The organism is Polynucleobacter sp. MWH-Spelu-300-X4, from assembly GCF_018687515.1.
In the GTDB taxonomy this organism is placed as follows: domain Bacteria; phylum Pseudomonadota; class Gammaproteobacteria; order Burkholderiales; family Burkholderiaceae; genus Polynucleobacter.
The window spans coordinates 1325463-1381077 of the sequence record NZ_CP061294.1 but is presented as its reverse complement, the minus strand read 5'-3'; the positions used below and the strand labels follow the sequence as shown (position 1 = coordinate 1381077).

General features: G+C 42.0%; 60 protein-coding genes (2 of these 60 only partly in view). 38 read left to right on the top strand and 22 right to left on the bottom strand.

The window, feature by feature from the left end:
- Both ICV01_RS07220 and ICV01_RS07215 read left to right on the top strand, forming a co-directional pair.
- A protein-coding gene (locus tag ICV01_RS07220; RefSeq protein ID WP_215286998.1) for an autotransporter-associated beta strand repeat-containing protein crosses the window boundary here: on the top strand, positions 1-5718 show its 3' end. It extends 8271 nt beyond the left edge of the window; 5718 of the gene's 13989 nt are visible here — the last part of the coding sequence; the start codon falls outside the window, past its left edge; its stop codon occupies positions 5716-5718.
- 89 nt (positions 5719-5807) lie between these two features.
- Positions 5808-6581 carry a short-chain dehydrogenase/reductase gene (locus ICV01_RS07215; protein ID WP_215286996.1) on the top strand — a complete coding sequence of 258 codons (774 nt, stop codon included), beginning with the start codon at positions 5808-5810 and terminating at the stop codon, positions 6579-6581.
- Between the two features lie 39 nt (positions 6582-6620).
- Here the strand turns inward: ICV01_RS07215 and ICV01_RS07210 are convergent, their stop codons facing one another.
- Positions 6621-7277 (bottom strand): 3'-5' exonuclease, encoded by a 657-nt coding sequence (locus ICV01_RS07210; RefSeq protein WP_215286994.1) that lies wholly within the window; start codon positions 7275-7277, stop codon positions 6621-6623.
- A gap of 158 nt (positions 7278-7435) precedes the next feature.
- Between ICV01_RS07210 and ICV01_RS07205 the strand changes: the two genes are divergently transcribed.
- The 4 genes from ICV01_RS07205 (at position 7436) to ICV01_RS07190 (ending at position 9008) form a co-directional block, all read left to right on the top strand.
- Positions 7436-7741: a hypothetical protein gene (locus ICV01_RS07205; RefSeq protein ID WP_215286992.1), complete on the top strand. Its 306-nt coding sequence runs from the start codon at positions 7436-7438 to the stop codon at positions 7739-7741.
- On the top strand, positions 7741-8187 hold the full coding sequence (locus ICV01_RS07200; RefSeq protein WP_215286990.1) for a potassium channel family protein: 447 nt from the start codon (positions 7741-7743) through the stop codon (positions 8185-8187). The genes ICV01_RS07205 and ICV01_RS07200 overlap by 1 nt, the downstream gene beginning before the upstream one ends.
- Positions 8188-8259: 72 nt before the next feature.
- Positions 8260-8475, top strand: a complete 216-nt coding sequence (locus ICV01_RS07195) for a YdcH family protein (RefSeq protein WP_215286988.1) — start codon at positions 8260-8262, stop codon at positions 8473-8475.
- A 137-nt stretch (positions 8476-8612) separates the two neighbouring features.
- Positions 8613-9008: an SgcJ/EcaC family oxidoreductase gene (locus ICV01_RS07190; RefSeq protein WP_215286986.1), complete on the top strand. Its 396-nt coding sequence runs from the start codon at positions 8613-8615 to the stop codon at positions 9006-9008.
- 4 nt (positions 9009-9012) lie between these two features.
- On the opposite strand, the gene ICV01_RS07185 is transcribed toward ICV01_RS07190, so the two are convergent.
- From ICV01_RS07185 to ICV01_RS07175, 3 genes are read right to left on the bottom strand one after another with little or no spacing between them, the layout of a single operon-like run.
- A complete protein-coding gene (locus tag ICV01_RS07185; RefSeq protein WP_215286984.1) occupies positions 9013-9660 on the bottom strand; it encodes an HAD-IA family hydrolase in 648 nt (215 codons plus the stop codon).
- Positions 9657-9863 carry a type II toxin-antitoxin system VapB family antitoxin gene (locus ICV01_RS07180; protein ID WP_215286982.1) on the bottom strand — a complete coding sequence of 69 codons (207 nt, stop codon included), beginning with the start codon at positions 9861-9863 and terminating at the stop codon, positions 9657-9659. The genes ICV01_RS07185 and ICV01_RS07180 overlap by 4 nt, the downstream gene beginning before the upstream one ends.
- Positions 9864-9896: 33 nt before the next feature.
- Positions 9897-10709 (bottom strand): IclR family transcriptional regulator C-terminal domain-containing protein, encoded by an 813-nt coding sequence (locus ICV01_RS07175; RefSeq protein ID WP_215286980.1) that lies wholly within the window; start codon positions 10707-10709, stop codon positions 9897-9899.
- A 129-nt stretch (positions 10710-10838) separates the two neighbouring features.
- On the opposite strand from ICV01_RS07175, the gene ICV01_RS07170 reads away from it, so the two are divergent.
- From ICV01_RS07170 to ICV01_RS07130, 9 genes are all read left to right on the top strand, one after another.
- Complete coding sequence (locus ICV01_RS07170; RefSeq protein WP_215286978.1) at positions 10839-11708, top strand: 4-hydroxyphenylpyruvate dioxygenase; 870 nt, start codon at positions 10839-10841, stop codon at positions 11706-11708.
- An 8-nt stretch (positions 11709-11716) separates the two neighbouring features.
- The gene (locus ICV01_RS07165) at positions 11717-12580 is read left to right on the top strand and encodes a sugar phosphate isomerase/epimerase (RefSeq protein WP_215286976.1); all 864 of its coding nucleotides are present in this window, start codon (positions 11717-11719) and stop codon (positions 12578-12580) included.
- 328 nt (positions 12581-12908) lie between these two features.
- A complete protein-coding gene (locus ICV01_RS07160) occupies positions 12909-14054 on the top strand; it encodes an ABC transporter substrate-binding protein (protein WP_215286975.1) in 1146 nt (381 codons plus the stop codon).
- A gap of 81 nt (positions 14055-14135) precedes the next feature.
- Positions 14136-15011, top strand: coding sequence for a branched-chain amino acid ABC transporter permease (locus ICV01_RS07155; protein WP_215286973.1), 876 nt, complete (start codon positions 14136-14138; stop codon positions 15009-15011).
- A gap of 10 nt (positions 15012-15021) precedes the next feature.
- Positions 15022-15990 carry a branched-chain amino acid ABC transporter permease gene (locus tag ICV01_RS07150; RefSeq protein WP_215286971.1) on the top strand — a complete coding sequence of 323 codons (969 nt, stop codon included), beginning with the start codon at positions 15022-15024 and terminating at the stop codon, positions 15988-15990.
- 5 nt (positions 15991-15995) lie between these two features.
- Positions 15996-16742, top strand: coding sequence for an ABC transporter ATP-binding protein (locus ICV01_RS07145; RefSeq protein ID WP_215286969.1), 747 nt, complete (start codon positions 15996-15998; stop codon positions 16740-16742).
- Positions 16743-16744: 2 nt separating this feature from the next.
- The gene (locus tag ICV01_RS07140; RefSeq protein ID WP_215286967.1) at positions 16745-17482 is read left to right on the top strand and encodes an ABC transporter ATP-binding protein; all 738 of its coding nucleotides are present in this window, start codon (positions 16745-16747) and stop codon (positions 17480-17482) included.
- 80 nt (positions 17483-17562) lie between these two features.
- Entirely contained in the window at positions 17563-18180 is a 618-nt protein-coding gene (locus tag ICV01_RS07135; RefSeq protein ID WP_215286965.1) for an NIPSNAP family protein, read from the top strand.
- Between the two features lie 5 nt (positions 18181-18185).
- Positions 18186-18989 (top strand): sugar phosphate isomerase/epimerase, encoded by an 804-nt coding sequence (locus ICV01_RS07130; protein ID WP_215286963.1) that lies wholly within the window; start codon positions 18186-18188, stop codon positions 18987-18989.
- A 57-nt stretch (positions 18990-19046) separates the two neighbouring features.
- On the opposite strand, the gene ICV01_RS07125 is transcribed toward ICV01_RS07130, so the two are convergent.
- The gene (locus ICV01_RS07125) at positions 19047-19943 is read right to left on the bottom strand and encodes a LysR substrate-binding domain-containing protein (RefSeq protein ID WP_215286961.1); all 897 of its coding nucleotides are present in this window, start codon (positions 19941-19943) and stop codon (positions 19047-19049) included.
- Positions 19944-20127: 184 nt separating this feature from the next.
- Between ICV01_RS07125 and ICV01_RS07120 the strand changes: the two genes are divergently transcribed.
- The 7 genes from ICV01_RS07120 to ICV01_RS07090 are packed head-to-tail and all read left to right on the top strand — an operon-like array spanning position 20128 to position 26032.
- Positions 20128-21156, top strand: coding sequence for an amidohydrolase family protein (locus ICV01_RS07120; RefSeq protein WP_215286959.1), 1029 nt, complete (start codon positions 20128-20130; stop codon positions 21154-21156).
- Positions 21157-21176: 20 nt separating this feature from the next.
- A complete protein-coding gene (ligK, locus tag ICV01_RS07115; protein WP_215286957.1) occupies positions 21177-21860 on the top strand; it encodes a 4-carboxy-4-hydroxy-2-oxoadipate aldolase/oxaloacetate decarboxylase in 684 nt (227 codons plus the stop codon).
- A 12-nt stretch (positions 21861-21872) separates the two neighbouring features.
- On the top strand, positions 21873-22790 hold the full coding sequence (locus ICV01_RS07110) for an amidohydrolase family protein (protein WP_215286955.1): 918 nt from the start codon (positions 21873-21875) through the stop codon (positions 22788-22790).
- Between the two features lie 15 nt (positions 22791-22805).
- Positions 22806-23195 (top strand): protocatechuate 4,5-dioxygenase subunit alpha, encoded by a 390-nt coding sequence (gene ligA, locus ICV01_RS07105; RefSeq protein ID WP_215286953.1) that lies wholly within the window; start codon positions 22806-22808, stop codon positions 23193-23195.
- Entirely contained in the window at positions 23195-24070 is an 876-nt protein-coding gene (locus ICV01_RS07100) for a class III extradiol dioxygenase subunit beta (protein ID WP_215286951.1), read from the top strand. Before ligA ends, ICV01_RS07100 begins: the two co-directional genes overlap by 1 nt.
- A gap of 2 nt (positions 24071-24072) precedes the next feature.
- Complete coding sequence (locus ICV01_RS07095) at positions 24073-25026, top strand: Gfo/Idh/MocA family oxidoreductase (RefSeq protein ID WP_215286949.1); 954 nt, start codon at positions 24073-24075, stop codon at positions 25024-25026.
- Between the two features lie 7 nt (positions 25027-25033).
- Positions 25034-26032 (top strand): aldo/keto reductase, encoded by a 999-nt coding sequence (locus ICV01_RS07090; RefSeq protein ID WP_251369335.1) that lies wholly within the window; start codon positions 25034-25036, stop codon positions 26030-26032.
- A gap of 22 nt (positions 26033-26054) precedes the next feature.
- On the opposite strand, the gene ICV01_RS07085 is transcribed toward ICV01_RS07090, so the two are convergent.
- Positions 26055-26963 carry a LysR family transcriptional regulator gene (locus tag ICV01_RS07085; protein WP_215286947.1) on the bottom strand — a complete coding sequence of 303 codons (909 nt, stop codon included), beginning with the start codon at positions 26961-26963 and terminating at the stop codon, positions 26055-26057.
- Between the two features lie 85 nt (positions 26964-27048).
- Between ICV01_RS07085 and ICV01_RS07080 the strand changes: the two genes are divergently transcribed.
- The 3 genes from ICV01_RS07080 (at position 27049) to ICV01_RS07070 (ending at position 29293) form a co-directional block, all read left to right on the top strand.
- The gene (locus ICV01_RS07080; protein WP_215286945.1) at positions 27049-27393 is read left to right on the top strand and encodes a protocatechuate 4,5-dioxygenase subunit alpha; all 345 of its coding nucleotides are present in this window, start codon (positions 27049-27051) and stop codon (positions 27391-27393) included.
- A 4-nt stretch (positions 27394-27397) separates the two neighbouring features.
- Positions 27398-28237, top strand: coding sequence for a class III extradiol dioxygenase family protein (locus ICV01_RS07075; RefSeq protein WP_215286943.1), 840 nt, complete (start codon positions 27398-27400; stop codon positions 28235-28237).
- Positions 28238-28408: 171 nt separating this feature from the next.
- A complete protein-coding gene (locus tag ICV01_RS07070) occupies positions 28409-29293 on the top strand; it encodes a DMT family transporter (RefSeq protein WP_215286941.1) in 885 nt (294 codons plus the stop codon).
- 41 nt (positions 29294-29334) lie between these two features.
- Here ICV01_RS07070 and ICV01_RS07065 read toward each other — a convergent pair whose 3' ends face one another.
- The 5 genes from ICV01_RS07065 to ICV01_RS07045 are packed head-to-tail and all read right to left on the bottom strand — an operon-like array spanning position 29335 to position 34480.
- Positions 29335-30078: an SDR family NAD(P)-dependent oxidoreductase gene (locus ICV01_RS07065; RefSeq protein WP_215286939.1), complete on the bottom strand. Its 744-nt coding sequence runs from the start codon at positions 30076-30078 to the stop codon at positions 29335-29337.
- Between the two features lie 18 nt (positions 30079-30096).
- On the bottom strand, positions 30097-30900 hold the full coding sequence (locus ICV01_RS07060; protein WP_251369334.1) for an SDR family NAD(P)-dependent oxidoreductase: 804 nt from the start codon (positions 30898-30900) through the stop codon (positions 30097-30099).
- Entirely contained in the window at positions 30897-31712 is an 816-nt protein-coding gene (locus tag ICV01_RS07055; protein ID WP_215286937.1) for a sugar phosphate isomerase/epimerase, read from the bottom strand. The genes ICV01_RS07060 and ICV01_RS07055 overlap by 4 nt, the downstream gene beginning before the upstream one ends.
- 19 nt (positions 31713-31731) lie before the next feature.
- On the bottom strand, positions 31732-33435 hold the full coding sequence (locus ICV01_RS07050) for an FAD-dependent oxidoreductase (RefSeq protein WP_215286935.1): 1704 nt from the start codon (positions 33433-33435) through the stop codon (positions 31732-31734).
- 13 nt (positions 33436-33448) lie between these two features.
- On the bottom strand, positions 33449-34480 hold the full coding sequence (locus tag ICV01_RS07045; RefSeq protein WP_215286933.1) for a Gfo/Idh/MocA family protein: 1032 nt from the start codon (positions 34478-34480) through the stop codon (positions 33449-33451).
- Positions 34481-34595: 115 nt separating this feature from the next.
- Between ICV01_RS07045 and ICV01_RS07040 the strand changes: the two genes are divergently transcribed.
- Both ICV01_RS07040 and ICV01_RS07035 read left to right on the top strand, forming a co-directional pair.
- A complete protein-coding gene (locus tag ICV01_RS07040) occupies positions 34596-35387 on the top strand; it encodes a shikimate dehydrogenase (RefSeq protein WP_215286931.1) in 792 nt (263 codons plus the stop codon).
- Positions 35388-35408: 21 nt separating this feature from the next.
- On the top strand, positions 35409-37124 hold the full coding sequence (locus ICV01_RS07035; protein WP_215286929.1) for an FAD-dependent oxidoreductase: 1716 nt from the start codon (positions 35409-35411) through the stop codon (positions 37122-37124).
- A 146-nt stretch (positions 37125-37270) separates the two neighbouring features.
- Here ICV01_RS07035 and ICV01_RS07030 read toward each other — a convergent pair whose 3' ends face one another.
- The 3 genes from ICV01_RS07030 to ICV01_RS07020 are packed head-to-tail and all read right to left on the bottom strand — an operon-like array spanning position 37271 to position 39890.
- Positions 37271-38059 carry an IclR family transcriptional regulator gene (locus tag ICV01_RS07030; RefSeq protein ID WP_215286927.1) on the bottom strand — a complete coding sequence of 263 codons (789 nt, stop codon included), beginning with the start codon at positions 38057-38059 and terminating at the stop codon, positions 37271-37273.
- Positions 38056-38907, bottom strand: a complete 852-nt coding sequence (locus tag ICV01_RS07025; RefSeq protein WP_215286926.1) for a sugar phosphate isomerase/epimerase — start codon at positions 38905-38907, stop codon at positions 38056-38058. Before ICV01_RS07025 ends, ICV01_RS07030 begins: the two co-directional genes overlap by 4 nt.
- Before the next feature lie 59 nt (positions 38908-38966).
- The gene (locus ICV01_RS07020) at positions 38967-39890 is read right to left on the bottom strand and encodes a helix-turn-helix domain-containing protein (protein ID WP_215286924.1); all 924 of its coding nucleotides are present in this window, start codon (positions 39888-39890) and stop codon (positions 38967-38969) included.
- A gap of 186 nt (positions 39891-40076) precedes the next feature.
- Here ICV01_RS07020 and ICV01_RS07015 point away from each other — a divergent pair, with 186 nt between their 5' ends.
- The 3 genes from ICV01_RS07015 to ICV01_RS07005 are packed head-to-tail and all read left to right on the top strand — an operon-like array spanning position 40077 to position 42964.
- Positions 40077-40901 carry an SDR family NAD(P)-dependent oxidoreductase gene (locus ICV01_RS07015; RefSeq protein WP_215286922.1) on the top strand — a complete coding sequence of 275 codons (825 nt, stop codon included), beginning with the start codon at positions 40077-40079 and terminating at the stop codon, positions 40899-40901.
- A 16-nt stretch (positions 40902-40917) separates the two neighbouring features.
- The gene (locus tag ICV01_RS07010; RefSeq protein ID WP_215286920.1) at positions 40918-42615 is read left to right on the top strand and encodes an FAD-dependent oxidoreductase; all 1698 of its coding nucleotides are present in this window, start codon (positions 40918-40920) and stop codon (positions 42613-42615) included.
- A 1-nt stretch (position 42616) separates the two neighbouring features.
- The gene (locus ICV01_RS07005; protein ID WP_215286918.1) at positions 42617-42964 is read left to right on the top strand and encodes an NIPSNAP family protein; all 348 of its coding nucleotides are present in this window, start codon (positions 42617-42619) and stop codon (positions 42962-42964) included.
- Positions 42965-42968: 4 nt separating this feature from the next.
- On the opposite strand, the gene ICV01_RS07000 is transcribed toward ICV01_RS07005, so the two are convergent.
- Entirely contained in the window at positions 42969-43841 is an 873-nt protein-coding gene (locus ICV01_RS07000; protein ID WP_215286916.1) for a helix-turn-helix domain-containing protein, read from the bottom strand.
- 116 nt (positions 43842-43957) lie between these two features.
- On the opposite strand from ICV01_RS07000, the gene pobA reads away from it, so the two are divergent.
- Complete coding sequence (gene pobA, locus ICV01_RS06995) at positions 43958-45133, top strand: 4-hydroxybenzoate 3-monooxygenase (RefSeq protein ID WP_215286914.1); 1176 nt, start codon at positions 43958-43960, stop codon at positions 45131-45133.
- 3 nt (positions 45134-45136) lie between these two features.
- Here the strand turns inward: pobA and ICV01_RS06990 are convergent, their stop codons facing one another.
- Positions 45137-46099: an AEC family transporter gene (locus tag ICV01_RS06990; RefSeq protein WP_215286912.1), complete on the bottom strand. Its 963-nt coding sequence runs from the start codon at positions 46097-46099 to the stop codon at positions 45137-45139.
- Positions 46100-46284: 185 nt separating this feature from the next.
- Between ICV01_RS06990 and ICV01_RS06985 the strand changes: the two genes are divergently transcribed.
- Positions 46285-47166 (top strand): shikimate dehydrogenase, encoded by an 882-nt coding sequence (locus ICV01_RS06985; RefSeq protein ID WP_215286910.1) that lies wholly within the window; start codon positions 46285-46287, stop codon positions 47164-47166.
- A gap of 13 nt (positions 47167-47179) precedes the next feature.
- The gene (gene aroQ, locus ICV01_RS06980; protein ID WP_215286908.1) at positions 47180-47629 is read left to right on the top strand and encodes a type II 3-dehydroquinate dehydratase; all 450 of its coding nucleotides are present in this window, start codon (positions 47180-47182) and stop codon (positions 47627-47629) included.
- On the opposite strand, the gene ICV01_RS06975 is transcribed toward aroQ, so the two are convergent.
- The gene (locus ICV01_RS06975; RefSeq protein WP_215286906.1) at positions 47626-48309 is read right to left on the bottom strand and encodes a dienelactone hydrolase family protein; all 684 of its coding nucleotides are present in this window, start codon (positions 48307-48309) and stop codon (positions 47626-47628) included. The genes aroQ and ICV01_RS06975 overlap by 4 nt on opposite strands.
- A gap of 170 nt (positions 48310-48479) precedes the next feature.
- Between ICV01_RS06975 and ICV01_RS06970 the strand changes: the two genes are divergently transcribed.
- Positions 48480-49037, top strand: coding sequence for a phasin family protein (locus tag ICV01_RS06970; RefSeq protein ID WP_215286904.1), 558 nt, complete (start codon positions 48480-48482; stop codon positions 49035-49037).
- Positions 49038-49119: 82 nt separating this feature from the next.
- Here the strand turns inward: ICV01_RS06970 and ICV01_RS06965 are convergent, their stop codons facing one another.
- Complete coding sequence (locus ICV01_RS06965) at positions 49120-50544, bottom strand: sodium:solute symporter family protein (protein ID WP_215286903.1); 1425 nt, start codon at positions 50542-50544, stop codon at positions 49120-49122.
- A 142-nt stretch (positions 50545-50686) separates the two neighbouring features.
- Here ICV01_RS06965 and ICV01_RS06960 point away from each other — a divergent pair, with 142 nt between their 5' ends.
- A complete protein-coding gene (locus ICV01_RS06960) occupies positions 50687-51268 on the top strand; it encodes a phasin family protein (RefSeq protein WP_215286902.1) in 582 nt (193 codons plus the stop codon).
- A gap of 77 nt (positions 51269-51345) precedes the next feature.
- Positions 51346-51657, top strand: coding sequence for a hypothetical protein (locus tag ICV01_RS06955; RefSeq protein WP_215286901.1), 312 nt, complete (start codon positions 51346-51348; stop codon positions 51655-51657).
- Between the two features lie 6 nt (positions 51658-51663).
- Here ICV01_RS06955 and ICV01_RS06950 read toward each other — a convergent pair whose 3' ends face one another.
- Entirely contained in the window at positions 51664-52203 is a 540-nt protein-coding gene (locus tag ICV01_RS06950) for a lipocalin family protein (protein ID WP_215286900.1), read from the bottom strand.
- 30 nt (positions 52204-52233) lie between these two features.
- On the opposite strand from ICV01_RS06950, the gene ICV01_RS06945 reads away from it, so the two are divergent.
- Positions 52234-52872, top strand: a complete 639-nt coding sequence (locus ICV01_RS06945; protein ID WP_215286899.1) for a cytochrome b/b6 domain-containing protein — start codon at positions 52234-52236, stop codon at positions 52870-52872.
- Here the strand turns inward: ICV01_RS06945 and ICV01_RS06940 are convergent.
- The 3 genes from ICV01_RS06940 to ICV01_RS06930 are packed head-to-tail and all read right to left on the bottom strand — an operon-like array spanning position 52857 to position 54211.
- On the bottom strand, positions 52857-53300 hold the full coding sequence (locus tag ICV01_RS06940; RefSeq protein WP_215286898.1) for a cytochrome c: 444 nt from the start codon (positions 53298-53300) through the stop codon (positions 52857-52859). The two genes, ICV01_RS06945 and ICV01_RS06940, sit on opposite strands and share 16 nt — an antisense overlap.
- A gap of 33 nt (positions 53301-53333) precedes the next feature.
- Entirely contained in the window at positions 53334-54008 is a 675-nt protein-coding gene (locus tag ICV01_RS06935) for a site-2 protease family protein (RefSeq protein ID WP_215289171.1), read from the bottom strand.
- Entirely contained in the window at positions 54008-54211 is a 204-nt protein-coding gene (locus ICV01_RS06930) for a heavy-metal-associated domain-containing protein (protein WP_215286897.1), read from the bottom strand. Before ICV01_RS06930 ends, ICV01_RS06935 begins: the two co-directional genes overlap by 1 nt.
- A 71-nt stretch (positions 54212-54282) precedes the next feature.
- Here ICV01_RS06930 and ICV01_RS06925 point away from each other — a divergent pair, with 71 nt between their 5' ends.
- Positions 54283-55615, top strand: the 5' portion of a protein-coding gene (locus ICV01_RS06925; RefSeq protein ID WP_215286895.1) for a cation-translocating P-type ATPase. 911 nt of this gene lie beyond the right edge of the window; only the first 1333 of its 2244 coding nucleotides appear in the window; the start codon lies at positions 54283-54285; the stop codon falls past the right edge of the window.

The following is a 55615-nucleotide window of genomic DNA, read 5'->3' as shown; positions in this document are numbered from 1 at the left end:
TTGAGTGGCGCTAATACATATACAGGTGGCACAATAATTAACGTAGGTATCTTGGCGCTTGGTGCTAGCGATGCAATGGCGGATGTGGGTGAAATAAATGTTGCGGGCGGTACATTAGCAATGGGTGCTTACAATGACACAGTCGGCACGGTGACTTTATCAAGCGGTTCTATCATTGGTACGACTGGCCAACTAATAAGTGCTAACTACAATGTTACAAATGCATCTGGCACTACAAATATCTCAGCCATTTTGGCAGGTTCAGGTCAATTAATAAAGACTGGTGCTGGCACTCTTACATTGTCCAGTGTTAATGCCTACACAGGTGCAACAGTAATCACCGCAGGCACAGTGATTTTGAGCGGTGATGGTTCAGTTGCAACGTCAAGCAAAGTCACTGCAACAGGCACATTGGATATCAGTGCGACGACGGCGGGTGCAAGCATCATGGCATTGGCTGGTGCAGGTAATGTAACTTTGGGGGCTAAAACCCTCACTATTACAGCTGCTAATGATGCCTTTTCTGGCGTAATTGCAGGCACAGGTGGTCTTACAGTTTCTGGTGGTGTACAGACATTAAGTGGCGTAAATACTTATTCTGGTTTAACAACTGTTAATCAAGGTGCAACGCTGGTACTGGGCGCAGCTGGCACTATTGAAAATAGCGCCTTGCTTAATAACGGCACTTTAGATGTCACAGCTAAAACTGGGCTTGGACCTAATTTGGTGACAGATAGTTTTGTTTCAACCAGCAACTGGGCAACGAATGGCGCAGGTTTCGGTACATATAGTGCTACAAGTACTAATACAGTAGCGTTTTATAACGGTGAATTGATCTTTTCATACCCTGCTAACGTTTCTGTGTATAAAACAATTGCGCTAGCAGACGTTTACACAGCGTTAACCTTATCTGTCAATGGTAAGCAAAATGCAACGTTTGCTGGACGTGCCGGCAAGATTACGATTGAAGCATATGATGCCTCTAATACCCTGATTGGTACTAACAGCACTCAATTTACAACGACTACAACGCTGACTAACTATTCAGTTACCCTGAATCTGACTGGTGTTGCAACTTCTGCAAAAATTACATTTACTGATGTGAATGGTAATAACTGGGGTGGTAACTATGGGGTTAACTTTAGCCATCCTTCTTTAGTTGGTGTTGGTAGCTCAGTAACCAATATTGTTTCATTGAGTGGTAACGGCCAAGTATCACTTGGTAGTAGCACCTTGAATGTGACTAATGCTTTCGAAACTTATGCGGGTGTGATTGCAGGTACTGGCGGGTTTAAGGTAGGTGGCGGTACACAAACCTTAAGCGGTACTAATACTTACACAGGTGGTACAACCATTAATGCCGGTACCTTGGCGTTAGGCGCAAGCAATGTGTTGGCTGATGCTGGTGCATTGAATGTTGCTGGGGGTACATTTGATGTTGCAAGTTTCAATGACACGGTTGGTAATGTGACCTTATCAAGTGGTTCTATCAGTGGTACGACTGGTCAACTAACAAGCGCTAACTACAATGTCACAAATGCAACTGGCATAACAACTATCTCAGCGATCTTGGCTGGTTCAGGTCAATTAACTAAATCTGGCGCAGGCACATTAACGTTATCTGCTACTAATACTTACACCGGTGCAACAGCGATTAATGGTGGTACGTTGAGCGTAACTGGTAGCTTGTCTGATAGCACATCGGTAGCTGTGGCATCTGGTGCTACTTATGCATTAGGTGCTAGTGACACGATTACTTCATTGTCTGGTGCAGGTTCAATCAACCTTAATAGCTACACATTAACTGTAGGTGATGCCAATAACACAACGATTTCTGGTGTGATTAGCGGTAACGGTGGCGCATTGGTTAAACGTGGTAGTGGTTCGCTTACCTTAAGTGGTGCTAACACCTACACGGGTACAACAAGCGTTAACGCTGGTCGCCTCATTGCCACTAATAGTTCAGCACTTGGTACAACGGCAGGTGGCACTACAGTTGCAGCAGGGGCCACTTTGGATCTGCAGAACGTGGCGATTGGTGCAGAACAAATTACTTTGGCGGGCGGCACATTAACTGATGTCACAAGTAGCTTGGCGGGTGACATTATTTTGACTGCTAACAGTAACCTTGGTGCAACTAACGCAGGCGACACCCTAACTTTGTCAGGTGTGATCTCAGGTAGCTATGGCATCACGAAGATTGGTGCTGGTACTGTTGTGCTTAGTGGTGCTAATACTTACACCGGTGCAACAGCGATTAATGGTGGTACGTTGAGCGTAACTGGTAGCTTGTCTGATAGCACATCGGTAGCTGTGGCATCTGGTGCTACTTATGCATTAGGTGCTAGTGACACGATTACTTCATTGTCTGGTGCTGGTAATACAGCGCTGGGTGCTAATACATTGACACTAACTAATGCTAACGGTACATACAGTGGTGTGATGAGCGGTACTGGTGGTTTGACGTTAACAACTGGTAGCTTGACCTTGGGTGGTGCTAATACTTACACCGGTGCAACAGCGATTAATGGTGGTACGTTGAGCGTAACTGGTAGCTTGTCTGATAGCACATCGGTAGCTGTGGCATCTGGTGCTACTTATGCATTAGGTGCTAGTGACACAATTACTTCATTGTCTGGTGCTGGTGCTGTGAACTTGAATGGCAACACCTTGACCTTGGCAAATGCTAACGGTACATACAGTGGTGTGATGAGCGGTACTGGTGGTTTGACGTTAACAACTGGTAGCTTGACCTTGGGTGGTGCTAATACTTACACCGGTGCAACAGCGATTAATGGTGGTACGTTGAGCGTAACTGGTAGCTTGTCTGATAGCACATCGGTAGCTGTGGCATCTGGTGCTACTTATGCATTAGGTGCTAGTGACACAATTACTTCATTGTCTGGTGCTGGTGCTGTGAACTTGAATGGCAACACCTTGACCTTGGCAAATGCTAACGGTACATACAGTGGTGTGATGAGCGGTACTGGTGGTTTGACGTTAACAACTGGTAGCTTGACCTTGGGTGGTGCTAATACTTACACCGGTGCAACAGCGATTAATGGTGGTACGTTGAGCGTAACTGGTAGCTTGTCTGATAGCACATCGGTAGCTGTGGCATCTGGTGCTACTTATGCATTAGGTGCTAGTGACACAATTACTTCATTGTCTGGTGCTGGTGCTGTGAACTTGAATGGCAACACCTTGACCTTGGCAAATGCTAACGGTACATACAGTGGTGTGATGAGCGGTACTGGTGGTTTGACGTTAACAACTGGTAGCTTGACCTTGGGTGGTGCTAATACTTACACCGGTGCAACAGCGATTAATGGTGGTACGTTGAGCGTAACTGGTAGCTTGTCTGATAGCACATCGGTAGCTGTGGCATCTGGTGCTACTTATGCATTAGGTGCTAGTGACACAATTACTTCATTGTCTGGTGCTGGTGCTGTGAACTTGAATGGCAACACCTTGACCTTGGCAAATGCTAACGGTACATACAGTGGTGTGATGAGCGGTACTGGTGGTTTGACGTTAACAACTGGTAGCTTGACCTTGGGTGGTGCTAATACTTACACCGGTGCAACAGCGATTAATGGTGGTACGTTGAGCGTAACTGGTAGCTTGTCTGATAGCACATCGGTAGCTGTGGCATCTGGTGCTACTTATGCATTAGGTGCTAGTGACACAATTACTTCATTGTCTGGTGCTGGTGCTGTGAACTTGAATGGCAACACCTTGACCTTGGCAAATGCTAACGGTACATACAGTGGTGTGATGAGCGGTACTGGTGGTTTGACGTTAACAACTGGTAGCTTGACCTTGGGTGGTGCTAATACTTACACCGGTGCAACAGCGATTAATGGTGGTACGTTGAGCGTAACTGGTAGCTTGTCTGATAGCACATCGGTAGCTGTGGCATCTGGTGCTACTTATGCATTAGGTGCTAGTGACACAATTACTTCATTGTCTGGTGCTGGTGCTGTGAACTTGAATGGCAACACCTTGACCTTGGCAAATGCTAACGGTACATACAGTGGTGTGATGAGCGGTACTGGTGGTTTGACGTTAACAACTGGTAGCTTGACCTTGGGTGGTGCTAATACTTACACCGGTGCAACAGCGATTAATGGTGGTACGTTGAGCGTAACTGGTAGCTTGTCTGATAGCACATCGGTAGCTGTGGCATCTGGTGCTACTTATGCATTAGGTGCTAGTGACACGATTACTTCATTGTCTGGTGCTGGTAATACAGCGCTGGGTGCTAATACATTGACACTAACTAATGCTAACGGTACATACAGTGGTGTGATGAGCGGTACTGGTGGTTTGACGTTAACAACTGGTAGCTTGACCTTGGGTGGTGCTAATACTTACACCGGTGCAACAGCGATTAATGGTGGTACGTTGAGCGTAACTGGTAGCTTGTCTGATAGCACATCGGTAGCTATGGCGGGCAGTGCTGTATGGGATCTTAGGTCTATTCAGACAATTTCATCTCTTGTGATGACAAGTGGCAATAGTATTGTAAATACGACTGGCGTACCTTCTGGATTGACTGTAATTGGTACTGCAGACATTAATGATATTGCAACATACGGTTCTCAAACTTATAACGGCACTGTGACCTTGCGTGGTGGTAACGTTATTGGCGGTAATGCTCCTGGTACTGGTCCTTACATGAGTGGAGGCACATTAAACCCAGTATCGTTAATTTCTAATGGTGGCAATATTACTTTTAATGGCACCATCAATGCTGGATTACAATCAGCTTTGTACAAACGTTCATTAACGATCGAGGCTGGCGCAGGAAGTATTGTTTTCAATCAAACTATTGGTACTCGTGGTACTTTGGCAGGTATTGCTGATGGTAATATTTATGAGTTCACTGTTAAAGCGCAGAATATTTACATCAATGCTGACATCATCACTAATGAAATTCAATCCTACTTGGGTCATGTTTGGATTGGTGATAACGGAAGTAATGGTCTCTTTAGAACCTTGTTATCAGAAGATCCAAGTGTGACATTCGGTAATTATGAAATGACGGGTGGCACGGTATACGCAGGTGGTATTGATGATGCCACGCTAAATACGCATACCTTAAGTGTTTTGGCTGTATCTAATTGGTCTGGAGCAACTGATCCTGTAATTACATTTGGTAATCCAATTGGCGCTACAAAAGCTTTGTACTCTATTACAGCGGTAACAGGTATTCAGGACATTGCTTCAGGCAAGAGTTTTTCTGACACACCAGTTAATGCAAGTCAGTATGCTGGAACAATTAACATTATGGCTAATGTGACAACAGCATCTGCTCAGACGTACACCTCTAATAATTTCACTTTGGGTGGATCTAGCAGTATTGCAAATAATAATATTGTGTTTACAACCAATCATGCTGACATCACATTTAATATTGGTTTAGCTCCCCCAGCTTTTGCTTTAAATAATGGAACAACCTCAGTCACTTTTACTTTGGGGGGCTCTAATGTGAATACGGCTGCAGTCACTGCTATGAATGCTGTGGGTATTCGCCCGCAAGGTTTATTTGATTTGAAGTCAATTAACTTGGGAGGTTCTTTGCACTCGGCCTTTAATAAAGTGATGTCAGATGTGGCTTCTAATAGTTCGGTGACTGGTGATGTTGAGGTGGGTAAATTTGAGCAAGTAAATTGTGACTCAAGTAAATCTATCGATGGAAGTTGTGATAAGTGAAATTAATAGGGCCTAGCCTTGAATCAATGGGGCTTATTTTTAGTGTGCAGAAGCATGAAAAAGCATGATTGCAAAAAGGTATATCACTCATGAATCTAAATCTCGAATCTAAGAAGGTTCTTATTACAGGTGGTTCAAAAGGTATTGGGTATGCTTGCGCTGAATTATTTTTGGCTGAAGGAGCAGAGGTTGCAGTCGTTAGTAGCCAATCGCAATCAATTGAGCATGCACTTCAAAAGTTACAAGCAACATATGGCCAGAAAGTTACTGGGTATGCTGTTGATTTGAGTGCTCCTGATGCTCAAACAAGAATGGCTGAGTTATTAGCTGATGTGGATATTTTGGTTAATAACGCTGGGGCAATACCTGGTGGTGGGTTGGATGCTATTGATGATGAGCGGTGGCGCAAAGCTTGGGATCTCAAGGTCTTTGGTTATATCAACACCATTAGGGATGTTTTACCCAAGATGATTCAAAGAAAATCTGGCGTGATTATTAATATCATCGGTATGGCTGGAGCTGCGCCATCCTATGATTATGTTTGTGGTTCTATGGCTAACGCATCTTTGATTACGTTTACAAAAGCGGTAGGTGGCTACTCTTCTAAATCAGGGGTGAGGGTATTGGGTGTTAATCCCGGTCCAACTGAGACAGATCGCTTGATTAAGCTTTACAAGGAACGTGCCAAATATCAATTGGGTGATGAAAATAGGTGGAGAGAACTTCTTCCTGGTTTGCCTTTTGGTAGACCACAGAAACCGGAAGAAATTGCTAATTTGGTTGTTTTCTTAGCATCTGAGAAGGCCTCCTATCTAAGTGGTCTTGTGATTGATGCAGATGGTGGTGCGATGTATGCACGTTAAGAAAATTTTTGCTTAAGCTGCGTCTTTTAAAAAGTAATCTTAAACCTCTAAGGCTTTTCTTAAATAAGGGTCAATGTCAGGTTGACCCAATAACCAAGATTTATAGTCACTTGGTACTTCATTCAGTGCCACACCTTTATGTTTGCCAAAAGGCATATGGGTCGGCATACGAGCTTTCTCGCTCGCCATCCATAAAGACTCGGCTGTTGTGATATTTAGTTGGACACAAATGGCTTCTAGTATTTTTGCGCAAATACCTACGTCAGCAAGTGCTGAGTGCGCGTTACGTAGTTGCTCGCGAGCATTCTTTCTATCCAAGTAATACAGTAATGCGCTTTGATTATGGCTATCTAAGGCGGGCCACACGCTTCTTGCTAGAGCCAAGGTGCAAATGCGCTTGATGTTGGGTTTTCCTAATACCTGCCAATCAAAATCCACATTGTGTCCAATGAGATATTCAGTATCACTCGGTAACTGGAAGCTGCTGGCAGGAGGGCAGTCTGTTAACTCTTCATCCAAAATATGATGAGTGGCTAACGCGCCAAGACTAATTGCTTTACCTGGGTTGTAGCGCTGCACAAATTGTTCGCCAATCGTTAAAGGTTGAATACCTATTACTTCTAGCCAGGCCGCTTCAATTAAAACTGGCTCTTTGATGTCTGTGGCTTCTGTATCGAAAATGATGGTTTTTGGCATAGCTCAACTTAATTTGGAGGGTGGCAAATTTAGGATTTTTCTAATTAACTCCATTATGCGGTATTGGGATGACGACAATGGAATGACAGTAATGGAATATACGCCACTTAAATCCTATCTGGACTATGATGAAAACGTGAGCTAAATTTAAACAAACAATGAGAAAAACCCTACTAACTGCTATCTGCTTATTTATCTATACCTTCTTTGAGGTATTGATTGTTATATTGGATGTTAGCTTTTTAACTATGGCATTTGTTGTGCCGACAGCTATTGGATTTATCTTTAAAAAGTCTTTAGGGGAACTATTTGCTACATTGGGTTTGGTTCTGGGTGTGGCTCTCTTGGGTGTTGCTTATGTTTATAGAAAAAATACACAGAATTACTTAAAGAAACTATTGAGACCTCAATCTGAGCGGATAATAGAAAAAATACGTTTAACTAATTACTTTAATAAACATTGATGAATTTATTAATTGCTTTCCTATTAAACACAATGCTTGTTTTAACGACCATTGTGATTCACTACGAGGTGCTTTATTACCTCGCCAAAATATTGCCTCGACTACATCACGTGGCTCCAAGATTTAGAGTTTTAATTGGTGTATGTGCCATTTTTATGACACATGTTATAGAGATTTGGATCTTTGCTTTTGGTTACTACGCCACACTTCAAATTGAGGGGATGGGCAACTTGGTCGGGGACGTTACTAGTCATGGCCAGTTATTGGATGCGGTTTATTTATCATTTGTGACATTCACAACAGTGGGTTATGGTGACTTGATTGCCAATGGTTATATGCGTTATCTAACGGGAGTAGAGGCTTTAACTGGTTTGATTCTCGTAACTTGGTCCGCCTCATTCTTATTTGTGGAGATGCAGAAGTTTTGGACAATTAATAAAGATTAATCTATGTCAAAGTGGTTGCGAGTTAATTTGTATAGACTGTAAACAATACTAACGAACCAAGAGGAGAGCGCCGTGTTTCCAGAGCATAGAGACTTAATTACTAAACTAAAAACAACAGATCGTCATTTTGTACATCTTTTTGATAAGCACAATGACTTAGACCAGAAGATTAAAAATATGGAAACCCATGCTGAGCCTGGAGCTCCTGCTGAGATTGAAAATCTAAAAAAAGAAAAGTTATTAATTAAAGATCAGCTTTTCGCGATTCTAAAAAAGGCAGCTGTTTAATGGGGCATTAGTTTTTATGATGTAATTTCCATATTAAACGCTTGTTAAATACGGCATATAGGGTTTTCCACCTTATATGCCGTAGTTTTTTACACCTATACTGTAACCAGAAAAGCATCTATCTAAATACTGGTTCGATGAAAAATATTCAAAGCTCTGTTGTAGTCATAGCCTCCGCTTGGGAACAGGCTTGGAATCAGCATGACTTTTCTTTGGTTAAAGATTACATTGCAAAAGATGCTCATTGGATCAGTGTGCGTGATGATCATTGGCATGGCAGTAAAGAGATACTAAAAGTACATGCTGAATTGCATAAAGAGCAACTGCGTTTCACAAGATGGAAAAATACCCAGGTTGCTTGTGAAAATACTGCGCCGGGCGTGGTGTTAGCTCATATCCACTGGACAGTTGAAAACCTTAACGAGTCAGAGGAAGTTATTTCATCAAGAAATGGTTTGTTTACTTGGATGTTGGTCAAGAAAACTAATCAGTGGCTCATTGCTTCCTGCCAAGCCCAAAACTTGTCAGCCTGATTTCCTAATAAATTAAATCTAAGACTTCTGCTAGTTCATCAATTCTTTTGATGGGGTAGTTATAAGTATTTAATTTCTCTTGCGGAATCCTAAAGGCTACTACCTGAGCGCCCGCAGCGATACCGGCTTCTATTCCAGCTAGGCTGTCATCTATAAATAAGCAATTTTCTGCGGTCTGTCCCATTACTTGAGCTGCATGCGTGACGATGCCAGGGGCTGGTTTCCAAGAGTCAACTTCATAGGCGCTCACAATGCGATTCTCGAAAAATGGCAATAGTGAAGTTGCTTTGAGGGAGGTTTCTATTTTGTAGCGTGGGCCATTCGAGGCGATACATTTATCGTGCGTTATTTTTTCTAAAAGATTCTTGGCTCCATTGATTTCAACTAGCTCGGTTGCTAGCAGATGGTTGGAGCGCTCCCGGTACTCGGGAATAAATGTTGTTGGATTAACGTTCTTATATTGCAGGGCTACTTTATCTAAAAAAATAGCAAATTTCTCGCCACGAAATATATTAAAAATATCTTCATAGCTAGGATTGTTATCCCGCTCCTTGAGCATCTCCACAATCAGGCGTGTCGATAAAGTCTCGCTATCCACCAATGTGCCATCGCAATCAAAAATAATGGCTGCTGCTTTGATTTTTTGACTCATTGATTGTGGTCCATGATTCTAGAGCGTTTCATGTCGTTGATTTTTGGGCTAGATGCTCCCAAGGTCGCTAGGCGCTTAGAGGCCTTAATGCGAATGAATGTTTTAAGGGCTTCTTGAAATAGATTCGCTTTATCTATAGATGGGTCCGCCACATCTAAAGCCTTTTGATATAAATCATCATCGATTTCTACTGTTATTTTCATTGCAAAGCTATTATCGCCAAATTGAAATGCTCATTAAATAATCTCTCGAATAATTTGCGCGCAGTCTAAGAGTGCTGGTACAGCAGCCTCTCTCATTTGATCTGGTGTGGTGCGGGATGTTGGCGCAGTGACGCTAATTGCTCCTAGCAGCTGACCTTTTCTATCGCGCAGAGGAACTGCTGCTCCAATCACACCTAATTCATACTGTTGGCTAGTGATGCCGTAACCTTTGGTTCTGATATCAATGATGAATTTCTCAATATCTTTTTTATTCACCATCGTAAATGGCGTAAATGGTTGTGGCTTATATTGATCCAGTAATTTCTTGAATTTATCTTCAGGAATATTGGCCAGCATAACTAAGCCCGGTGTTACTAAGAATGGATTCATGCGCCGTCCCACGGCCCACCCCGCATTAATAATCTTGGGCGGAGAGTTTTTGGCAATATAGACCACCTCATTTTTTTCTAAAACGGAGGCTTGTGCTGTTTCACCGATATTCATGGTGATGCGTTGTAGGAAAGGCGTTAAGACGCGAGGTAGGCGTGAAGATGTTAGGTAAGCATTGGCAAAATTTAAAACCTTGGTGCTGAGCCAATAATATTTGCCATCTGTTTCAACATAGCCTAATTCTGTGAGTGTTAGCAAATGCCTTCTAACCGCTGAGCGTGTCAGGTCGTTTAATCTGGCGGCATCGGCAATCGTCATCTTGGGGTTGTTTTCATCGAAGCTTTCGATGATCCCTAAGCCCTTATGCAAGCCCAAGATTCTGTCTTTTGCATCAATCACGATTTCTGATGTTTGTTCCATATAGTTCTCGCTAGATTCTTTGTAGGCGGCAATCATTAATTAACTAAATTGTGCGTTAATCGGGCAATTTGTTCAATAAGCGAATATATTTATGAAGTATTTATTTATTTAATAGGGCTGAAGCGTTAAGCTATCGCTAATTAAAAACCCAATGAGTGAGACTTTATGAGCGTGAATGAAATGTTGCCAGACCCAAGCAATGTCTTGGGTATTGATGGAATTGAGTTTATTGAGTTTGCTACGAAGCATCCTCAGCAATTTTGTCTTTTGCTAGAAAAAATGGGATTTAGTTTGGCTGCTCGCCATCGCTCACGAGAAGTATTGCTTTATCAGCAGGGCCATATGAATGTGATTGTTAATTCTGATATGGATGGCATTGCTGAAGACAGCACATTCGCGGAAAGCCCTATTATTAATGCGCTTGCTTTTAGAGTGAAAGACGCTCATTTTGCTCACCAACGCGCTGTAGGCATGGGTGGTTGGCCGATTGCCACAAGAGCTAGTGCGATGGAGCTGAATGTTCCAGGTATTCATGGTGTTGGCCAAAGCGTGATTTATTTTGTGGATAGATACAAAGACTTTTCTATCTATGACGTGGATTTCATCAAAGTACCTAATGCGAAAAATACGCCAGCTATTGGTGATATGAGTTTCTTCGGTTTGGTGCAAACAGCGTATGAAGGTCGTACTGCTGACTGGAGCAACTTCTACACAAAACTATTAGGTTTTACAGAATTACCAGCAGACAAGTTTTTTGGCATTTTGCAAAAAGGCACTATTTTGCAAAGTCCTTGCAAAACATTCCATATTCAAATTATTGAACCTCAGGTCAGTGATATCGAATGGGATGAGGAATACCTTCGCTTAGGTATTGGCGCGCCTGATATCTTGGCTACTAGCAAAGCGCTCACTGAGCGCGGCATTAACTTTATTGATAATGAAAAGTTACACACCACATCTAAAGGGGCGCTGACTCAATCTTATTTGGGTGGTGTGCAGTTTGAGTTGGTTAATAACAGCGCTAAGTTGAAGTAAGGTTTACTATGAATTTGAATCACTTCGGCATGGACACAATTACTCTTGCGGGAACGCTAGAGGCTAAATTGGCGGCTGTTAAGAAAGCCGGCTTTACGGAAATCATGTTGTCCGCTAGAGATATCGCAGGGCATCCAGATGGCTATGATGTGGCTGTTAAGGCAGTCAAAGACAGCGGTTTGGATGTAACAGGTTTTCAGGTTTTGAGAGACTTCGAGGGCTTGAGTGGTGATCTAAAAGGTTACAAATTAGAAATTGCCAAGCACATGTTGCAAATGTGCCATGACGTGGGATCTCAATTGTTATTAGTTTGCTCTAGTACATCTAAGCATGCTGATGGTGATATTGAGTTGATCGCTGAAGATTTAAAGCGCCTAGCCATGTTGGCAGTACCGCTGAATATTCGTGTTGCTTATGAGGCTTTATCTTGGGGACGCTATGTGAACCAATACCCTCAATCATGGGATGTGGTGGCGTTAGCAGATGCACCTAACTTAGGTGTGGGATTGGATTCATTCCACATATTTGCGCATTCATCAGATTTATCGGATTTGGATTACATCGATCCGGAAAAGATTTTCTTTGTGCAGTTATCTGACTTTATGTGGCGCGAAACCAGAACTCCTGAAGAGCGTATTGAAACAGCGCGTCATATGAGAGTGTTCCCAGGTGAGGGTGCTCATAGTGAAGATTTGTTGGCTTTGGTGCGTAAGTTGGATAACTTGGGTTACGACGGCAAATACAGCTTTGAAGTTTTTAATGATGACTATCAGCAGTTACCTCCTGGTGTTGTAACAAAGAGAGCTATGGATTCTGCTAAGTGGGTGATGGAAAAAGCCCTAAGACGTTATCTACCTTTACCTAAGGCCTAATTAGGGAAAGTCCTTAGTTCCCTGAGGGGTATCGAGTCTCGAGATTTTGGGGCATGTTAGACTTCAAAAAGATAGGTAAATTGATAGATATTTCAGTTTTATCTATTTGTTTTATATAGATTAATTGTCTTAATAAAGGTGAAGTGCATAGTAGTGTGAGCCATATTTTTTTTGAAATTTATGGGTTTTCTATAACATTTTGTTATAGCTGTTAGTGTCTATCCCTACTTATTTACTTCACATCTCAAGCAGACAATACATCTACAGAAATTAGTAATACCTCGTGGGTCTTGGGGCTTATAAGACTCGTAGCAAGATGGAGACTTTAATGAATATTCGCAAGTTAATTGGCGCAGTAGCTTTGGCTGTTGCAGCTACTGGCGTATCAGCTCAGCAAACTGTTAAGTTAGCAAGCCTTGTTGAGTTATCTGGTGCTGGTACTACAGCTGGTACAACATTCAGAAATGGTGTTGACTTGGCTGTTAAAGAAATCAATGCTGGTAAAGGTATCTTGGGTCGTAAGATCGACATGACTACTTTGGATACACAATCTAACCCAGGTATTGCTAAGGGTTTGACACAAAAAGTGATTGACCAAGACGTTTTCGCAATTTTTGGCCCAGTATTCTCTGGTTCAATCATGGTAAGTATGTCTGAATCACAACGTGCTGAAGTTCCTAACTTCACAGGTGGTGAGGCTGCTGCGATTACTAAACAAGGTAACCCATACGTTTTCCGCACAAGCTTTACACAAGCTGATGCGATTCCAAAAGTTGTTAAGTACATTAACAACACAATTAAAGCTAAAACTGTTGCTGTTATTTATCAAAATAACGACTTCGGTAAAGGTGGCCGTGATGTATTCATGAAGGCTATCGAAGGTACATCTACAAAAGTAGTTGCTGATATTTCTACAGAGCAAGCTCAAGTAGACTTCTCTTCAGCTGTATTGAAAGCTAAGCAAAGTAATGCTGATGCAGTATTCATCTACGTAACAGAAGAAGAATCTGCTCGTGCATTGAAAGAGTTCAAGAAGCAAGGTTTCAACAAGCCTTTGATCGGTGAAACAACTTTGACAGGTCAAAAAGTTATTGACTTGGCTGGTGATGCTGCTAACGGTGCTATTGCTCACGTTGGTTTGACAGCTGATGCTCCAAACGCAAACATTCGTGCTTACAAAGCTAAATTCCAAAAAGAATATGGCTTCGTACCTGACCATAACGCTATTAAAGGTTACACAGGCGTTTATGTGTTGAAGGCTGCGATTGAAAAAGTAGGTAAATTTGATCGTAAAGAAGTTGCTAAGGCAATGCACGGTATCAAGATTTTGGCTAAAGATCAGCCAGGCGTGTTGTTAGACATCGCTTTTGATGACAAAGGCGACTTGGATCGTGAGAGCTATTTCGTTCAAGTTAAGAACGGTAAACAAGAAGTTATTCAAACGTTCCAACCAGCGTTTACTTCTAAGAAGTAATATCCAAGAAAAGGGCCATCTCGTATTTGGGGTGGCCCCTTTTTTCTTAAATGATTTTTTGATTTAAAAAAGAAGTTAATCATGACAGATTTCATACAACTATTAGTGTCGGGCATTGCAACCGGTACTATTTACGCGTTAGCTGCACTTGGCTTTACATTGCTATGGCAAGCGTCGGGGACAATTAACTTTGCCACCGGTGAATTTGTTATGGTTTCAGCCTTCTTGATGCTAGCCGGTTTAGGTTTAGGTTTGCCATTGTGGGCAAGCTACTTGTTGTCGTTGATAGCAGCGACAGTTATTTTGGGATATTTTTTCAAACGAGCAGTGGTTGATCCGCTGATTCGTCACGGCATCATGCCTGTGATTGTGGCTACGATTGGTTTGTCTCTTGTAGCAAAGAACGGTATCCGTATTGGTTTTGGTGCGCAAGCTCAACCATTCCCGCAAATTTTTGGTGGGGATCTTTTCCAGTTTGGTGGCGTAACAGTTTCTTATATGGAACTTGGCACGATTTTCTTAGCATGGGTCATCATTTTTGTTTTGAACCTCTTCTTGAGCAAAACAGTGACTGGCCGCGCAATGCAAGCGGTTGCTCAAAATACAGATAGCGCAACTGTTTTAGGTATCAATGTTAATAAGATGATTTTCTATACGTTTGCTATTAATGCCGTATTGGCAACAACAGCAGCGTTATTGGTAACACCAGCTTACTTAGCTAAGTTTGATATGGGTGTTAGCTTGGGTATGAAAGCTTTCTTGGCAGCGATTATCGGTGGCTTTAATAGTAGCCGTGGCGCGATGTTGGGTGGCTTGATTGTGGGTATTTGCGAAAACCTTGCTGGTGCTTATATTTCTGCGGAGTACAAGGAAGCAGTTGCTTTAGTACTCTTCTTGGTGATCATCCTCATTAAACCAAATGGTTTATTGGGTAAAGCAGAGCAAAGAAAGGTTTAAGGCGATGAGAATGAAAACAAAACTTCCCTTCATGATGTCGCTTTTTGCGATTGCATCCTTTGTGATGTTGGTTTTGCCACTGTTCTTGAAGAACTATGGCGTTTACTTAATGAGCTACTGGTTAATCTTTGTTCTAGCAACGATTGGCTTGAATTTGATTCTTGGTTATGCAGGTCTTAAATCATTGGGTCATGCGGCGTTTATGGGTATTGCTGCTTATATCGTTGCCATGATGATGAAGACTGGTATTGATTTCTGGGTAGCAGCTCCTATTGCGGTTATTGCTTGTTTTGCCATCGGTTGGATCATTGGTTATCCAGCTTTACGCGTACAGATGCACTATTTGGCATTTGCGACAATTGGCTTCAATGAAGTGGTTGCGCTAATTTTCCGTAACGAAGAGCATTACACAGGCGGTACTTTCGGTATCAACAATATTGCTAGACCGTCATTGTTTGGCTACTCATTGGCGGGTAACTTAGAGTTCTACTACTTCATTCTGTTTATTGTGGTGACAGTTGGGTTGCTGACTTATTTCTTGGTACGTTCACCTTGGGGTAAGGCATTTACAGCACTACGTGATAACCAAATTCGCGCGGAAAGCGTGGGTGTGAATATTCAGCGTTACACCTTGTTGGCATTCGCGACAGGTTCAGCCATTGCTGGAGTCGCTGGTTGTTTGTTGGCTCCATTAGTGCAATACATTGAACCGACTCAATTTAATAGCCAAACATCTATTTTGTTGTACTTGATGGTGGTGTTGGGTGGTAGTGGTTACTTCTGGGGTCCAATCTTGGGTGGCATCATTGGTGTTCTCTTCCCTGAGTGGTTGAGATTTGCCGAAGGTTGGTACATGTTGTTCTTTGGCTTGATTGTGATTTTGTTGATGGTGAAATTGCCTAACGGATTGTTATCTTTGCCGGAAATTATTAATCAAAGAAAAGCTGCGAAAGAAAAAGCAGCTGCCCAGGCGAGGTAATCAAGATGACAAATAAAGTATTAGAAGTTGTTGATCTTAAAAAATCATATGGCGCTATTCAAGCCGTAGGTGGTGTTTCTCTTGAAGTGAGAGAAGGTGAGATTCTTGGTGTTATCGGACCAAATGGTTCAGGTAAGACGACTTTATTTAACAGCATGCTTGGTCAGATTGAACCTGATTCAGGTAAGGTGTTGTTTAAAGGTGAAGATATTACTAACTTGAACCCAATGTTGTTGAATAAAAAAGGTGTGGGTCGTACTTTCCAGACTTTGCAAGTGTTCGGCAAGATGACGGTGCGCGATAACTTAATCGTGGCCGGTCAAGAACACGTTGATTCAATGATGAAGCGTTTATTTAAATCACCTGATTGCGATATGGGTCAGCGCGCTGACGACTTGATCGAGACATTCCGTTTGGGTCACGTGGCTAACTTGCCAGCAGGTTCATTAAGTTATGGTCAGCAAAAGCTCGTTGATATCGCTATGGCGTTTATGTCTAAGCCAAGCTTGGTGTTGTTAGACGAGCCATGCGCTGGTGTGAACCCTAGCTTGGTTTCTGGTTTAAGCAGCTTGCTTAAAGAAATGAACAGAAAACAGGGCGGTAGCTTTGTGGTGATTGAACACAACATGGACTTTGTGATGGATCTTTGTCATCGCATCGTTGTGATGGTTGAGGGTAAGGTTTTGGCAGAAGGTTTGCCAGCTGAAATTCGTGCAAACAAAGAAGTACTTGAAGCATATTTGGGAAGCTAATCATGTCAGACAATCAAACTCCGGCAATTGAATTTAAAAATGTAGTTGCAGGTTATAAGGATTTGATGATTCTGAATAACCTTAGCTTGAAGATCCGTAAGGGTTCTATTACTTTATTGATTGGGCCTAACGGTGCAGGTAAGTCAACTGTTCTTAAAACCCTATTCGGTATGTTAAAGCCACGTGAAGGTTCTATTCATTTGGATGGCCAAGACATTACTGGTTGCGATGCAAATACATTGTTGCAAAATGGCGTAGCGTTTGTGCCACAAGGCCGTAACTTATTTGGTTCATTAACTGTGTACCAAAACCTTGAGTTGGGCGGTATTACATTGGGCATGAAAACAACGCGTGAGCGTATTCCAGAAGTTTTGGAGTTTTTCCCGCGTGTTAAAGAGCGTTTGCACTCACAGGCATCTACTTTGTCTGGCGGTGAGCAAAAGCAATTAGAAATCGGCCGCGCTTTGTTGTTACGTCCAAAAGTTATTTTGATTGACGAGCCATCGATTGGTTTGTCACCAAAATTGGTTCAAGACGTTTTCCGCTTATTGCGTAAATTGGCTGATCAGGGAACCACAGTGATGATGGTTGAGCAAAACGTTAAAACTGCTTTGGGTGTTTCTGATGATGCAATCGCATTGGAGATGGGTCAAATGGTTTTACATAAGCCTGCTTCAGAATTGTTAGCGGACCCTAATATTGAACGTTTATTCTTGGGTGGTAACTTACACACCAAGTAAGTAGTATTCATGATGTAGTGCTTAGGCTCGGATCACCTTTTGGGTGGCCGAGTCTTAATTTTTTTAAAGGAAATAGTTAGATGGCGATTTACCAAACAATTACTTTAACCATCAAAATGGGTGCGTTAAATTCTGTTTATGAAGGCATTCAGAAGAGCTTTGCAACAGGTAAGTATGGCGAAATGCAAGGTTGCTGGTTTTGCGATATCGGTACTTTGAACCAAGTGATGGTGTTGACGAAACATGCGGATGGTAATGCTGCTATGGCGGCATCTAAAACTATCAATTTGGAAGATGCTCATTTGGGTTGCCAAGACTTCATTACTGATTTCGCGATTGATCACTATCAAATGTTCCCATGCTTACCAGAAGACATTACAACTGGCGAATTTGGTAAGTATTACGAGATTCGTTATTACGGCATTAAGTTGGGCGCCGTACAAGCAACAATTGATGCTTGGGAGAAAGCGGTTCCTAACAGAGCTAAGGTATCTCACTTGGTAGGAGCGATGTACTCTTTAGATAATCGTGCGCCAAAATTTATGAACATCTGGCCGTACAAAACATTGGATGAGCGTAATGCTGCCCGTGCCAAAGCAGTTGCGGATGGTGTATGGCCTCCAGTAGGCGGTCCAGCTAACTTGACACATATGCAGTCTGGTATTTGGTTGCCAGCACCATTTTCACCATTGCGTTAATTCATATGCATCCACTATCTTTAGCAGCGTTAACTGTTCTCGAGTTAAGTCCCGATGAGCAGATTTTATGTGCTGAAACATGTGGCTATGATGGGGTGGGTTTGCGGTTAATTCCGGCCACCCCAACGGAGTTACATTATTCTTTGATCACTGATGCGGCTCGTCGCGCCAAAGTTAAAAGTTTGGTGAGCTCAACAGGGATGAAGGTGTTTGACATTGAGATATTTCGATTAAAACCTGACACCAACATCAAAGAATATTTGCCATTTATTGAGTTGGGTGCTGAGTTGGGCGCAACGAATATGTTGGTGGCAGGCAATGACTCCGATTGGTCAAGGATGACCGACAATTGGTTGGAGCTTTGTGAGGTTTCGCATGCCTTAGGCATTAAACCTCATATGGAGCCAATGCCATGGACGGATGTTAAGAGCTATCTCGATGGTGTGAAGTTTGTTGATGAAGCATCTAGCACCATGGGTGCTGTGCTGATTGACCCGATTCATTTCTTTAGAGCCGGTGGTGAAGTAAGCCAGATACAGGCAAGCCATGCAGCAAAAATGGGTTATATCCAGTTTGCGGATGCGCCAATGCCTACGCCCGATAGCATGGATGAGATTCTGCGACAAGCGCGAGAAGATCGTTTGCCACCAGGTGAGGGTGATTTCCCGCTTAAAGAGTTATTGTCCAAAGTAAGACCTGATTTACCTATCAGCGTGGAGATTCCTTTGGCGCCGCGTTGGGGTTGCGATACCCCTGAGAAGAAGGCGCGTTTGGTTAGAAAATACACATTGGATTTATTAAACAGCTAAATATATTTATCGATACGTTATAGCTGGTATAGCTAATGGGTGGTTGAGCAAAATTAATTAAGCTCCATCACCCATTATCTTTTTAACAATTGTTTGCACCATCTGGATAGTTTTGTGTTGCGTTAAGGTGCTTGCACGGTTGGCGGCTGTGGCAATGACTAACTTGCCCGTGAGATTTGTAATGGGTCTCATTTTGAATGAGAGCGCTTTACCTGATGCCTTAATGGCATATTTCGGTAGTACACCGTAACCAGCGCCTTCTTCAATTAGGTCCAAAATAGCATTCACGCCATCAATCTCAAGAACAATGTTGGCTTTTTTGCCCACTTGGCTTAATTGAGTTTCAACTAACATTCTTAAAGCGTTAGGTCTAACGGGCATCACAAGCGGATAGTTCGCTATTTCGTCTAATGAAATAGCTTTAGATGGTGTGTTGTCTTTTTTCTTCTCAATAAAGTAAAGATCTTCCTCTAGTAGGGGGGTGGTCTCTAACTCTGCTGAATAGTTGGGGTTATATAAAAGTGCAATATCTAGACGACCGGTTAGTAGCCACTCTTGCATGGAAATAGATAGGCCCTCGGAAATTGATAGATGGGCATCAGGGAGTTCGGATCGGAAGGCTTTGGTGAGAGGGACAGTTAATACCTTGGTCATGCTAGGGGGTAATCCTAGAGCCACCCGACCGGATGGGGTGCTTCTGACCATATTAAGGTCTTCTTTGGCTCGAACCACTTGGTGCAAGATGCCTCGGCCGTGTTCTAGTAAGACTTTCCCAGCTTCGGTGGTGGTAACACCTCGGCCATTACGGATGAGCAAATTTTGCCTAAATTCTAGCTCTAAAAGCCTAATTTGGCGGCTTAGGGCTGGTTGGGCAATATTTAAAACAATGGATGCCTTGGTAAAGCTTCCCAGTTCAGCGACCCGTACGAAGTATTCCAGCTGTTTTAAATCCATAATTTTGACTTTTATTATTTAAATACCCGTCAATTATATATATCAAATTGATATATCTGCTAGTCGGTATCTTACCTTTCTTAAACTCGCTAATAAGCACACAATCTTCCTATGTAAAAAAGCCCAAAATGCCTATTACTAGGTGTCAAAATGGCTTGAAATGGAATTACTGGAGGAGTTTTAAATGATTATTGATTGTCACGGTCACTATACAACTGCACCTAAGGCATTGGAAGATTGGCGCAATCGCCAGATCGCTAACTTAAATACACCTGAGTTAGGACCAAAGGTCAGCGAGTTGAATATCAGCGATGATGAATTGCGTGAGTCAATTGAGAAAAACCAATTGGCTAAGATGAAAGAGCGTGGCAGTGATTTAACAATTTTTTCTCCACGTGCCAGCTTTATGGCTCACCATATTGGTGACTTCAATGTTTCTTCAACGTGGGCCGCTATCTGTAATGAGCTTTGCTACCGCGTCGCTAATTTATTTCCAGATAATTTTATTGGCGCAGCGATGTTGCCGCAGTCTCCAGGAGTTGACCCAAAAACATCAATTCCAGAACTTGAGAAATGTATTAAAGAGTACGGATTTGTTGGCATCAACTTAAATCCTGATCCATCAGGTGGTCATTGGAAAGAGCCGCCATTATCGGATAAGCATTGGTATCCCATTTACGAGAAGATGGTGGAATATGAAATTCCTGCCATGATTCACGTGAGCACAAGCTGCAATAGCTGTTTCCACACAACAGGTGCGCATTATTTGAATGCGGATACAACAGCATTCATGCAGTGCTTAACTTCAGATTTATTTAAAGACTTCCCAACCTTGAAGTTCTTAATTCCTCATGGGGGTGGCGCAGTTCCTTACCACTGGGGACGTTTCCGTGGTTTGGCGCAAGAGCTGAAGAAGCCTTTATTGAGTGAACATTTGTTAAACAATATCTATTTTGATACTTGTGTTTATCACCAGCCAGGTATTGATTTGTTAACGAAAGTTATTCCAGTAGATAACATTTTGTTTGCTTCAGAAATGATTGGTGCAGTTCGTGGTATTGATCCTGAAACAGGTTTCTATTATGACGATACGAAGCGTTATATCGAGTCATCCACTATTTTGACTGATGCTGATCGTAAGAAAATTTATGAGGGCAATGCTAGAAAGATTTTCCCTCGTTTGGATGCATCACTTAAAGCCAAAAATCTTTAATTATTAATACGGGATTGCAGATGAATAACTTAGGAATTGTGAAGCGCAATATTGTTCGAGCCGATCGCGCTGCTGTTGAGAAGTTGTCACGCTTTGGTGTGGCAACGATTCATGAAGCGATGGGTCGTGTTGGTTTGATGAAACCTTATATGCGCCCAGTTTATGCAGGTGCTCATACTTGCGGCACAGCGGTAACCGTGTTGTTGCATCCTGGCGATAACTGGATGATGCATGTGGCGGCTGAACAAGTTCAACCTGGTGATGTGGTTGTGGCTGCTGTGACAGCGGATTGCACAGATGGTTATTTTGGTGATTTATTAGCAACATCATTCCGCGCTCGAGGTGCCAAGGGTTTGATTATTGATGGCGGTGTGCGCGATGTTAAAGATTTAACGCAAATGCAATTTCCAGTATTTAGTAAAGCGATTAGTGCAAAAGGTACGATTAAAGCAACAATTGGTTCAGTAAATATTCCAGTGGTATGCGCTGGCGCGCAAGTGAACCCTGGTGATGTAGTAATTGCCGATGATGATGGTGTTGTAGTGGTTCCTGCTGCTGTAGCTCAGCAAGTGGCTGATGCTGCTGAAGCTCGTGAAAATAACGAAGCTGAAAAAAGAGAAAAGTTAGCGCAAGGTGTTTTAGGTCTTGATATGTACAAGATGCGTGAAGGCCTTGAAAAAGCTGGTCTTAAATATATTGACTAAGGTATTAGTGATATGAAATTTGAAAAAACTCCTGGTTGGTTGGATTGGTATAGCGGCCCAACTAAGCCAAGATTTAAATTACCTGCTGGCGCCATAGATGCGCATTGCCATGTGTTTGGCCCCGGGGAAGAGTTTCCTTATGCGCCAGAGCGTAAATACACGCCATGTGACGCTAGCAAACACCAGTTATACGCATTAAGAGACCATCTTGGTTTTTCTAGAAATGTGGTGGTGCAAGCAACTTGTCACGGGTCTGATAACCGCGCCATGGTCGATGCGCTAGTGAATAGCAATGGTAAAGCTCGTGGTATCGCTACGATTAAGCGTTCTATTTCTGATGCTGAGTTGCAAGAGTTACACGACTCAGGTGTGCGTGGTGTGCGCTTTAACTTTGTTAAACGTTTAGTGGATTTCACGCCTAAAGATGAGCTCATGGAAATTGCCGCACGTATTGCGCCGTTGGGCTGGCATATTGTGATTTATTTTGAAGCAGTTGATTTGCCGGAATTATGGGATTTCTTCACAGCGTTGCCAACGACAGTTGTGGTGGATCATATGGGCCGTCCTGATGTAACTAAGCCAGTAGATGGTCCTGAGTTTCAGTTATTTGTAAAGTTAATGCGTGAGTACCCAAATATTTGGTCAAAAGTAACTTGCCCAGAAAGATTGTCTGTCAATGGCAAACCTGCTTTGAATGGCGAACAAAATGCTTATCAAGATGTGGTGCCATTCGCTAAGCATTTAGTCGAGCAATTCCCGGATCGTGTTATTTGGGGTACTGATTGGCCGCACCCTAATTTGAAGAACCATATGCCAGATGATGGCTTGTTAGTCGATTGGATTCCTCATATTGCAACAACTGCTGAAGCTCAGAAAAAGTTGTTAGTTGATAACCCTATGCGTTTATATTGGCCTGAAGAAGTTAAATAAAAAGTTGGAGATGTTATGGCTTTAGAGAAACCTTATTTAGATGTGCCTGGTACCACGATTTTTGATGCTGACCAATCAAGAGTGGGGTATCACCTCAATCAATTTTGCATGTCATTGATGAAAGCTGAAAATCGCACAAGATTTAAAGCTAATGAGCGAGCTTATTTAGATGAATGGGCGATGACTGAAGATCAAAAGCAAGCGGTGCTTGCTCGCGATTTAAATAAATGTATTTCCTTAGGTGGAAACATTTATTTCTTAGCGAAAATTGGCGCTACTGATGGTAAGAGCTTCCAGCAAATGGCCGGTAGCATGACTGGTATGACTGAAGAGCAGTATCGCGAGATGATGTTAAATGGTGGCCGTTCTATTGAAGGTAATCGTTATGTTGGAGAGAAAAAATAATGACAAAAGCATCTAATAGCGGCGCTAAGATTACCGCAAGTGTCTATACCTCTCATGTGCCAGCGATTGGCGTGGCCATTGATATGGATAAAAAAGGTGAGGCATATTGGCAGCCACTCTTTAAAGGCTATGAGTACTCTCAACAATGGTTAAAAGACAATAAGCCAGATGTGATTTTCTTGGTTTATAACGACCATGCAACAGCTTTTAGTTTGGATTTGATCCCAACTTTTGCGATTGGTACTGCTGCTGAGTACAAGCCTGCTGATGAAGGTTACGGTGCGAGACCTGTGCCTGTTGTGAAAGGCCATCCTGAATTAGCGTCTCATATTGCTCAATCAGTGATTCAAGATGATTTTGATTTAACGATTGTTAATAAGATGGATGTGGATCATGGTTTAACGGTTCCATTGTCCTTGATGTGTGGTCAGGTCGATGAGTGGCCTTGCCCAGTCATTCCGTTTGCGGTGAATGTGGTGCAATATCCAGTACCGTCTGGGCGCCGTTGCTTTATGTTAGGTCAAGCGATTCGTCGTGCGATTGAGTCTTATGACAAACCATTGAAAGTGCAGATTTGGGGAACAGGTGGCATGAGCCATCAGTTACAAGGTCCTCGTGCTGGTTTGATTAATCGTGAGTGGGATAACAAATTCTTGGATCGCTTAATTGATGATCCAGAGGGTTTGTCGAATGTTCCTCATATTGAATATGTACGTGAAGCTGGTAGCGAAGGCATCGAGTTGGTGATGTGGTTGATTGCTCGTGGCGCTATGTCTGATATCAATGGCGGTGCTAAACCAAATTTAGCGCATCGCTTTTATCATGTGCCAGCATCTAATACGGCTGTAGGCCATCTTATTTTGGAGAATAAATAATTATGTCGAAAACTATTAAAGTAGCCCTTGCTGGAGCAGGTGCATTTGGTATTAAACACTTAGATGGCATTAAGAATATTGATGGCGTAGAAGTTATTTCATTGATCAGCAGAGATCTTGAGAAAACTAAAGAACTTGCTGATAAATATGGTGTGAAACATGTGACAACAGACTTGGCAGATAGCTTGGCTTTGCCAGAGTTGGACGCTGTTATTTTGTGTACCCCAACGCAAATGCATGCGGAACAAACCATTCAGTGTTTGAAAGCTGGTAAGCATGTTCAAGTTGAGATTCCTTTAGCAGATAGCCTAAAAGGCGCGCAGGAAGTATTAAAACTGCAAAAAGAAACTGGTTTGGTAGCGATGGTCGGTCATACACGTCGCTTTAACCCAAGCCACCAATATGTCAATAAAAAGATTAAAGCTGGTGAATTTAATATTCAACAGATGGACGTTCAGACCTATTTCTTCCGTAGAACCAATATGAATGCTTTAGGTCAGCCAAGAAGCTGGACGGATCACTTGTTGTGGCATCACGCTGCCCATACGGTTGATTTGTTTGCTTATCAATGCGGTAGCCCGATCGTTAAAGCAAATGCTGTGCAAGGTCCGATTCATCCAGCTTTAGGTATCGCAATGGATATGTCAATTCAGTTGAAAGCAGCCAATGGCGCAATTTGCACATTAAGCTTGTCATTCAATAATGATGGTCCTCTAGGTACATTCTTCCGTTATATCGGTGATACAGCTACTTACCTTGCTCGCTATGATGATTTGTTTGATGGTAAAGACAATCAAATTGATGTGAGCAAAGTGGATGTTTCTATGAATGGTATTGAATTGCAAGATAGAGAATTCTTTGCCGCTATTAAAGAAGGTCGTGAACCTAATTCAAGCGTTCAATCCGTATTTGCTTGTTATGATGTTTTGCATCAACTTGAACAACAATTGGGTTAATTAAGCGATGCCGAAACATTTGCCTCAAAGAAAACTAGGACCATATTCTGTATCTTCAGTAGGTTATGGCTGTATGAATATCAGCCATGCCTATGGTGTACCGCCACCGCCTGAAGAGGGTGCCAAGTTATTGCTTGAGGCATTTGAGGATGGCGTTAACTTTTTTGATACGGCTGCTCTTTATGGCTTTGGCGCTAATGAGGAGTTGGTTGGTAAAACATTAAAGCCGCATCGTCAAAATATTGTTTTAGCCAGTAAAGGTGGCATGGCTGGTGTCGATGGCAAGCGTGTTATTAATGGATCGCCTGCTGCTGTACGTAAAAATTGCGAAGACAGCTTAAGACGCTTACAAACGGATGTGATTGACCTTTATTATTTGCATCGCCTTGATAAATCAGTACCTATTGAAGACAGCGTTGGCGAAATGTCTCGTTTGGTAGAGGAAGGAAAAGTACATCATCTCGGTTTATCTGAGGTTTCTTCAGAAACTTTGAGGAAGGCGTGTGCTGTTCACCCTATCGTGGCGCTTCAAACCGAATATTCACTATGGACGCGCAATCCAGAAATCTCATTACTTAAAACTTGTAAAGAGCTTGGTGTAACTTTTGTTGCTTTTAGCCCTTTAGCTAGAGGTTTCTTGGGTGGTAAGTTATTGGATGTGGGGGCTTTGCCTGCGAATGATATTCGTAGAAGTATGCCGCGTTTTTACCCGGAAAATTACCCTAAGAATTTACAGCTTTTAAAAGAGTATGAAGCGATTGCTAAAGAGCAGGGTTGTACGATGGCTCAATTGGCATTGGCTTGGTTGCTTAACAAAGATAAAGACTTGGTGGTTATTCCCGGAACTATTCGAAGTGAATTCTTAAAAGAAAACAATGCTGCTGGCAGCATTGTTTTGAATAGTGATGTGATGGCCAGACTTGAGAAGTTAATTAATCAGTCAACAGTCACTGGTGCTCGTTATAACGAGCCAACTCAAAAAGAGATCGATACAGAAGAGTTTTAATCAGCTGGGTAAATTTGGCTAGCTACTTAGTTCTTTGTGCTGCGGGTATCGCTGCCTGCAATTGATCTCTTAACCATTTTTGCACAGGATCTGAGTGGTACTTATCGTGCCACACCATATACATAGGCATGTTGGGGCAGTCGATAGGTGGTTTACAGGTATCGAAATCTTTCAACAACTGAGCTTTTAAAAGGCTGGGTAGGGTAGCAATTAACTGGCTGCCTTTTAAAAAAGATGGGATGCCTGCAAAGCCAGGTACTAAGATCTTGAAATCTCTTTTAATGCCTGCATCGAGCAGGTATTGGTCAATGGCTAATGGCCTTGGCGGATCGTAGGCGACACTGATGTGTTGGCTACTGAGGTAGTCTTCTAAATTCTTCGGCGCTTTACGCGCTTGTTTGTCATAGAAAATGACATAGTCATCCGCAAATAAACGTTTGTGATAAATATCGCTACCATCAGGTGGTCTAGGCGTAATGGCTAATTGGCAGCCTTGGTCCCGTAGCAGTTGAAGGCTAGGAATGCCTGATGGCATCACTTTAATTTTGACATGAGGGGCTATTTTTTCCAGATTCTTGATGAGTCTAGGAAGCAGGAAGTCTCGCTGTAAATCGTTAGCGGCAATCGTAAATGTTGTTCTGAGTTCTTGAGGGTTGAAAACATCCGCCTGAGCAAAAGATTGCATATGATCCAAAAGTTGCCGAGCTTGAATACCTAATTGGCGGGCGCGCTCTGTAGGGGATATGTTTCTGCCACTTTTAACAAAAAGAGGGTCGTTGCAAATCAGTCTCATCTTATCGAGAGCATGGCTCACGGCCGATTGAGTCAAGCCAAGGGTTTCCGATGCTTTGGTAATCGACTCTTTTTCTAGAATGACCAAGAGCATATGGAGTTGATGGCCATCTAAATCTAAGTAATTAAATTTATTCATGTGTTTTATGAAAATTAATCTATTTATTAGATGTTACAGGAGTTCCATAATTCACACAACACTAATAAACAAATGAGGTTGAGTGATGACAACAGCTAAAAAGATTCCTGGAACCACGCTATTTGATGGCGAGCAAGCTCAAAAGGGCTATGCGTTAAATGCCATGTGTTACTCCTTTAATAGTTTGGAGAATCGCAACCGTTTTAAAGGCGATGAAGAGGCTTATATGGCGGAATATAAACTTAATGACGAGCAGGCTAAGGCGATTCGTGATCGCAATGTGTTGGGTTTGATTGCTGCTGGCGGTAATGTTTATTACTTGGCAAAGTTTGCCGGCATTTTAGGTTTAGACGTTCAAGATTTAGGGGCTTTGCAAACAGGTATGAGCAAAGAAGCATTTAAAGCAAAACTATTAGCAGCGGGAGCATAAGATCATGGCAAAAATCGTTGGAGCAATTACAACTTCTCACGTACCGGGTATTGGTCGTGCTATCGCGCAAAATTTACAACAAGACCCATATTGGAAACCATTCTTTGATGGTTTTACGCCGATTCATCAATGGTTGGATAAGGTAAAGCCCGATGTTGCGGTCGTGTTTTATAACGATCACGGCCTTAATTTCTTCTTGGATAAGATGCCAACTTTTTCAGTGGGTGCCGCAAAAGAATATTTAAATGCAGATGAAGGTTGGGGTATTCCTACATTGCCTCCCTTTAAAGGTGCTCCGGATTTATCTTGGAAGCTTATTAACAACTTGGTTGAGCAAGAGTTTGATATCACCACTTGCCAAGAAATGTTAGTGGACCACGCATTTACATTGCCAATGAAATTGTTATGGCCTAATGAGAAATCTTGCCCAATTCCTACAATTCCAGTTTGTATTAATACGGTGCAGTTCCCATTGCCATCCGCTAAGCGTTGCTTCGATTTGGGTAAGGCGGTTGGTCAGGCCATCCAAGGTTGGGATGATGATATTAAAGTGGTTGTAATTGGTACGGGTGGTTTATCTCATCAATTGGATGGTGAGCGTGCTGGTTTTATCAATAAAGAATTTGATACAGCCTTTATGCATAGCTTAATTGATAACCCACGATTCGCAACTCAATACACCATTGAAGAGTTGGTTGAATTAACCGGTACTCAAGGGGTGGAGTTAGTGATGTGGTTGGCAGCAAGAGCGGCAATGCCTGGTGCTGTAAAGCAAGTGGCGGCTAATTACCATATCCCTATCTCGAATACTGCTGCTGGCAGTATGTTAATGGAAGCGGTTTAGGTCGGTAATTAATTGGCTCTATAGATGGCTCGCAGTAAAGCGAGCCATTTTGCGTTTTCAGTTTTTACTAAACATTTTATTTTTAACATGGTGTTGGCGCAGTCAACGTTCTGCAATTAATTACAAATTACTTCATAATGAACATGTTCAATACAACCACGGATCAGCCGAATGAGTAAGCACTTTGAAGATACGCCGCAAAATAGAAGAATTGGCATATTGTTCATCGTTTTTGCTACGGTATCTTTTGCGGGTTTAGATGCAACCGCTAAATATTTGGTGCAATTTTTACCTGTGACCGAAGTTGTTTGGTTTAGATTTTTCTCTCAGTTCGTATTGATGAGCCTTTTATTTTTACCTAAGCAAGGAAAATCTCTTGTCAAGGTAACGCATCCTAAATTACATCTGATTCGTTCTTTGCTGTTGACCAGTATGACCTTGGCTAATTTTGCAGCTTTGCAATATTTGCCGATGGCTCAGACGGCTGCTATTGAATTTACAGTCCCCATCTTAATTGCGTTATTTACTGTTCATTATCTTAAAGAGAAGCTTGGCTTTATGCGTTGGATGGCTGTATTTATGGGGTTTGTGGGCGTGTTAATTGTTGCTCGTCCTTGGTCAGCAGATTTTCACCCGGCCATTTTCTTATCATTTATTAACGCCTTGGGTTATGCGATTTTCTTAATGATTACGCGCCGCGTCACCAAGGATGACTCTGCCGAGCAGTCACAATATTTGCCTATATTAGGCGTGGTGATTGTGCTATTTCCATTTATGTTAGCTCATTGGGTCGTGCCTACTGAACCGCTTGTATGGTTTTTGATTATGGTGATGGGTGCGATTGGTGGAGCAGGGCATTTTGCGATTGCGCATGCTTATAGATATGCCACTGCTGGTAAATTGGGACCATTCTTGTACCAAAAAATTATTTATATGACTTTTTTTGGTTGGTTGATATTTAATCAATTACCAGATTGGCAAGTGATCACTGGTACTTCGATTGTTGTTTTGAGTGGCTTATATTTGTTACTTCATGAAATGAAGCAAGGTAAGTGACCACTCAATAGGTGGGTATCATCAATGAGCGCCAACAACGGTTAGCCTTGGCTGCTATAGCCACCATCTACAATTAAAAGAGTTCCCGTCATATATCGAGCAGCGTCAGAGCATAGGAAAAGGATCGGATCAGCTATTTCAGAAGTGTCTGCCCAGCGCGCCATGGGCGTCCTGGATAGAATTTCCTGATTGCGTGTCTGATTGTCGCGGGCGCCTTTAGATAGATTGGTCATCACAAAACCTGGCGCAATCGCATTAACTCGAATACCTTCAGAAGCATAAGCAGCGCCTAAAGACATGGCTAAATTTTTGATGGCCCCTTTAGATGCCGAATAGGCAGGTTGCTTGGGGCCGCCAAAAATTGACATGATCGAGCCAATAAAAACAATGGCCCCTTTATTTTGAGCTAATAGAGGTTTGAACGCATGTGTGACGCGCATGCCGCCTGACACATTAACATTTAATACTTTGTCAAAGTTGTCGGGTTCGTGCTCCGCATCACGCAAAATCATGCCGGCACAATGGACTAAATAATCTAGAGAAGTAATTTTTCCTGCAAGCGCTTGAATGGCAGCGCTATCGGTCACATTGAGCTGATGTATTTCGATGTCAGAAAAATCAGGATTATTTTTGGCAGATTCAATTTCTTCGGCAGTTAAACCTGTAACGATAACGTGAGCGCCTGCTTTTTTAAAAGCAAGAGCAGTGGCCGCACCAATTCCGGAAGTGCCACCAGTAATGAGAGCAGTTTTGTTACTAAAATTAAATTGAATGTTATTAGACATGGATTGAATAAATTCTAATTATTTTGCTGATGTGCGACCTGGGATTGTTCCGAGTAATCGTTCAGTAAAGCCACCATCCACCTTGATATTTTCACCTGTGATGTAGCTGGCGGCAGGGCTAATGAGGTAACTAACGGCTTCTGCGATATCCAGTGGTTGGCCAATTCTTCCTAAAGGAATAATGGAAAGACGTTTTTCCAAAAGAGTGGGGTCCTGATAAATAGCTTCAGTTAAAGGTGTTCTGATCATACCTGGTGACACAGTGTTAACGCGAATACGTTCGTTACACCATTCTTGCGCCATTTGTCTGCAAAGCATGATGAGGGCTGACTTGGAAGCAGAGTAAGCGCCTAAACCTGGGTGAGGGTATAGGCCTGACATTGATGCGACTGCCACAATGCTCCCCTGGCTTTCTTTTAGGGCTGGGAAAGCTGTTTTGCTCATCAGCCAAGTGGCTTTCGCATTTAAATTAAACATGAGATCCCAGTCAGCGCTGGACATGCTAGTGAGAGAGCTGGCACGAGATAGGCCGGCGTTTGAAACATAGGCAGTTAAACCTTGCATGAGCTCGATGCTTTTTTCTGTAGCACGAATACATTCATTTTCATCAGTTAGGTTTGCAGCAACTCCAAAAGCATTAACGCCTAATGCCTTTAGCTCTTTCACTAATTGATCTAATGCTTCACCAGGTTTAGAGGCAATCGCGGTAATGCTAATTGTTTCATGATGAGCCTTCGCTTTTTCGGCAAGGGTGAAGCAGATTTGTTTGCCAATGCCGCCCGTAGCACCAGTAACAATAACTTTTTGAGTGGTCTTCATCATAGTTTTTTGTAAAAATCTTTAGTGGCATCCATACATAATTGCGCCCATGCCGTAGGTGACATTTGGCTTTGTCTTGCATTAGGGATTTCAATGCTGATGGGCATATTCGGTGAAATGCTTGTGAAGATGCTCTTTAAATCGATGCCGCCTTCGCCAGGAAGTAAACGATTCGTTCTTGCATCACTGATTAACTCTACATCCGTTGCAGGCTTCGTGCCTGAGGCATCGCAAATTTGAGCGTAGTGAAATAAATGATTCGGTATCCTGGCGATATCGCTGATATCGCTATCTGATCTAGCAAAGTGGAGCGAGTCAATGATGATGCCAGCATTGCTAGGATTGTTAGCCCCCTGTATTACCTTGTAAGCATCTTTAATAGATTTGATTTCTGTCCAGGGCATAAATTCAAGATCAGCAGTTAAGCCATAGGGCGCGCAAGCTTCACATAATTTTGCATAAGCATCTGATAAGCGTGAGGTGTCTGGATCATCACCAGCCACAAGAATATGTTTAGCTTTTAATTTGGCGCCAACTTCAAAGAAACCTTTCAATTGGTCCACATCAAAATCGGCATTTAATCGAATCATTTCCAAGTCGCAGATAGAAATACCCGTTTCTTGCATCGTATTTAATATGCCTGGTAATTCATGAGGATTTTCAATTAATGGAAAGTACTCGCCGCCAGGAGCCGCGGGCAAGATTCGAATGCCAATGGCTTTATATCCGGTATTTGCTGCAATGCGGAGCGCCTCCGATGGGTGTATCTTGGGCGCTGTTAAATAAGATAATGAAAAATCAGGCATAACGGACATGGCGAACTTTCTAAATTTTTTAGTTTCTATTATTAGCACTGTGTGCGGCAATGTAGGCAAATGTCATGCCTGGGCCTAATGTAATACCACCGCTTGGATAATGTCCCGCCATCACACTAGTCATATCGTTGCCTACAGCGAAGAGGCCGGGAATAACTTGCTTGTTATGGTCAAGAACTTGTGCTTTTGCATTTGTTTCTAAACCTGCAAAAGTACCCAAGCTGCCTGGGTGAATTTTCACGGCATAGTAAGGACCATCTTTGATGGGGGCAACGCATGGGTTAGGTGTGTGGTCGGCATCACCTGCTACACGGTTATAAGGGGTATCACCACGACCAAATTCGGGATCTTCGCCGCGTTCAGCAAACTTGTTATATGTGGATACGGTTTCTTCTAGCGCTTGTGCTTGGATGCCAATGGCCGTTGCTAAATCAGCAATTGTTTTGCCTTTAAATAGGTAGCCAGATTGGAGGTGTCCGCATAGAGGCATGGGTGCTGGCTTAACAGCGCCTAGGCCCCAGCGACGAATAAAGCGGTGATCGCAAATTAGCCAAGCGTAGGGCGTGACGCCATGTGGTGCGGTTCTTAGTAAGTCGCCCATGAAGTCGTTATAAGAATTGGCCTCATTGGCAAAGCGTTTGCCTTGCTCGTTAACGGCGATGATGCCGGGCTTACCTCGTTCGATGAGGTGAGGGAAGTGTGCAAATTCACCATTCTTTTTAGGAACTAACGAAACCGGCGCCCAGCCTGCAGGTGATGGCAAAGTTTTTGTAAATAGTGCACCGACAGATTCACCTAAACGAATGCCATCGCCTGTATTTGTTTTGGGTGCTGCAGATACATGCTCCTTGCCAGTAGGAGCGTGAGGGAACATCACACTTTTTCTCAAATCGTCATGTGGGAATCCACCGCATGCGAGCACCACACCTTTGGTTGCATGAATTATTTGAGTGATGCCGTTAATTTCGACTGTGGCTCCAGTGATAGAGACATCATTTTTATTTAATTGTTTAACAGATGCGCTTGTGATGATGCTGACGTGCTTGTCAAATGCTGATTTCGCCAACCCAGCCACTAATGCATTGCCATTGACTAATTGGGTACCTTGACCGTGAGTAATGAGGTCTTTGAAGTGGCGTAATACGCGACGTGTCACATAAAGGAATGAGCTCATTGAGCGTGTTGAATTAAAGAATTGTTTGATGTCATTGCCAGAAGCAATGCCCATACCCCATAAAGAAATAACATCTAAGGGTTGGCGCAATCTTTTTAATTCCTTGCCTAAGCGTCGGCCGTCAAAAGGTGCCGCGCAAACAGAGCGGCCACCTAAAACAGAGCCAGATGTCTTGCCATGAAAGTCAGGAACTTTATTACCATCTATAAATTGCAAGCTAGTTTTTCTGCGAAAGAAATCAATCATGGCTGGCGCATTTTCTAAAAATGCACGCACTTTTTCTTCATCAAAGCCAGCACCTAATTCATTTTTAAGATATTCAGTGGGGCCACTGATATCTTCCACAATGCCTGCTTCAACTGCTAGAGGGTTTCTTGGGACCCACAGCCAACCACCTGACCAAGCGCTGGTTCCGCCAAAGACTGATTCTTTTTCTAGAACAATTACCTTCATGCCAAGATGTGCTGCAGTGACAGCGGTCGCTAAACCGCTTGCTCCTGATCCAATGACTAATAGGTCGCAGTTAATTGTTTGAGCAGAATTGTGCATAGTGGTGCTTTAATTAGAGATGAATAATAGTTTGTCCATCAGCGGCAGCTTTTGCCGCTAAAGTAGCTTCTAATGTTTTATAGCCTTCAGTCGCGCTACAAATTGTTTCTTCTGTGCCTTCAATCACTTTAACAAAATGTTTTAGTTGTGCTTCATAGGGATCCATGGCGTGTAAGGCATTTCTTTTTTGGGTGATTTCTTCAAACCAGCCCCTTGGGCCTTCATAGGACCATAAATCTAGTTGAGGTAATGTCACTGTGCCGTGTGTCCCCATTAAGAAATGACTATTAATAGATTGCTTTGGATAGTGTTCACTTTCTCCAATCGACATATCCCAGCTGTAAGGAGATGTGACGGTGTCTGATTGAGTAATCGTCGCTAATAGACCGTTTTCAAATTTAAGTAAAACGCTAGCACTATCTTCCACTTCAAAGCCACGCTGCTTATTACTGCTAATTGCTTGAACCTGTTTAATTTCGCCAAATAAGAAACGTAGCACGTCGATTTCATGAATTAAGTTAATTAGGATAGGGCCACCGCCTTTTTGTCTTCTCCATGCCATTTCAAAATAACTATCTGGCTTTAGGAAGGTAGACATCACGTTCGCTGTAATCATGTTGCCTAGTTGGCCGGACTGAATAATTTTTTTAGCTGTTTTAAGAACAGCATTATGTCTACGGTGGTGCCCTACAAGAATTGGTGTTTTATAGTCAATTTCAGCTTGGCATAGGCGGGCGGCTTCTTCGAGCGTATCTGCGATGGGCTTTTCTACTAGAGCTGGAATTTTTTCTTTTAAACAGGCTATACCAATTTCCACATGGGTAGCATTAGGGGTGGCCACAATCACACCTGCTGGCTTATGTTGAGCTATGAAATCTTGGTAATTGGCGGTGTAGGGGACATTTAATTCTTTGGCCATTGCCTCGCCTGCTGGGCTTGGGTCACTAATACCCGCTAAATAAGCTTCTTTTGAGTTAAGTAGCCTTGTAATGTGGGTTTTGCCAATGAGGCCTGCTCCAAAGACCGCAATACCTAGTTTTTTCATATTTTTTGTCCCCGTTAAAGATTTTTGACTTTTGTTAATTTTTGCCGCAGAATTGCATTATTGGAATGCTATACCAATTTGGAATTTAATTCAAATTTTAAAGAAAGCGTAAAAAATGATTCAGTTAAATGGTGCTTCAAGGGTTTACATCATTATTGGAGATCCGATTGCTCAGGTGAAATCTCCGGCGGGCGTAACCGAAACTTTTCAGCAAAATGGTTTAAATGCATTGGTCATTCCTGCTCATGTTGCTCCTGGTGCATTCCATGAATTTGTTCATTCAGCAGGATTAGCGCAAAACTTTGACGGCATTATTGTTACGGTACCTCATAAATTCTCTGCTTATGATGTTTGCTCTGGTTTGACAGAAAGATCACAATTTTTAAAGGCGGTGAATGTGATTCGCCGTGGCCCTGATGGTAAATGGTTTGGTGATATGTGCGATGGTGCAGGGTTTTACGCTGCTGCAAAGAAAAATGGTGGAGATGTTAAGGGACGTAAAGCACTATTAGTAGGTGCTGGGGGAGCGGGTTCAGCGATTGCTCATACATTGTTAGTGGAGGGTGCTACTGTCTTAGCGATTCATGATGAGGATCATGTGAGAAGAGATACGTTGATTGAGAAGCTATCTAGCTTGAAGTTGGGTCAAGTGGTGGCTGGTTCATCAGATCCGACTGGCTATGAGTTTGTGGTGAATGCGACGCCTATTGGTATGAAGGAGACAGATCCTTGTCCTATTCAAACTGACCTATTGAGTAAACAAGCATTCGTTGGTGATGTGATCACTATGCCAGCGATAACGCCTCTAATTCACAACGCAAGAGCTGCTGGTTGCCAGACAGTTACTGGCACAGAAATGTTTGCGGGTGTTAAAGATTTAATGATTGAATTTTTGGTTGGAAAATAATCAGAGCTTAAGGGTATATCGATGATTTTGAATTTAAAAAATATTCCGGAAAAAACCGCATTTGATGTGGTGGTGATTGGTGCTGGTGGTGCAGGTATGTCTGCTGCTTTATTTGCTGCAATTGATGGCGCTAAGGTGTTGTTAGTTGAGAGCACAGAATATGTAGGTGGAACAACAGCCTATTCAGCGGGGACTACTTGGATTGTTAATACACCTGAGGGCTTAAGTGTTAATAAGACCGATACCATTGCTGATGCTAAAACTTTTTTAAATGCCGCAGTAGGCTCTTATGCGCCAGAAGCAATGAGAGAGGCTTTTGTTAACAATGGCTATAAAGCAGTGGCGCATATCCAGGCAAACTCCGATGTTAAATATGTGGTTCGCCCAACGCACCCTGACTATATTTCTGATTTGCCTGGTTCTGTGATGAGAGGTCGCGCCATTGAGCCGATTTCTTTTGACGGACGTTTGCTAGGTGAAAACTTTAAATATGTTCGTCCACCGATTCCTGAGTTCACTGTTTTAGGCGGCATGATGGTGGATAGAGATGACATCGGACATTTATTAAAGCTAACAAAATCATTTAAGTCATTTGTTTATTCAACAAAAATTATTTTGCGTCACGGTCTTGATCGATTGAAGTATTCACGTGGCACACGTTTGGTGATGGGTAATGCTTTAATTGCACGCTTACTCTACTCGTTACTTAAGAAGGGTGTTTCTATTGTTGTTTCAACAAAGTTGGAAGACATTGTTGTTGAAAATGATCAGGTGAAGTCGATTATTGTTTCTCAGGGTGATGATCGTAAAGAAATCATCGTTAATCGTTCAGTTATCTTAGCTAGTGGCGGATTTAATCGACATCCAACACGTCGTCAAGAAATGCTTCCTGGTATCAGCCCTGATTGGTGTCCTGCGGCGCCGGGTCACAAAGGTGCTGCCCACGACATCGTATTGAAAAAAGGTGCTACTTATGGCGAAGGTGCCATGAGTAACGCATTCTGGGCGCCTGTATCTATTAGACGTCGCGCAGATGGTTCAACAGCTGCCTTCCCTCATTTCATTATGGACCGCGGTAAGCCTGGTATGTTGACGGTTAATCAAAAGGGTGAGCGTTTCTTAAACGAGTCAACTTCTTATCATTTATTTGGTGTTGCTATGCAAGCAGCCAATAAAACAACGCCATCGATTCCAGCTTACTTGGTGTGTGATGCCGAAGCTATTAAAAAATATGGTTTGGGTATGGTTCGACCAGGCGGCAAAGGATTTGATGCATTTATTAAAGAAGGTTACCTTAAAGAAGGTGCCACTATTGCTGAGTTGGCAGGCAAGTTAAATGTAGATACCGCTGTATTGGAAAAAACAATTTCTGAATTTAACCAATATGCGCGTGATGGTGTTGATCCGATATTTAATAGGGGTACAACCGATTACCAGCGCTTTAATGGTGATGCCACTAGAGGCACGGCTAACCCATGTTTGGGTGAGTTAAAGGTTGGCCCATTCTATGCGGTTCAGCTTTACCCTGGTGATATTGGTGCTGCTACTGGTTTAGTAACAAATGATAAAGCGCAGGTCTTAAATAAAGATAAAGCAGTTATCAATGGTTTGTATGCTGTTGGTAATGATATGCAGTCTGTGATGGGTGGCACTTATCCTGGCCCTGGTATTACGATTGGCCCAGGTCTAACCTTTGCCTATATTGCAGCTAGAACTTCTTTAGACAAGCCGCTGTAAGTGAATAGCGTTTACCAAATAAAAAACCCGCTCTTAAGCGGGTTTTTTATTAAAGGTTAGTTAATTAACTTATATTGAATGAGAGCAGAAGTGCAGAGCAAAAAAATAATAGAGCAACAGATAGCAGATAAATAGAAAATTTAGATTTAATGTGATTGGTTAAAGTAGCGTGAGCCTACGCTGGCCAATGCTAGCTTTTCTGCTGCTTCCTTTAGTTTTGGAATGAGTTCTTCAAGACGTTGTTTTGTTAAGCGAACGCTTGGGCCAGAGATGCTGACGACGCCAATAGGTGTAGATTTGTTTTCTCGTTGCACCACAACTGCAATGGCTGAAGCGCCATTTTCATACATATCAGTCGCAAGGCTATAGCCTTGCTTTCTGACTTGTGCGATGGCCTTCAAAACTTCTTGTAATGTTGATGGCGCATTCACCCCTAGTTCACCTTTAGGGTAAAGCTTTTGTTTAGCTAAATGCCTGAGAGCATCTTCTTCAGGAAGGGCCGCTAAGAAGGCGTGGCCATTAGTGGTTGCTGGTAAATAAACTTTAGGGCCTACATCCGGTTCATATTTCAAACCCATTTTTCTACCCTGGGCTTTAGCAACCCAAGTTAGATCAATGCCATCAAAAACCGCTAAACGAATTAGTTCGCCAGTCTCATGAGCTAGTTCATCAAGGATTGGTTGGCATACATCAATAATTTCACTTCTCGATAAGAACTCAAGTCCTAAAGACAAAAGTTTATTGGTTAATGCATAGTTGCCACCGTCACCATATTGTTTGATATAGCCCGCATCTTTCAAGTCGCTTAAAGTTCTATGTGTGGCACTCTTGGGAATTTCAAGTTGTGTGGCAATATCAGCAAGCGCCAATCCATCAATGTGCTTGACTAATAATTCAATAATGCTAAGTGCTCTATCGCGAATGCTTTGGCTCATAATTTATTCACTTCATTTTTTAAATAACTGATGCTTTGTCGAAGAGCATCTTCTTCTTTTTGATCTTTTAAATAATCTAGTTCTATGGCTAATAAGCCCTTGTAATCATGTTCTTTAAGAATATTTAATATTTTTGGAATATCAATGAGGCCTTCACCCAAAGGAACGCTTGGCCAAAAAGCAAATGTCTTTGGATCTTGACCACGTTCAGCACGAATATCTTTGATGTGTGTTGCTTTAACAAAAGGTACTAACTTTTTTGCGACATTCACAGGGTCTTCAAAAACTCTTAAATTATTAGCGGTGTCTAAGCAAACACCTAAGAATGGCGAGTTAATAGTAGTGAGTAAATCAACTAATTCATCAGCAAGAAAATCAATATGGTTTTCTATCGCTAGAGCGACACCTTGTTCCTCGGCAACAGCAGTTGCTTTTTGTAATAAGGGTAATAGTTTTTCTTTATGAAGCTGCCAGTCAGTGATTCTTGTTCGTCTGCTGCCGCAACATATGCGCATGGCTTTGGCACCAATATCTTTTGCAATATGAATGTTGGCTATTAGGTCATCTAGTTCATGGGGTCTGTTGCCTGAGCCTAGGCCGTCAGGGTGGCCCCATGCCCAAACAACTTCTAGTTGATGTGATGTTAAGGCTGCTTTAAGTTGTTGGCGAAACTCAGGGTTATGCCCATCTAGAAAGCAGGACTCTAAAGAAACGCCTGAGACTCCAAGTTGTTTGGCTTCGTCAAGGAATTCCCAAACAGTTTTTCGGCTGCCGATATCGTTTTGTAAACCTTCATACCATTCACCGAAATAACGATGGTAGGAGTATGAGTCGATGGCTACTTTCAAAAGTGATCCTTTTCCTTGATAGCAAAAGCGCTAGGCATAATTTGGAATGATATTCCAAATTATGCCTGCGTTTCAACATCTAAAGGGTGATTTTTATGAAGTAATTGTTGTCTACCGGTATTTCTGAAATTGGTTGGTTTGAGGCCGGTATGTTTTTTAAAGAATCTTCCAAAGTAGCCTTCATCATCAAAACCTAGTTCAGCTGAAATTTGTTTGATACTTAATGTTGAGTAGACTAGTTCGCGTTGAGCTTCATGAATAACTCGTGCATTGATGGCATCTAGAGCCGACATGCCCAAGAATTTATGACAAAGCCTCGTGAGCTGTCCTGCGGTGACCCCAAGAGTTTGAGCATATCGATCAACTGAATATCTTTCTCTGCAGTGTTCATCTAAGAGTGATTTGAATTTATCTATTTTGACCGTTGATTGTGTTTGTGTGAGCTCACCACTGATATAGCTGTCGTGTTGAATTCGGAAGATTTGAATAAATAGAGCAATTAGAAGAGACATACCTGCTGCCACTTGGCCTGCAGCTGATGTGGTCGATTCTCGTTCAATCGCATCAAATAGAGGAAGTAATGCTTCTGCGTGGCGATTTTCAGGATTTACTTCAAATACGATAGGCGTTTTAATTTGCTTGAGTAAATCAGGGGCGAGCATGCTAGCTAATGATTCAAGAGGTCTTTGTGCTGCAGTGATAACTGGACCATCAATATCATTTGAAAAGTGGAAGCCATGGATTGATCGCGCTGGGGCGATGATGATGCAGGGTGATTGAACTGGCCATTTTTTTCCATCAATAATGGCGTGGCCGCTACCTTGAGTGGGATAGAGAACTTGAATTAAGCCATCATGAAAGTGAGGCTTGATTTCCCAATCGAACAAACTGGAGCGATCTGTGATTCTTTCAAAGTGAACCAAGTCAGCCCACGATGGTTGCGCATGGGTTCCATAAAGGGCAAAGTTGGGTACGGTTTTCATTAATTTCTTTAGATATGCATGAATTGTCCTGTTTTAAGCGGAGTTTGTCCATTGAGAGATTCTTTGTGCCGTCTCATCATGATGTCTAGCTGAAATGGCTTTAAAGCGCTTAAAAAATATAGATCCGATATATTTTCTACAGTCGTCACGGGGCCAGTTAACTTTAGATAAGGGTAAACCCGAAAAATGTCTCAAATATCAGATTTGTCCGGTAATTGGTTAGGTTTAGAAGGTCGCGTGTGTGTCGTGTCTGGCGCTGGTAGTGGTATTGGTGCTGCGATTGCAAAAGGCCTTGGTCAAGTTGGCGCAAAAGTTGCCTTGCTAGATCGTAATGTGGCAGCTGCTGCTGAAGTAGCTAAGGAGATTCAAGCAACAGGAGCGCAAGCGTTAGCTGTTGAGTGCGATATTTCTAGTGAGGCTGCTGTTAAAAAAGCAGCGGATCAAGTTAGAAAAGAATTAGGTAGTTGTTATGGCTTAATTAATAACGCTGGTTTGTTAAAGCCTGGCGCGCTAGAAGAGGTGTCAGTTGAGGATTGGAATGCGGTACTGTCTGTGAACTTAACTGGGTATCTTGTTTGTTCTAGAGAGTTTTCTAAAGATATGTTTGCTAACAAACATGGCAGCATTGTGCATGTTGCATCTATTTCAGCATTACATCCGCAAACAAGAAGTGGTGCTTATAGCCCTAGTAAGGCCGGCGTATTGTTGATGTCTAGGCAGATGGCAGCGGAGTGGGGGCCTAAAGGTGTTAGAAGTAATGCCGTTTGTCCTGGCATGATTCGTACAGCATTGTCTGCAAAATTTTATGAAGAGCCTGGATTCGAAGAGAAGCGCTCTTTAGTAACGGCTAATCGTCGTATTGGCGAGCCTTTAGATATTGCTAACCCAGCAATATTTTTAACGAGTGATCGTTCTGCTTATATGAATGGTGCAGAGTTGTTGGTTGATGGTGGTTTAGGTTGTATGTTGATGGATATGGTTCCGCGTCCTGGTTACAACAAAACAGCATAAAAATTGGAGAACAGATATGTCAAATAATTTCACATACGATTTAATCGTTGTTGGTTCTGGTGCTGCTGGTTTGGCTACTGCCATTACCGCCAAGAAAAGAGGTTTAAGTGTTGCTGTTTTAGAGAAAGAGCCCGTGTTTGGTGGTACGACTGCTTTATCCGGTGGGGTACTTTGGGTGCCGTTAGGGCCTCATAGCCGTAAACAAAATCCTGCTGACACTCGTGAGGCCGCGCGCACTTATTTGATGGAAGAGACTGGCACTTATTTTGATGCTGAAGCAACCGATGTGTTTTTGGATAACGGTCCCAAAATGGTTGAGTTTTTCGAGCGTGAGACAGAGATGAAATTCGTGCCAACGCTATATCCAGACTACCATCCAACTGTGAAGGGTGGTGTGGACATCGGCCGAGCTATCTTGGCGGCACCATTTGACATCAGAGGTTTGGGTGCTGATATGCCGCGCTTAAAGCCACCGCTTAAAACAATTACGTTTATTGGCATGATGTTCAATTCTTCCAATGCAGACTTGAAACATTTTTTCCAGGCCACTAAATCATTGACATCATTTATTTATGTGGCAAAGCGTTTAGCGACGCATATTAAAGAGCTTGCTTTATACCGTCGTGGTATTAATGTGACGAGTGGTAATGCGTTGGCAGCGCGATTGGCAAAATCTGCACTTGATTTACAAATTCCAATTTATACCAATACGCCAGCGAAGAAAGTCCAAATGGATGGTGATCGTGTGGTGGGTGTTTTGGCAACTCAAGATGGTCAAGAGGTTACATACACCGCAAAGCATGGTGTTGTTTTGGCTTGTGGCGGTTTCCCGCATGACATTAAGCGCATCGCACAGGCTTACCCACATTTAAAACGTGGCGGAGAGCATTTATCTCCAACGCCAACTAGTAATACTGGTGATGGCACGCGTATGGCTGAAGAGTTGGGTGGTGTAGTGGATATTAAATTTAAGGACGCATCAGCTTGGATGCCGGTTTCGAAAGTGGTTTATAAGAATGGTGAAATTGGTGTATTCCCACATTTATTGGATAGATATAAGCCAGGCATTATTGGTGTTTTAAGAAATGGCAAACGATTTACCAATGAATCAAATTCATATCATGATGTTGGTGCAGCCATGATTCGTGCTTGTGAGAATCAAACAGAAACAGCGATGTGGTTGGTTGGTGATAAAACAACTTTAGCTAAATATGGTATTGGTTTTGTTAAGCCAGCACCGATGCCAATTGGTCAGTTCTTGCGTAATGGCTATTTAATTAAAGGTAATACAGTGGCAGAGCTTGCTAAGAATGCTGGCATTGATCCACAAGGTTTGGAAGAAACAATTAAGCAGTACAACTTGGGTGCTGTGAATGGTGAAGATCGTGAGTTTGGTCGTGGCACAACTTCATTCAATCGCTATTTGGCAGATCCGGAAAATAAACCTAACCCATGTGTAGCGCCTATTCAGAATGGTCCATTCTATGCAGTGAAAGTTATTATGGGTGACTTAGGTACTTTTGACGGTATCAAAACAACACCTTATGGCGAAGTGTTAAAGCGTGATGGTTCAAAGATTGAAAATCTTTATGCTGTAGGTAATGATAGGGCTAGTATGATGGGTGGTAACTATCCAGGTGCCGGCATTACGCATGGACCAAATATGACATTTGGATTTGTGACTGGTAATTACATTGCGGATAAAGCTAACTAATATGAATCATATGAATAAACCATTAGTCGATCATCGTATTTACACGATTGCCTTGCGCAAAATGCCTGAGTTTATTGAGGTGTTTGATCGTTTGGCTATGCCAATTTTATTGGAGACGTTGGGGCACCCGATTGGGTTTTATGTCAGTCATGTGGGGCCGCAAAATCAGTTTATTCATATGTGGGGATATGACAGTTTGGCTGATTATGAGAAACGTTGCCATGCTAGAGATACTCACCCTAATTTTCCTGAATATTTAAAGGCTTCAGGCCATTTGATTACAGCTCAAGAAACAAGACTTATTAAAGCAGTAGACATGCCAAGTTTGAAAAGCTTTGTGCCTCGTTAATTAATTATTGGCGCTTTGAATTTCTAAATTCATTCGGCGACTGTTTTGACTGTTTCTTAAAAAATCTTGTGAAATAGGCTGCATCTTGGAATCCCAAGCTGTAGGCTATTTCCTTAATAGAGAGTGCTGTATACAGTAAATCTCTTTCCGCTTCTAACATTAATCTTTGGTTAATAACTGTTAGGGCTGATTTTCCTAAAACATTTCGACAAACTCGGTTAAGTTGTGTTTGCGTAACCCCGATTTGGTTTGCGTAAAAATCTATATTGAAATGATCCCTGTAATGAGTATCTAACAGTTCTTTAAATTGATTGATATAGCTAATTGATTTTGACTGATTATTGGTTATTTGATTTTCATTATTGGCTTCCCTGGCAATCATGACAACTAATGATACGAGTAGGGCGTTAACTGTTTGATGTCTCCAAGGTTTTGATCCGAAAAACTCTTTTTTTAATTGCTCAATAGTTTGATTGATAGTTAGCCAAGCCTCTGATTTTTTATTTACTTTGATTGTTTGACTATTTTCGTAAATATTTAAAACATTTCTTTCTTGAGAGAAAAAATTTAAAAGCCATTGGTGATGAATGGTGATGACGTGACCTTCAATGCCTTTTTCAAAGCTAAATCCATGAGGTGCTAAGCGAGGGGTAATTAATAAGCAAGGCGCTGATATGTCGCTATGAAGAGTGCCAATCGAGAAAGAGCCATGACCTTTATTGATGTGCAGAATTTGCAATAAATCATCATGGCGATGGGGTTTGATTTCCCAATCATATAACTGACTTCTATCAGCAATTGATTCTATGTGGAGCCCATCAATAATAGGGTTAGATGATATTTCGCCATAGAGGCCGTAGTTGGGTGGTTGTTTCATCTTGATATGTGAAATATTCAAAAATATGTTCGGATTGTGCAATTTTTTGTTGAATTTGTCTATTTAAATCACCCGATGGGTGGGGGATGATTTGCTTCATTCATAAGGAGATAAGAATGCGTACTCAAGTAGCTATCATCGGAGCAGGCCCTTCAGGTCTTTTGTTAGGCCAATTACTTCATAAGCAAGGTATTGATGCGGTCATTATTGAGCGTCAAACAGGGGATTATGTTTTAGGTCGAATTCGTGCAGGTGTTTTGGAGCAGGTGGCTGTTGAATTATTAGAAGAGGCTGGTGTTGCTGATCGCTTAAAGTCAGAAGGATTGGTGCATGACGGTTTTGATATTGCTTTTGATGCTGATCACTTGCATATTGATTTAAAAGGTTTAACAAACGGTAAGACAGTAACTGTTTACGGCCAGACTGAAGTAACACGCGACTTGATGGATGCAAGACAAAAGGCTGGTCTACAAACAATCTATGGTGCACAAGATGTTGAGGTTTTAGATTTTGATACAAATACGCCTAAAGTTCGCTATAAATTGAATGGCCAGACACATGAAATTTCATGTGATTTCATTGCTGGTTGTGATGGTTATCACGGTGTATGTCGTGCGAGTGTTCCTGAAAAATCTATTAAAGAATATGAGCGCGTTTATCCATTTGGATGGTTGGGTTTGTTATCAGATACACCTCCTGTGCAAGAGGAATTAATTTACGGTAATCAAGAGCAAGGATTCTATTTATGCAGTATGAGATCAGCACAAAGAAGCCGTTATTACATTCAATGTTCTTTAGCTGATAAAGTTGAAGAGTGGAGTGATGATCGTTTCTGGACGGCCCTAAAGGGTAGATTGCCAGAGCATTTAGCTAATAACTTGGTAACGGGACCCTCTTTGGAAAAGAGTATTGCTCCATTGAGAAGCTTCGTTGCTGAGCCTTTGAGATTTGGCCGCATGTTCTTAGCAGGTGATGCTGGCCATATTGTTCCCCCAACAGGCGCCAAAGGGTTGAACTTGGCAGCTTCTGATATTCGTTACTTATCAAGAGCTTTATTCGAGTTCTATGGTGAGAAGAGTGAGGCTGGTATCAATCACTATTCTCAGAAAGCCCTAGCAAGAATTTGGAAGGGTGAGAGATTCTCTTGGTGGATGAGCATGCTTTTACATCGATTCCCAGATAACAGTGGTTTTGACAATAAAATTCAACGCACTGAATTTGAGTATCTAGCTAGTTCAGAGCATGCCCAGAGAGTGTTAGCTGAAAACTATGTGGGACTTTCATACGCTTAAATATTAAGCGGTCCAGTAGTAGTGGTTAAGTACCCAAATAAGTAGGTTGATGGTGAAGAAAGAGCAAATGGTGGCAAGTAACAAAGCTGCTGCACATTTGGTTTCTTCACCATATTTTTGTCCAAGTATTGGATAAATGCTCATCATAGGCATGGCTGCTAAAACGATCGCCACGATTTGTAACTTTGGATCGAATGGTGGCAGCAACAAAATCACAATAAAGACCATTAGTGGGTGAATGATCAGTTTGCCAAAAGCTATTAAGCTAATTTGGCTAGCTAAACCTTTTAACTCTAGACCTACCAATACCCCACCAATTGCAAACAACGCTACAGCACTAGAAGCCCCGGCAAACATGCTAATCACTTTTGATATGGGGGCTGGTGTTTGAATTTCAAAAATGGAAAATAAAACACCTAAGCTAATCGCAATAACAATAGGGTTTTTAATCGCTCCTTTGAGGGAGTGAATTAAAGTGGGGAGAAGTTTTTTATGGCGCTGTGAAATATTTTCTGCGATGGCTAATATGAGTGGAAGTAAGAAAATATTTTCCACAATCATGGATAAAGCAACGCCTGATAAACCATCTTCTCCAAGATAGCTAAGAATAATAGGGTAGCCTACAAACCCTGTGTTGGAGAAAGCTGAACCGAGTCCACTAACGACGCTTTGTTCCCCGGTTTTCCCTTGCTTGTGCGCAATCCAAAAAATTAAAGTAAATGCAAGTAAAGAGCCGATGCCGTAAGCTAAAACATATTCGATTTTAAAAATGCTGCTGATATGCCGTTCTGATGCTGCTTTAAAAAGAAGAGCAGGTAAGGCAAAGTTAATAACTAGCAGACCTAAAGATCTCACGCTGGTTTTGGGAAATATATGACGGCTTACCGAGATATAACCGATTGCAATAATGATGAATATAGGCGATGTAATCGCCAGAATGTTCATGAAGCCAAAATTGTTAGACATCTATTTCCTTAAAAGTAGGCCTTATTTTCGGATATTTTTGATAATTTTTTGGAAAATTTATTCGAAAATGAACTCTATAAGAACTATTTGTTCGATTATCGGACAATCTATTTTTTAGTCGCAATATACTCATGCAACTGAATAAGCTATTAGCTACACCTAATTTACTAATGGAGAGAGTCGATATGTCTGTTACTCAAAGTGCCCCTAAATTATTACTTGGATTAATTGGAAGTGGGATTCAGCAATCCTTAACGCCGGCGATGCAAGAAATGGAAGCAAGCCACCAGGGCTTAAGAGTGCATTATCAAATTATTGATTTGGATTTACGTAAGTTAGGTGTTGAGGTATTGCCACATTTGGTTGACTCTATGAGAACCATTGGCTTCTCTGGATTTAATGTAACTTTCCCATGTAAGCAGGCGATTATTCCTTTATTGGATGAGTTATCCGAAGAGGCTAAGGCAATGGGCGCTGTTAATACTGTTATTAATAGAGACGGTAAATTAATTGGTCACAACACAGATGGTTCTGGTTGGAGCATGGGTTTTAAAAATACATTACCTAATGCAGACTTAACTAAAGTGGTTCTGTTAGGTGCGGGTGGCGCTGGTTCAGCGATTGCTCATGCTGCTTTACGTTTGGGTGTGAAGCAGTTGGTGATTGTGGATACAGATTCTAAGCGTTGTGAAAATTTAATGAATGATTTGAATGCCTTATATGGCAATAGAAGTACATATTCTTTAGATATTCGCGAGGCGATTGTTGGTGCTACCGGTTTGATTCATGCAACTCCAACAGGAATGACAAAGTTGCCAGGTTTGCCTTTGCCAGAGGAATTGATTACTAAGAATTTATGGATTTCTGAGGTGGTTTATTTCCCTATTGAAACTGAGTTATTAAAAATTGCTAAAGCCCGTGGTTGTGCGGTTGTAAATGGCGGTACTATGGCAGTTGGTCAGGCAGTAGGTGCTTTTGAATTGTTTACTGGCAAAAAAGCAGATACTGCTAGGGTCGAAGCCCACTTTTTAAGCTTATTGAAAAAGAACGAAGAAAATAAAAAATAATTAATAGGTTGATATGAAAAAAATTCTCATTATGAATGGCCCCAATTTAAATTTATTGGGTACGCGCGAGCCAGAAAAATATGGCACAACGACTTTGGCGGATTTGGAGGTTATGTGTCGTAAACAAGCGGCTGACATGGGTTATGAAGTTGACTTCTTCCAAAGTAACTATGAAGGTGCTTTGGTGGATAAGATTCATGAAGCAGGTAAGGCCTATAAGGCAGGCCAATTAAAAGGCGTGGTTTTTAATCCAGGTGCTTATACGCACACATCCATTGCTTTGCATGATGCAATCGTGGGTGTTGGCGGTTTACCTGTGATTGAGACGCACATCTCTAACGTGCATGCTAGGGAGTCATTCAGGCATCACTCGTATATTTCGCCAGCCGCCGCTGGAATTATTGTTGGTTGCGGCGTGTATGGTTATATCGTGGCGATGCAGGTTCTAGCGAATAGACCTTAATTGCTCTGTAAGTATTTTTTATAAAAAGCTAGAGTTCTTTCTCTAGCTAGATCCGCAGCCGCTTGATTGTAGGCGGCTCGCTGATCGCAATTAAAGCCATGTTGTCCTTCGTATACAAAGACCTCAACGTTTCTTTGAGATGCTTTAAATAGTTCAACATCTGATAATGGGATGTGACTGTCTTGATTGGCGAAATGCATGAGGACAGGGCATTTTGCAGTTAGATTTATTTCTTTGGCGATGCCGCCTGGGTAATAACTGACTGCTGCAGATAAGCCATTTAATTTACATGCTGATCGCCAGCTTAGTAAGCCACCCCAGCAGTAACCAATTACCCCAACTTTACCCGCATGAGCAACATAATCAATAGCGGCTTGAATATCAAGCATGCTAACTTCGTTGGGAAGATTCTCAACAAAGGTTTTATGTGCAAAACCTTTGGTCATATCCTCTTGTGTGTAGCCAAGTGATAAGCCAGGCTCAGATCTAGCTTGTGTTGCTGGGGCAATGACTAGGTAACCTTCGGCTGCGTATTTGTCAGTTGTTGCCTTAATGTGAGAATTAAGGCCGAATATTTCTTGTAAAAGCACAATGGCACCAACTGGTTTACCTTCAGGTTTTGCTAGGTAAGCATCAAATTGGAATTGGTCTTTTGCTGTGAGTTTGATTAGTTCATTCATGAAATGATTGTAGATGAATTTGATTTGTTGATGGTTGGTCTACCTGATGTCATATTCCTTTCTTCGGGTTTTTCCTAGATGGTTTTTGAAAATATCTATTGCTATAGGTTTTGAGGGCTGATAGATTGGTTACATGCAGCACGATATTTACCTAAATGGGAGGTGTTTGTATGAAAAAGCCAATGAATGAAACTTTGTTTGAGAGTCAGAAAAGGGCTGCGGAATCTTCTCGTGCCATGGCCGAGGTGGCGGTTAAAAATGCACAAGAAATTGCCAAATTAAATCAGCAGGCAGCGCAAGATTTGGCACATGCTTTTCAAGAAAAAGTTGCAGAGTTATTAAAAGTAAAAGATCCTAGGGCTGCTTTTGAGTTGGTGCAGGCACAGGTACTTCAGGATGCCGCATTGCAGGTTGCAAGTTATCAACATCAGGTGGCTCAGGTATTAAAAACGGGTAATCGTGAATTAACGAGAATTGCGGAAGATATGATTGCTCAGTCTAAAAGTGATTTAATTCATTTTGTTAATGAGGCGACTGCTAACGCTCCAGCTGGGTCGGACGCGTATGTGTCTACATTTAAGACAGCTTTTAATCAAGCGTTACAGAATTTTGAGTTGATCCGTGCCGCGACGGCAGATTCTTTTTATAACTTTGAAAAGAGTGTGGAGAATATGAGTAATTTATCTCAGACATCGCAAGCAACGAAGAAGCGAGCTTCAAGAAAATAACCTCCCCATTAAAAATATCAATAAAAAATGCCACCAGATGTTTAGGTGGCATTTTTAATGGGGAGGAGTAAAAACAAAAATCTTAAAATTTTGAATGGGTTGTTTTTAACATGTTGTTGGGCACCATCCCACCAATTAACATCCCAGCAAGGCTAGCGCACAAGCCGACTAATTGAGGTGGGGCTATACCATCAGGCCAAACAATCTCACAGACAATCCAGCTGCTAAGCCCACCTATGACAGCTAAAAGACCGCCTAATGTATTAGCTCTTGACCAGTAGACGCCGAAGGCGAGTGGCACAAATGCCGCTACTAACGTTACCTTATAGGCGTTTTCCACCATCTTAAAAATAGACAGATTTGAGTTCAATGCAAAGATAGTCACGATAGCTGTAAAGCATAGAACGGTGATGCGCATGATTTTTAATAAATGCTTATCGCTTAAGTGCTTGAAAAGACCTTTCACAATATTTTCAGCAAAAGTGACAGATGGCGCTAATAGTGTCGCGCTCGCACAGCTCTTAATGGCCGATAGTAAGGCACCAAAGAACATAATTTGTGCAAATAAAGGCGCATGGTTCAAGATGAGATTGGGCAAAATTAATTGCGAATCTGTCTGTAAATAATTTTCAACTAATTGAGGGTTAATTAAGCTGGCTGAATAAGCGAGAAAGATGGGGATAAACGCAAATAGGAAGTAAAGAACACCACCAAGTACAGAAGCTCTTACAGCAATCTTTTCATTTTTTGATGACGTGATTCTTTGAAAAACATCTTGTTGTGGAATGGATCCCAACATCATAGTAATAAGTGCTGCAACAAATCCGAGTACTGCAGCTAAGTTCCAATCGGGCAAGATGGCAAGTTTCCCTGCCGCTGCGGCATGATTAATAACTACATCAACGCCCCCAGTTAGGTTGCTTACTTCAAAGCCAATATAAAGCATGCCCAATACAATGATGATCATTTGAATGAAATCTGTAATCGCTACAGACCACATGCCGCCAAATAAGGTATAGATGAGTACGCTAGCTGCACCTAGAATCATCCCGGTTTGTTGCGACATGACATCGTTAGAGACCACATTAAAAACTAAACCGAGCGCTTTAATTTGCGCAGCTACCCAACCAAGGTAAGAGACAACGATGCAGAGTGTTACTAACACTTCAACCGTGCGGCCATATTTTTCTTTAAAAAAGTCACCGATGGTCAAATATTTTTTACTGTAAAGGTGTCGTGCAAAAAAGAGGCCCACTAAGATTAGGCACATGGATGACCCAAATGGATCAGAAATAATGCCGCCCATACCTTCTCTTAAGAAAGTAGCTGGCACACCTAAAACTGTCTCTGAGCCAAACCAAGTGGCAAAAACGGTGGCCGTAACTATGTACATAGGTAGGCTATGTCCAGCCGCAGCAAAGTCAGCTGTATTTTTTACCCTCATGGCTGCCCATAGGCCGATGCCGATAGAGATCACCCAGTAAATAATGACAAACCAGATAAGCATTTGGTCCTCTTTTATGGAAAGTTGCCGAATTATAGGGCTAGGGGGCAAATATGACAAAAATGTAAAACAAGGCTTTTTATTGATTGGCAAGTCGATTGTTTAGGTATAGGATTAAGAATCAACCACTTGTTTGGAGATGAAAATGGCAACACAAAAAGACTTAATGGAATGGCAAGTAGAGCGCGCTAAAGAATTATTTGCACTTTCGCATAAATTGCTAGAGACAGCTAAGCAATTTAGTGAGCATCAGGCGGCTGAAATAAAGGCCAGCATGGATCATGCAAAATCTTATGCCAAACAAGCTGCAACTAATGATGTTGCTAAATTAAAGGCTTTGCAAGAAAAATTTGCCGAAGAGGCTGGCGCGCGGATGGTGGCCTATCAGAAGAAAGTCAAAACACTTTTAAAAACCATAGAGGATGAAGCTGCAGATGAAGCTGAAAAGCATCTCAATAAAGCTCGCCATGCTATGGAGACTTGGTTGAAAGAGGCTAGTAAAAATTTACCTGCCGGCTCTGATAAATTTACTGATGTTGTTAGAGATATCGCCGATGCTGGCAATAAGGTATTAAAAGAAGGGCGCAAGATGGCTAAGCAGGCAGCTGAGGCTGCGGAACAAGGTGTGGAAAATTTTGAGCGAATGGTTAAAAAACCTGCGGCTCAAAAGTCTACGGCAACAAAAAAATCTACAGCTGCTAAAAAAACAACGAGATCTCGTCGATAATCTGACGATTCATAAAAAGGCTATCGTCCGATAGCCTTTTTCAATTAAAAAAATAATACAAAGAGAGGGCGCAATTAATGAAAGTGCAAAGAATTGTTGGCCTAACTCTTTTAACATTAATTTCTGCTTGTTCAGTTATTGATGAAAGCAAAGTGGCCAATCAATCTAATGGTCATTGGACGCTTGAGTTCACGTGGTTAAAGAACGATAAGCCGACTCAGATAAAAACATATGAATATGCCTCAAGAAGCGAGTGCTTTAATGCGATGTATACGATGCAGCAAGAAGCTAAAAAAGGGCGTAACCAAAGTGGTGCAGGTCTTTGTTACAAAGCATTCGCTGATGGGCAAGAGCGGACGGCCAACGATGTTTTGGCGCGCTATAAATAACGATTGCTATAGTTGATTTGTTGGCTTTACCAAATCTTTTCTAAGATAGCCTAGTTTTTCAGCCTTTTGCAGTAATGCTTCCTCTAGTTGTGGATTTAGATGACGGTCTCTCGCTAAGATCCAAAAATATTTTCCGGATGGTTCTCCAACAAGAACCCAAGAGTAATCGGTAGCTAGATCCAAAACCCAATAGTCCCCATAGAATGGTCTAAAGAAAGAAACTCTTAGCTTGGCATTGCTTTGAGTATCAGCGATTTTTGCAAGGCCGTTGGCCTGCTTTAATTGATCTTTCTTTTGGCAGGAGTTCAGTACATTAATCTGGTTATCAGGAAGGGCGCTGTATTCAGCTGTAACAGTAATGCAGTCAGCATCTTCAAACCAATTGGGGAGTCGGTATATTTCATACCATTTGCCGAGATAGCGATGAAGGTCTACATGTGAAACCGTTTTGACGGGTTCGGTAGATACTCTGTAAACTGGTTGCATAAGGCAGCCAGTTAATAGGATGCTTGAGGCGAAGAGGGCTGTTGCAATATATTGGCGCATGAGCGTTATCGTAATCTAATTGGGTTAAATATGAAAATCAGAATATGGGATTTGCCAACACGTTTGTTTCATTGGGCGCTAGTTTTAGCTGTGTTGGGTAGTTTTATTAGTGCTGATGACGATGGTGGTACTTTGGTGTGGCATGCAAGATTTGGCTATTTTATTTTGAGCCTTCTTTTATTTAGAGTTATTTGGGGTTTTACTGGAAGTCATTACGCTAGATTTTTTAACTTTATTAAATCACCCCAAGCTGTCTTAAGTTATTTAAAAAATCCTACTGAAGTTCCAGGACATAACCCTTTAGGGGCGTTATCTGTTATCGCCTTATTGGGATTTTTGCTGCTGCAAGCTGTGACCGGTTTATTCGCTAGTGATGACATTGCTTTTGAGGGGCCTTTGGTTAAGTATGTCAGTTCAAGTGTGACCGAGTTAATAACGAGTATTCATCGCTTAAATGAGTCTGTGTTGATCACGCTAGTGGCGCTGCATATTGGAGCCATTCTTTATTACAGATGGATGAAGAAGACTGATTTAGTTAAGCCTATGGTTACTGGCGATAAAGAGTGGACAGAAAAAATCCCTGTTGCCAGGGATAGTTTCTCACTTAGATTAATTGCTGTAGTTATTTATTTGGCTATAGCAAGTGTTCTCTATTACTTCTTGCGATAGTTATCGTGACAAGCTTTACAAGTTTGTCCGGTAGCGCCAAAAGCTTTTTTAATAGTCTCTAAGTCGCCTGATTTAGCTGCTGTATTAAGATCTGCAACTGCTTTTTGCATTTTGTCGCCAGCAGCTTTAAATTTATCAGCTTCTTTCCAGATTTCAGGTTGAGCTTTGCCGCCTTCAGTACTAGGACCAAATGCTGACCAAGGAAGATGCGACAAAGATGCAACTACAGCAGCATTAGCAGCTACTTCTTCTTTATTGAAAGGTTTCTCGCCTTTAACAACAGCGCCGATTCTGGAAAAATGATTAGCCATCACTGTGAAGCTCGCTTGTCTATATTTGATGGCGTCTTCTGGTTTTGAAAATTGAGCTTGAGCTAATGGGCTTAGTAATGCCAAGCCTAATGCGGAAATAAGTAATTGTTTTTTCATGGGGCCTCCGTAAAACCTTATTGTGCTACTAAATTAAATAGCTTGCAGAAGTAGTCTGATTGGGATGAGGATGGTGTCTAAGAACCAATAAGTGACAGACATCATGGGGTGCATCCAAAAGCGACTGATGATGTCGGTTAACAATAGTCCTAAGACAATATAAAACCCCCAAGGCTCTATGCGTGATAGAGCTGCAGCTTGCTTCCAAGGAAGCAGGCCAACCAAGATGCGACCACCATCTAAAGGGGGTAGTGGAAATAGGTTAAAGGCAAACATCACCACATTAACTAGAACTCCAGCTTGACACATTTCAATAAAGAATCGTTCGCTGATATTTAGTTTTAGTAGTAGCAGATAAACCAGAGCCCATAAAGCTGATTGAATTAGATTGGATCCTGGGCCAGCTAGGGCAACCCAAACCATGTCTTTTTTGGGGTGTTTTAAATGACTGAATCTGACGGGGACGGGTTTAGCGTACCCAAACAAAAAAGTTCCCGCTGTCGCGAAATAAAGCAATAAAGGAACTACGATGGTTCCCATAGGGTCGATATGTTTTAGCGGGTTGAGGGTGACACGACCCAACATGTAAGCAGTGTTATCGCCAAATAATTTGGCGGCATAACCATGTGCTGCTTCATGTAATGTGATGGCGAAAATAACCGGAATTGCGTAAATGGCAACTGTTTGAATAATTTGGTCTAAAGGCATCATGATCCTGTTGCAGTTACTTCATAACCTGCTTCTGAGATAGTCGAACTTAAGATTTCTATGCTCTTCTCGCTAGACACTTTCACAGTTTTACTAGGTATATCCGTTTCAACTTTGGCGGAAGGGTCTACTGCTAAGATTGCATTGGTAATGGTTTTAGTGCAGTGACCGCAGTTCATTCCATTCACGCTAAATGTAGGCATATGTTTTCCTTTTGACAGTAAATAAGAGGACAATTAACCTCTATGGTATCTACAATTTCATTATCAGTCGTATGAGTCAATTAGTCACCTTAAAAATAGATGGTATGACTTGTGCTTCTTGTGTGGCGCGAGTAGAAAAAGCGTTATTAAAAGTGCCGGGTGTTGACGCGGCCAGCGTTAATTTGGCGACTGAAAAAGCTCAAATAAGAACGTCTGATGTCAGTTTGGTGGGCGACATTCAGAAAACGTTGATAGAGGCTATTGAGAAGTCTGGCTATGAAGCTACTCTGGCTGATCATTTACATCAGACTCAGGCTCGAAAAAAAATAATTGATCTTTATGGCACAAATGCTCTACTTATCGCGATTCTTTTATCTGCTCCATTAGTATTGCCCATGCTTTTAATGGCTTGGGGTATCCATGTCATGTTACCCGCATTAGTTCAATTTTTATTAGCTACTCCGGTTCAATTCATTTTAGGTTCACGTTTTTATGTGGCTGGATATAAAGGGTTGTTATCCGGTTCTGGAAATATGGATCTGTTGGTGGCTATCGGTACGAGTGCAGCATATGGTTTAAGTATTTATCAGTGGCAGCGGTCGGGTTGGGGAAACCCTCATGAGCTCTATTTTGAGAGTGCAGCAGTTGTTATCACGCTTGTCATGTTGGGTAAGTGGTTGGAGAAGAGGGCTAAAAAAGAAACCACGGAAGCTATTACCGCATTACAAACTTTATGGCCTGAAAAAGCGAAGCTCATTAGTTCAAAAACAATTGAACCTAATATGGCTTATCTGGAAGTGCCTATTGGTCAAATCATTCCTGGTGATTGGGTGGTTGTATTGCCGGGCGAACGTATTCCAGTTGATGGGGTGGTGTTGGAAGGGAGTAGTGAATTAGATGAGTCGATGTTAACTGGTGAGACCAAATTAATTCTTAAAACCGTTCATTCAAAAGTGACGGGTGGTTCCATGAATGGTGCTGGGCGTTTACTAATACAGGCCGAAGGTGTTGGTGAGGAAAGCACTTTAGCCAAGATGATTCGTTTGGTTGAGGATGCTCAAGCTGAAAAAGCACCCATTCAACGATTGGTTGATCAGGTTAGCTCATGGTTTGTGCCGGTAGTTGTTTTAATTGCAGCGGCAAATTTTTTATTTAGTTTCTTTTATTTGGGACATTTAGAAGAAGCTATTTTGCATTCAGTAGCTATTTTGGTGATTGCATGCCCTTGTGCCTTAGGTCTAGCAACACCAGCAGCCATTATGGCGGGTACGGGCGCTGCAGCGAAGTATGGCATCTTAATTAAAGATGCTCAGGCTCTTGAATTGGCTCATCGTGTCAATGTGGTGGCCTTTGATAAAACGGGTACGTTAACAATTGGGCATCCTCGCGTCATGGGCATGCGAC

What these genes read in the sequence shown, in the direction of transcription:
- ICV01_RS07215 (WP_215286996.1), top strand. Translation starts at nt 5,808, where the DNA reads ATGAATCTAAATCTCGAATCTAAGAAGGTTCTTATTACAGGTGGTTCA.
- ICV01_RS07210 (WP_215286994.1), bottom strand. Translation starts at nt 7,277, where the DNA reads ATGCCAAAAACCATCATTTTCGATACAGAAGCCACAGACATCAAAGAG.
- ICV01_RS07205 (WP_215286992.1), top strand. Translation starts at nt 7,436, where the DNA reads ATGAGAAAAACCCTACTAACTGCTATCTGCTTATTTATCTATACCTTC.
- ICV01_RS07200 (WP_215286990.1), top strand. Translation starts at nt 7,741, where the DNA reads ATGAATTTATTAATTGCTTTCCTATTAAACACAATGCTTGTTTTAACG.
- ICV01_RS07190 (WP_215286986.1), top strand. Translation starts at nt 8,613, where the DNA reads ATGAAAAATATTCAAAGCTCTGTTGTAGTCATAGCCTCCGCTTGGGAA.
- ICV01_RS07185 (WP_215286984.1), bottom strand. Translation starts at nt 9,660, where the DNA reads ATGAGTCAAAAAATCAAAGCAGCAGCCATTATTTTTGATTGCGATGGC.
- ICV01_RS07180 (WP_215286982.1), bottom strand. Translation starts at nt 9,863, where the DNA reads ATGAAAATAACAGTAGAAATCGATGATGATTTATATCAAAAGGCTTTA.
- ICV01_RS07175 (WP_215286980.1), bottom strand. Translation starts at nt 10,709, where the DNA reads ATGATTGCCGCCTACAAAGAATCTAGCGAGAACTATATGGAACAAACA.
- ICV01_RS07170 (WP_215286978.1), top strand. Translation starts at nt 10,839, where the DNA reads ATGAGCGTGAATGAAATGTTGCCAGACCCAAGCAATGTCTTGGGTATT.
- ICV01_RS07165 (WP_215286976.1), top strand. Translation starts at nt 11,717, where the DNA reads ATGAATTTGAATCACTTCGGCATGGACACAATTACTCTTGCGGGAACG.
- ICV01_RS07160 (WP_215286975.1), top strand. Translation starts at nt 12,909, where the DNA reads ATGAATATTCGCAAGTTAATTGGCGCAGTAGCTTTGGCTGTTGCAGCT.
- ICV01_RS07155 (WP_215286973.1), top strand. Translation starts at nt 14,136, where the DNA reads ATGACAGATTTCATACAACTATTAGTGTCGGGCATTGCAACCGGTACT.
- ICV01_RS07150 (WP_215286971.1), top strand. Translation starts at nt 15,022, where the DNA reads ATGAAAACAAAACTTCCCTTCATGATGTCGCTTTTTGCGATTGCATCC.
- ICV01_RS07145 (WP_215286969.1), top strand. Translation starts at nt 15,996, where the DNA reads ATGACAAATAAAGTATTAGAAGTTGTTGATCTTAAAAAATCATATGGC.
- ICV01_RS07140 (WP_215286967.1), top strand. Translation starts at nt 16,745, where the DNA reads ATGTCAGACAATCAAACTCCGGCAATTGAATTTAAAAATGTAGTTGCA.
- ICV01_RS07135 (WP_215286965.1), top strand. Translation starts at nt 17,563, where the DNA reads ATGGCGATTTACCAAACAATTACTTTAACCATCAAAATGGGTGCGTTA.
- ICV01_RS07130 (WP_215286963.1), top strand. Translation starts at nt 18,186, where the DNA reads ATGCATCCACTATCTTTAGCAGCGTTAACTGTTCTCGAGTTAAGTCCC.
- ICV01_RS07125 (WP_215286961.1), bottom strand. Translation starts at nt 19,943, where the DNA reads ATGGATTTAAAACAGCTGGAATACTTCGTACGGGTCGCTGAACTGGGA.
- ICV01_RS07120 (WP_215286959.1), top strand. Translation starts at nt 20,128, where the DNA reads ATGATTATTGATTGTCACGGTCACTATACAACTGCACCTAAGGCATTG.
- ligK (WP_215286957.1), top strand. Translation starts at nt 21,177, where the DNA reads ATGAATAACTTAGGAATTGTGAAGCGCAATATTGTTCGAGCCGATCGC.
- ICV01_RS07110 (WP_215286955.1), top strand. Translation starts at nt 21,873, where the DNA reads ATGAAATTTGAAAAAACTCCTGGTTGGTTGGATTGGTATAGCGGCCCA.
- ligA (WP_215286953.1), top strand. Translation starts at nt 22,806, where the DNA reads ATGGCTTTAGAGAAACCTTATTTAGATGTGCCTGGTACCACGATTTTT.
- ICV01_RS07100 (WP_215286951.1), top strand. Translation starts at nt 23,195, where the DNA reads ATGACAAAAGCATCTAATAGCGGCGCTAAGATTACCGCAAGTGTCTAT.
- ICV01_RS07095 (WP_215286949.1), top strand. Translation starts at nt 24,073, where the DNA reads ATGTCGAAAACTATTAAAGTAGCCCTTGCTGGAGCAGGTGCATTTGGT.
- ICV01_RS07090 (WP_251369335.1), top strand. Translation starts at nt 25,034, where the DNA reads ATGCCGAAACATTTGCCTCAAAGAAAACTAGGACCATATTCTGTATCT.
- ICV01_RS07085 (WP_215286947.1), bottom strand. Translation starts at nt 26,963, where the DNA reads ATGAATAAATTTAATTACTTAGATTTAGATGGCCATCAACTCCATATG.
- ICV01_RS07080 (WP_215286945.1), top strand. Translation starts at nt 27,049, where the DNA reads ATGACAACAGCTAAAAAGATTCCTGGAACCACGCTATTTGATGGCGAG.
- ICV01_RS07075 (WP_215286943.1), top strand. Translation starts at nt 27,398, where the DNA reads ATGGCAAAAATCGTTGGAGCAATTACAACTTCTCACGTACCGGGTATT.
- ICV01_RS07070 (WP_215286941.1), top strand. Translation starts at nt 28,409, where the DNA reads ATGAGTAAGCACTTTGAAGATACGCCGCAAAATAGAAGAATTGGCATA.
- ICV01_RS07065 (WP_215286939.1), bottom strand. Translation starts at nt 30,078, where the DNA reads ATGTCTAATAACATTCAATTTAATTTTAGTAACAAAACTGCTCTCATT.
- ICV01_RS07060 (WP_251369334.1), bottom strand. Translation starts at nt 30,900, where the DNA reads ATGATGAAGACCACTCAAAAAGTTATTGTTACTGGTGCTACGGGCGGC.
- ICV01_RS07055 (WP_215286937.1), bottom strand. Translation starts at nt 31,712, where the DNA reads ATGTCCGTTATGCCTGATTTTTCATTATCTTATTTAACAGCGCCCAAG.
- ICV01_RS07050 (WP_215286935.1), bottom strand. Translation starts at nt 33,435, where the DNA reads ATGCACAATTCTGCTCAAACAATTAACTGCGACCTATTAGTCATTGGA.
- ICV01_RS07045 (WP_215286933.1), bottom strand. Translation starts at nt 34,480, where the DNA reads ATGAAAAAACTAGGTATTGCGGTCTTTGGAGCAGGCCTCATTGGCAAA.
- ICV01_RS07040 (WP_215286931.1), top strand. Translation starts at nt 34,596, where the DNA reads ATGATTCAGTTAAATGGTGCTTCAAGGGTTTACATCATTATTGGAGAT.
- ICV01_RS07035 (WP_215286929.1), top strand. Translation starts at nt 35,409, where the DNA reads ATGATTTTGAATTTAAAAAATATTCCGGAAAAAACCGCATTTGATGTG.
- ICV01_RS07030 (WP_215286927.1), bottom strand. Translation starts at nt 38,059, where the DNA reads ATGAGCCAAAGCATTCGCGATAGAGCACTTAGCATTATTGAATTATTA.
- ICV01_RS07020 (WP_215286924.1), bottom strand. Translation starts at nt 39,890, where the DNA reads ATGAAAACCGTACCCAACTTTGCCCTTTATGGAACCCATGCGCAACCA.
- ICV01_RS07015 (WP_215286922.1), top strand. Translation starts at nt 40,077, where the DNA reads ATGTCTCAAATATCAGATTTGTCCGGTAATTGGTTAGGTTTAGAAGGT.
- ICV01_RS07010 (WP_215286920.1), top strand. Translation starts at nt 40,918, where the DNA reads ATGTCAAATAATTTCACATACGATTTAATCGTTGTTGGTTCTGGTGCT.
- ICV01_RS07005 (WP_215286918.1), top strand. Translation starts at nt 42,617, where the DNA reads ATGAATCATATGAATAAACCATTAGTCGATCATCGTATTTACACGATT.
- ICV01_RS07000 (WP_215286916.1), bottom strand. Translation starts at nt 43,841, where the DNA reads ATGAAACAACCACCCAACTACGGCCTCTATGGCGAAATATCATCTAAC.
- pobA (WP_215286914.1), top strand. Translation starts at nt 43,958, where the DNA reads ATGCGTACTCAAGTAGCTATCATCGGAGCAGGCCCTTCAGGTCTTTTG.
- ICV01_RS06990 (WP_215286912.1), bottom strand. Translation starts at nt 46,099, where the DNA reads ATGTCTAACAATTTTGGCTTCATGAACATTCTGGCGATTACATCGCCT.
- ICV01_RS06985 (WP_215286910.1), top strand. Translation starts at nt 46,285, where the DNA reads ATGTCTGTTACTCAAAGTGCCCCTAAATTATTACTTGGATTAATTGGA.
- aroQ (WP_215286908.1), top strand. Translation starts at nt 47,180, where the DNA reads ATGAAAAAAATTCTCATTATGAATGGCCCCAATTTAAATTTATTGGGT.
- ICV01_RS06975 (WP_215286906.1), bottom strand. Translation starts at nt 48,309, where the DNA reads ATGAATGAACTAATCAAACTCACAGCAAAAGACCAATTCCAATTTGAT.
- ICV01_RS06970 (WP_215286904.1), top strand. Translation starts at nt 48,480, where the DNA reads ATGAAAAAGCCAATGAATGAAACTTTGTTTGAGAGTCAGAAAAGGGCT.
- ICV01_RS06965 (WP_215286903.1), bottom strand. Translation starts at nt 50,544, where the DNA reads ATGCTTATCTGGTTTGTCATTATTTACTGGGTGATCTCTATCGGCATC.
- ICV01_RS06960 (WP_215286902.1), top strand. Translation starts at nt 50,687, where the DNA reads ATGGCAACACAAAAAGACTTAATGGAATGGCAAGTAGAGCGCGCTAAA.
- ICV01_RS06955 (WP_215286901.1), top strand. Translation starts at nt 51,346, where the DNA reads ATGAAAGTGCAAAGAATTGTTGGCCTAACTCTTTTAACATTAATTTCT.
- ICV01_RS06950 (WP_215286900.1), bottom strand. Translation starts at nt 52,203, where the DNA reads ATGCGCCAATATATTGCAACAGCCCTCTTCGCCTCAAGCATCCTATTA.
- ICV01_RS06945 (WP_215286899.1), top strand. Translation starts at nt 52,234, where the DNA reads ATGAAAATCAGAATATGGGATTTGCCAACACGTTTGTTTCATTGGGCG.
- ICV01_RS06940 (WP_215286898.1), bottom strand. Translation starts at nt 53,300, where the DNA reads ATGAAAAAACAATTACTTATTTCCGCATTAGGCTTGGCATTACTAAGC.
- ICV01_RS06935 (WP_215289171.1), bottom strand. Translation starts at nt 54,008, where the DNA reads ATGCCTTTAGACCAAATTATTCAAACAGTTGCCATTTACGCAATTCCG.
- ICV01_RS06930 (WP_215286897.1), bottom strand. Translation starts at nt 54,211, where the DNA reads ATGCCTACATTTAGCGTGAATGGAATGAACTGCGGTCACTGCACTAAA.